Origin of the sequence: Sphingobacterium chungjuense (genome assembly GCF_011316935.1) — a bacterium.
GTDB classification, from domain to species: domain Bacteria; phylum Bacteroidota; class Bacteroidia; order Sphingobacteriales; family Sphingobacteriaceae; genus Sphingobacterium; species Sphingobacterium chungjuense.
The window spans coordinates 807,399-865,069 of the sequence record NZ_WLYS01000001.1 but is presented as its reverse complement, the minus strand read 5'-3'; the positions used below and the strand labels follow the sequence as shown (position 1 = coordinate 865,069).

Here is a 57,671-nt window from a genome sequence, read left to right as displayed (position 1 = left end):
GATCTTTTGAAAAACATAAAATAAAGAAAATGAACACAAAAGCACGCCGCACCTATGTTGCGCCAACACTGGATATCTTTATTGTAGAATTGGAGAATAGTATTGCAGCAGGCTCGGCACAAGTCGTTGTTCAGTCTCCAGATCAGGATGTAAATCATATGTGGGAATCTAACTTTGCTGATGATCGTGAGATCTATTGGTAATCCCATTTAGAATATACAACCATGATGAATAGACTATATATTTTGCTCCTGCTATCAGTGTTGTCTTCTTGTAGCAAAGAGTCCTTTACGGAGCAAACCTCCTTGGAAGTTAATCTGCTAGATCTAGAAGTTCAGACCACGGAGTCCGGAGATGCGGATGATGCCAACACGTTGACACGCGCGGCAACCAATACAACGGCATACGGAGATACTCCTGTAGAAGTGGCAAATATTCCATTCAATCAACATTTTGGTATTTCCGTATCACTATCACGTGATTTACCTAACTCCTCCTCGGAAAACGGCAATACGCTCACTCGTGCGGCTGGAATAACAAATAGCGGACCTAATAGTTGGAAGTTGGATAATGGTGTAAAATATCGCTTATTAGCTTATGACAATAACGAAAGCAAAGTGATAGATACCGTATACACCGTTGGGCAGTACAGCGGCGGCGGATTGAACTTAAATAGTGGAAGTACCTACACTTTTATTGTATATTCAATATTAAGCAAATCTCAGGTACCAGCAGCTCCAGCAGGCAAATTATCTGACGCCGTCTTCACAAATATTGATGGTAATACAGACTTTATCCATTTCCGTAAGGTTCAAAAGCTAAATCCCGGCAAGAATGCGCTGGACGTAACAATGAAGCATGTATTCAGCCAATTAACCACCAGCATAAACAGTGCTGCTATAGGAAATATCACCACCGTTAAGGCTCGTGTAGGAGATCATTACCTATCTCCTACGATCAGCCTAAACAGTGGAAACGTGTTGGCTTACAATAATAAAGCAACAAACGGAAAAGATATCGTATTTGCTAATACCAGTACAACTAGTGCCGCCAATGACGCGACTATAATCTGCAATAATGGGTCTACTACTAGCACTATCACGATAGATGAGATTACTATCAATAATGTAACGAAGAAGGCGATCTCAATCCCTGGAATAAAACTAGCCCCGGGAACTCGCTATGTACTAACATTAAAAATAAAAACCTTTACACCAGATGCTGAACCAGGTATTGAATTGGGGAATAAAATATATGCGCCAGGGAATTTGACATATGATCGCAACTCAAATACTTATAGTTTTTCCACAAAAGGCGAGGGAGACCTTTGGTTTAAAAATTATGTAAAACCAAGACGTAATGATCTAGACAGCCGCCCCTGGGGACAGAATAATCAAGAAGCGCGGGCGGATTTAAACGGCGACTCTGGAGATCCTTGTGCATTGGTTATGCCATTAAATACATGGAGACTTCCAAATCGTACAGAAATGGAGAACATTAAAACTGCCTCAGAGGCTCAAGTCAGTGGACATCCGGGACCAAATATCTATGCCCCTGTTCGTTATATTGCAGAAACTTATCCTGGCGGGAATAGACGCGGTATGTACTTTGGTACACAAACTAATCCCGGCACAAATTACAATAAATACCTCTTTATTTCTTTCGATGGTATTTACAACAATAACACCACTCGCGGCGATTTAGATAACACCGGTTGGTACATGCTTAAAAATGGAAGTAACTACGAGTATATGCAGATTGGACCAAACATTTATACATTCAATTTCTATCAACTTGGAGACAACACAGCCGTATCTATACGCTGTGTGAAGGCAAACTAAGCCCTATCTAAGCAAGCTTAACAGCAATAAAAAATGTATCTGTTGGCGGGCTTATGTATTTCGTACATAAGTCTGCCAACATTTTTGTTTTGTAAGCTCTCTTATGGACTGAAATTACGGCTATATAACCCGTGAGATATCATGTGTTAGTGCAAAAACCGCTCAAGGTAGCCTATATTCTCCCCCAAGTTACGATCTTTAAGCAAAACCACCTTCTTGTCATCCAACAGATAGAAGGTTGGCGAGGCTTTGAGGTCATAGAGATTATTCGCAACAATTGAACGATCTGCATTCATAACATTCTTCCATAGCGAAGGAATGTACTGCTGATAATCTTTCCACAGATTGGGCTCCGCATTGGCATAAACAGCCAGTATCTGAAGATCTCCGCGCTTAATCCATTCCTGAACCTTCGCAATAGGCTGCAAACTTTCTATTGCGTGAGCGCAACCGCCACAGCCTGGCTCATAAAAAAACAATAAAATGTATTTTGATTGTTGGCTAAATAGATCCTCATTTTTACCATCTACCGTTTGGAAGGCAAAGTTAGTGGCTTTGCTACCTGGATTGTTCCGTTGTATTAGAGTTAATCGATCCTGAAATCTTTGTCGATGGTAATCGGGTATACTTTCTTCGTCTACCAAAAACTCTAAGACTGCTTGGTAAAGCGTCTCGTTGTACATTGGCGAGTTCGGGTCGTACAAATACTTACCATAACTTTCTGCAAAGAAATTCAAAACTTTGGGCGAAAATGACGCGCGTTTTAGCATTGTTTTGATGGCATCGGCAGACTTTTTAGGATCGCTTTGAGCTGCTATCGTAATAAAATCAACAACAGCCTGCTCTCCTACTTCTGGTTTAACGATAGCGAGGGAATCTTTAAAGTCGAATTTTTCCCAAAAATCCGTCACTGTAGAAGTGGCGGATTCCATGGTCTCAGGTTTCTCCGCACGTTTCTCTTGACAGGAAAAGTGAACCAGCATGACAAGCAAGATGCACCAGACAAAGTGTGTCTTCATAACAACAAGAATTAATATAGCTCATTAATTGTCACCAAATAAGGCCGCGAAAATACCACGACGTTGTTTTTTCGCAGTTGTGTTGGGTTGTCCGTACAATATTGGAATAATATCTTGAGCGCCCTGGCGCATGGCGGAAATAGCTCTATAAATAGCTGTCCAATCAGGCAATCCGCCAAGATTACGATCATCAATAAATAAATCTGCCGTCAGCTTGCGTGATGCGCTGACAGCCTCTTCTTCTGGAAAGTTGGCATTGTGTGCATAAAAAACAACGCCTTTTGAAGCGCAATAATCAATAGCTTCTTGCAAAAGCGCTCCCTCGCGTACTGTCCATAAGATAAGCGTGTGGCGCTCTTCTCTTAGCCTTATTAATATATCTATAGCAAATGGTATAGGCTTACCAATTTGAGGATAGCGATGTTCTACAATGGTACCGTCAAAATCTACAGCTATTATCATTTTAAGTTGCGTATGTGAAATATGTTTGGACACACTAAGATAGGGTTTTGTAGATACAAAATTCAAAAACAGGTAGCTTTACAAGCACCTGTTTCTGAATAACTGTTGGCGATGTAGAGTAATCACTACGATTAGCATCCTACCTACAGCATCTTTTCTACCTTCTTACACAACGAACATTGAGAAATGGAGACTCTAATAATCCTGCGCCGAGAACTCCCAAAGAAAGCGTCTCGAGAACATTTGGCACGATGCTATTATATGCAGATGTAACGAGTGGCACGGCCGGAACCCTTGTAGCTCGAAAACTGTAAGCCCCTAGACCGAGTAAACCGCCTACATCCAAGAGCCGATCCTGAGTCCAAACTCTTGCTTCCGTACCATAACCAGTGATACCAATGTTGATGGTAACCGCACCAGCTACCAAGCCAACAGCAGTACCAGATCCGTTCATATTAAAGCGTAAATTTGAGCTAGGGAATTGGGGCGAACCAGTGCCTGAAGCAGCGTATTCATAGTAACCCAATCCACCGACTGTGTTGTAGACTACACTTTGAGATGGACCGGTAGATCCAAGCAAGCCAGAAGTTCCCAATGTGTTAAAATCAGCTACCGTAGCCTGACGCCAAACACTTAGACCATCCTCAGGTCGGGATGTTGGATGTACCGATGTACAAGGATCGCCAGTTACACCAAACATGGTTGGAATATCTCCACGGAAAGACCAATATGACTCTCTGGCGTTCGTATGTGCATAAGTAGCATAGAATCGATAGCGATTTCTTTCACTAGGATTTAGATACAGATTTGTCCTAGCCCAGCGAACGGTAGACCCCGCTACAGTCAGCGGAGATTCAATCAAATCGATTTTCGCATTGTAGGTACGGCCAGCCGTCATAGCGCCAGAAGTGTTGAAGCTAAATGATCGATTTAATCCAGTGAAAGCTCTTGTTGTATTTCCATCAGTCATAGTTATGGTTACTCCCGTCAAATTAACGGATAGCGCTGGAAAAGAAGCTTCTGTCGCTGAATAAAAATAGATCGCCTTTCGATCGTTAAAGCCTGCGTCTACATTTTGAAAATTGGCTACTGTAAAAGTAGTCGTAGGTGTATAAGCAGTTGGATTAGAGACCTGAGCAGTAGCCAGATTGAAAGTACCCGTTGTAAGTGGCGAAGAGCCACCTGCTATACCACCAACAGTAATACCGAGTTGCGTTATATTATCGGCGAACATACCCCGAGCGTCAATCTCCACAGCTAAACGAGCTACCTGATGACGAAAATTAATCGCTAGAGGCGTATTAGCAGCGCCAGTCGGTAAGATGGTAAATGTACCTGTAGCGTACAGAAAGTCTGAATTCGTACCCATACTGACTGCAGGATTAGACCCTGTAGTAGCTATAGGTGGTATGTCATTAGCATTATTATAAGAATACGCGTACCATTGGTAGCTATCTCCACGCACCACTTCTATCTGCTGCGTGGTGTCGACTACATTAGAAGCAGAGGAAGTCAACTGCTTTTGTCTCCAAAATGTTTGTGTCCCACCAACCACCTTATACAATACGAGCCTATATTTAAAGCCGGCTGTCATCGGCGATGTTGCTCTTGGAAGAGTTTCTGAGGAATTAGCCAGTGCTGGGGTACCATTCATTTCTTGCCCTTTCCAACTTGATGACACAGAGGTAATCACATCAAAGCCATCGCCTTCTATATAGTTAGCACTATTTTCGAAGTTAGTAAGATCTGATTTACCTGATAACCGAGTCGATCGCTCGATATTTCCTTTGGCATCAAACGGAGAATTCAAATCCACATTTTCGGCATCATCGATGGTAGCTTGCACCACTAGTAAGCTGGCATTAGGATCTTGCAGATCTTCTCGACCTGCATTACGTTTACAGGCTGTCATGCAAAAGCAAAGCAATAGAAATAAAGCGCTTACAAAGCACTTGGATTTAATAAATCGCTGCGTAATCATAATAATGCGTTAGGAATTAACTATTCAATTTGCTACTGCTGCCCTTACAAGTCTGTGGTCCAATAACCACTGCCACCAACTTCCCAGTCTTCGACTGCTGGCTGATACGGTGTACCTCCCGAACCTCCTGATACGTTCACAGAAGATGCAGCAATACCATACTCTGCTATTAATCGAACTACACTTACTACAGGCCTTGAATAGGATTTTTTTTTGTGCTTCATAATTATAAAGGATAAATACGTGAAAATTGTGATCGTTATACAACTTAAATATCGAATTATACAAGTAATACCAATTGCGGTAATTTAAATATGATTTATATAAAAAAAGGACGAATTTAAAACCTATATAACTGACTATTAACCTCCAAAGATATAACCATTATTATCCCACTTAGAGAAAATTATATCGAACAGCACAAAAAATGACATTTGTTTCTTGCACATATCATAAAGTATCTGCGGCAGGAAAAATAATTTTTTTACAATATTCCCCACAAGGTTACTTTTAACCAAAAGCAGTAGGCAAATAAAGGAAAAGCGAAAAATGATAAAGCGTAACTATTAGTGGTTAACCAATAAGGAATCTTGTGGGGATTTTTACAGAAATTTGCAGAACCCATTTAGACTATATGGAAAATGAATTAACCCGACAAGCTCACATAATTACAACGCTCAGCCCTTAACATCGTTATCCAGGACGACTGAACTTCGTAAACAGCTAATAACCAACAGCTATAAACTAAAAAATAGCTAGCTTTGCATAAGTCATAAAAAAGAAAATCATGATGTCATTGCTATCAAATAGGCATCGTTGTTTGTAGTGTGAATGCTACATAAGTGAATAAATAGTGCTGATATATTCGCCCTTAAATCCTACATATAGTAACTTTACTGCTGAAATTAACTTGGGCTGAATTATTATCAATGCCACTTTATAGAGAAACATTAATAAACAATTACACGGTTATAGATCACTAATAAGATGAAGATATTGGTCGTATGTATTGCATTTATTGTAGCCTTTCTATTAGGAAGATTACTATTGCCTTATGTACTACTTATTAGTTATCGTAAGCGATTGTTCGACCCTGTTGATGTTCGCAAAACTCACACTCAGTTGGTCTCTAGACTTGGTGGAGTGACCTTTGTACCAATTCAGTGTGTGTTGGTCGTATTAACACTGATTTTGTGTTACAGAAACAATCTAGTAGACTTTAACCTTGAGACCTTCGAAATCTATCCAATGATAATGGGATTAGTCTGTGGTTTGGTGGTGTTATTTATTGTGGGTATTACGGATGATTTGATTGGCATTAGCGCCAAAACCAAACTTTACATGCAAATATTAGTCGCATGCTTCTTGCCTATATCGGGTGTTTGGATCAATGATTTGTATGGTGTGTTTTTTATAACACATATACCAGCATGGATAGGTATACCATTTACTGTTTTTGTCACTGTACTAATTATCAATGCGATCAACTTAATCGACGGAATTGACGGATTATGTTCAGGCTTAGTATTAGTTGGGTGTCTCGCTTTAGGCACTTTATTTATGATTAATCAAGCATGGTTACACGCTTTGTTCGCGTTTATCACAGCAGGATTACTCATTCCTTTCTTCCATTATAATGTGTTTGGAATTTCTCGAAAAAAGCGCAAGATATTTATGGGTGATTCAGGGAGTTTGACTCTAGGCTTGTCCATGTCCTTCCTTTCAGTTAGCTACGCGATGAACAACCCGCATATCCAACCTTTCTCGGAAGGAGCAATCGTTGTAGCGTTTACCGTGCTCATCGTCCCGGTGATGGATGTGGCGCGCGTAATGCTAGTGCGTGTACGCTTAGGACACCCCCTTTTTCGTGCAGATCGTAACCATATCCACCACAAACTGCTAGACGCGGGCTTGTCTCATCAAAAGGCAATGATTACTATTATATCACTTGCAGGCTTTTTTTGTATCTTTAATGCCATAGCTGTGCAGCTTATTAGCAACAACATCGTACTAGCAGCAGATTTAGTTTTATGGGGGATTTTTCATACCGTAGTTGATAAAATCCTGAAACGTAAACAATCTACCGTTGGTAAAACGATTTCTAATACGTACAAAAGTCACAATCAGGTAATAGCAGATCAATTAAAATAATCGGCGGAGACGCTCATAAACACAACCTTTCTTAATGAAAATAGCGATTATCGGTGGATCAGGTTTCGTAGGAACCAAACTAATAGACGCTCTGAGCGTTTCACCCGAGTTTTCTGTAGTTAATATCGACAAAGAGCCTAGTTTTTCACACCCATCTATCTCCATCATAGGAAATGTATTAGATATCAATTCCCTAGCAGATTCCTTAGCCAATGTAGATGTGGTTGTACTTTTAGCCGCAGAACACCGAGACGATGTATCTCCTACGTCATTGTATTATGATGTAAATGTACAAGGAATGCAAAACACCTTGGAAGCTATGGAAAAGCAGGGCGTAAAAAAGATCATATTTACCAGTTCCGTGGCTATTTATGGCTTAGATAAAGATAATCCTAATGAATCGTTTCCTGCCGAACCATTCAATCACTATGGCAAGAGCAAATGGGAAGCAGAAATACTTTTACAACAATGGGCTCAAAACCATACAGATTGGAGCATTGATATTGTTCGGCCTACAGTAATTTTTGGTGAGGGAAACCGAGGCAACGTATTCAATCTTTTAAATCAAATAGCTTCTGGTAAATTTATGCTCATTGGAAAAGGAAACAATGAAAAATCCATGTCCTATATTGGAAATATCGTCGCTTTCATCCAATTCTTAATTACTAAGATGAATCCTGGTATACAAGCATACAATTATGTTGATAAACCAGACTTTACTACCAAAGATCTTGTACATCATACTGGCAAAATTTTAGAAAAGCGTATTCCTACAACACGTATTCCTTACTGGCTCGGTATGCTCGGCGGTTATGGTTTTGATTTATTAGCACTCTTAACAAGAAAAAAGCTATCGATTAGCTCAGTGCGCGTGAAAAAGTTTTGTGCTGTGACGCAATACGATTCCACCAAAGCAATGAGCTCTGGTTTTCAACCACCGTATAGCATGCAGGAAGGTCTAAGAAGAACATTAGCCGCCGAGTTTGGAAAATAGTTTATTACGACAGAATCATCAGACTCCATGCTTAAGCAGTTTATCAAAAAATACCTTAAAAACTTTACCTACTTCTATCGGTATCTACGATATCGCATCTTTATCGTAATCGGCCTGACTTTTATGTTCGGCCTGATGGATGGGCTTGGGCTTAGCATGTTTCTTCCTTTGTTTCAAATAGCGGCAGATAGCGAAGGAGGCGCGGCTAACACCGCGACTGAAGATAATTTTTTAATGAATTTCTTTGAGTTAGCTGGCATAGAATTCACCTTAGTGAATATGCTACTTCTGATGGTAGTTTTCTTCGTCTTCAAAGGTTTATTTTTTTATATCAAATCCATCTACGATGCGAAGGTATCTCGTTATTTTCTCGTATCAACTCGTAAAAATCTGTTAGATAAATTTTCACATTTATCCTTTCGTTATTTTATAAATGCAGATGTCGGCGCTGTACAAAATCTAATGACCAATGAAATCAACAATCTACTATATGCTTTTAGAGATTATTTAATTATCGTTCAAAAAGGGGTAATGGTGGTCGTCTACATGTTATTTGCATTTGCCATGAACGCCGAATTTGCTATTTTAATTATGATCGGTGGCCTGTTATTTAATTTTGTATTTCAATGGATTTACAAATTTACACTTGTTGCTTCAAGAAAGCTTGTTAAAGAGAGCAACGATTATCAAGGCACAATCATTCAATTGGTGGCCAATTTTAAATACCTAAAGGCAACGGGTTTCATTAAAGATTATGCAAGACGCGTGATTCACAATATAGAATCTATAGAAGCGGTAAATTATCGATTAGGTAAGTTAGGTGCCATTACTGGCGCCATTCGAGAGCCAATACTGATCTTTATTGTAGCGGCAGTTATTCTGCTACAAGTCTATGTCAGAGAAAGCCCTTTAAGCACCATCATTGTCAGCTTGCTTTTCTTTTATCGAGCTTTGACCAACTTAACGGATCTCCAAGCACAATACAACTACTTTCTAGGCAAAGTAGGCACTATGGAAAACGTCGCGCAATTCACCGAAGAGATTGGAGCAAATAGAGAAATACAAGGTCATGCAAAATACGAGTCACTTCAAAAAGGATTAAATTTCAAAGATCTAAAGTTTTCTTACGGTAATCACCGTATCATTAAAGGGATCAATCTGGACATTGCGAAGAATGAAACCATCGCCTTAGTTGGCGAATCGGGTAGTGGCAAATCTACATTGGTTAATCTTATTGCAGGCCTACTTGATGCAAATAAAGGTAGCTACAAGATAGATTCTAGTGAAATAGAAACGGTTGATAAGTATTCGTTTCAAAACAAAATTGGCTATATATCTCAAGAAACGGTTATTTTCAATGCAAGTATTTATGATAATATCACACTTTGGGCCGAACCAACATCAGAAAATAGGACACGTTTCGATCAAGCCTTAGAGAGGGCATCATTAGCAGATTTTGTACAAGGGCTGGAAAACGGAAAAGATACCATACTCGGAAACAATGGTATTAATCTTAGTGGCGGACAGAAACAACGCATATCAATAGCTAGAGAGCTTTTCAAAGATATCGATATCTTGATACTGGATGAGGCAACTTCTGCATTAGATTCAGAAACGGAAAAGACCATTCAAGAAAATATTGATGCTCTTAAAGGGCAATTTACCATTATCATCATTGCACATAGACTGGCAACGGTCCGAAACGCTGATAAGGTGGTTTTGATGAATGACGGAAAAATCGTTGGTCAGGGTGCATTTGATGTGCTCAAGGATTCATCTCCCAAATTTAAGAGAATGGTGGAGTTGCAGGAGTTGTAATGGAATAAATATTAGGATCGCTGATGAAAAACTAAAAAAATGATACCAATTACTAAACCTTTTTTACCTCCAATCGATGAATACAAAAGTTATGTTGATAGCATTTGGGAACGTCAATGGCTAACTAATATGGGACCACTATCGAGTGACTTGGAGATGAAAATCAAGGATCATTTAGAAGTCAATCACCTTCTGTTTGTCACAAACGGAACCATAGCCTTACAAATAGCTATTAAAGCCCTTGACTTATCTGGTGAGATCATTACGACTCCATTCTCTTTCGTCGCAACTTCAAGTAGCATTGTGTGGGAGGGTTGCTCTCCTATCTTTGTAGACATTGATTCTAAATCACTTAACATAGACGCAAACAAAATTGAAGCTGCTATAACAGAAAGAACCTCTGCAATCTTGGCAACACATGTTTACGGAAACCCCTGTGATGTCATGATGATCGAAGAAATTGCAAGCCGTAACAATCTGAAGGTAATATATGACGGAGCTCACGCATTTGGAGTAAAAGTAAATGGTCGTTCAATTTTTGAATATGGTGATATTTCCACTTGTTCTTTGCACGCAACAAAGCTATTCCATTCGACGGAAGGTGGACTTCTAATAACCTCAAATCCCGAGATACTTAAACGCATGGCGTATATCCGCAATTTTGGTATATCTGGATTTGATTCATTCGCTGAATTAGGTATCAATGGAAAAAATTCCGAACTACATGCAGCCATGGGTTTAGTAAATATGAAATACCTCAAAATGATCCATGAGAAGAGGAAAATTATTACAGAAGCATATGATGAAAAACTTAAAACTTTAAAAGCTTTTAAACCAAAATGGCACGCTAACGCAACACTGAATTATGCCTATTATCCGATCGTTTTGGAAAGTGAGCAGTTTTTACTAGACGTCAAAACCATGCTCGAACAACACGAAATTTTCACTAGAAGATACTTTTACCCATCGTTGGCTAATGCATTACCTTACCTGCCACCTATATCATTAGAAAATACAGATAATATCTCTAAAAAAGTTTTATGTCTTCCTCTCTATTACGATCTCACACTGGAAGAGGTAAACCTAATTTGCCGCTTAATTTTGAGAGCACAAAACAATTAACAGATGAAAGTAGCAATCATGCAACCATATGTATTTCATTATTTAGGACACTTTCAACTTATTAATGCCGTGGATCAATTTGTTTATTGCGACGATGTGATCTTCATAAAGGATGGATGGATAAGTCGAAACAAAATATTAGTAACCGGACAGCCGAACCTTTTCACTATCCCTCTAGATGAAGCTACGCCAAACAAATTTAATACCAAAACTAACAGAAAAAGAGGTGTTAAACTGTATGAGAGTTTACTGAATACAATTGAACTTAATTACAAAAAAGCTAAACAATTTCATGGTTTTTCGAACCTTATTAAAACCGTAGCATCATGTTGATTGTTGGTGCTGGCGGTTTTGCAAAAGAAGTTCTAGAGGTATTAACGGATAATTCTGTTTGCGCAGATATTACTTTTTTTGATGATATTAATCCTAAAGTTCACTCACTTTACGATCACCCAATAATAAGTTCTTTTGATGCTGCCGCAGTTTATTTGAAAAAGGTTGATAATCGGTTCATATTAGGTATTGGTGGCTCAGCCTTAAGGCTGCATTTCTTTGATGTATTTACAAAATTAGGTGGTATTTGCGAGTCTGCTATAAGTGTAAAAGCAAACATTGCCAGTTTTGGTATGGATATAAACTCGGGTGTTTCTATCCTTGGCAACAGCATAATATCTTCTGGCGTCTCTTTAGGAAGGGGTAGTATGGTGTATTATGGATCTATAATATCACACGATGTTAAAGTAGGTGAGTTTTGTGAAATATCTCCTGGAGCAACTATTTTGGGAGGTGCAAATATTGGAAAATTGACACACGTTGGAGCAAACGCCACCGTGCTACCAAGGATCAAAATTGGTGAAAACGTCATAATCGGTGCGGGAAGTGTTGTTACTAAGGATATTCCAAACAACAAAATTGCTATAGGAATACCTGCAAAATTTTATCCACGAAAATGAAAGAAAACTGCGTTAGTGTTATAATTATCACCTATGCTCAAGAAAAATTTATTCGACATGCAATAAACGGAGTCTTGAGCCAAAAGTATTTTGGAGAAATCGAACTTCTTATTTGTGATGACTGCTCTCCCGATTTTACTGACAAAATTGTTGAGAATATTATATTAAATGAATCAATCCCCAAAAATGTAAGAATTGTATACCATAAAAACCAGTCAAATTTAGGTATAGTCCCCAATTTTGTATCAGCACTAAAAAAAGCTAAAGGGCAATTTATTGCCATATGTGAAGGTGATGACTATTGGACTGATCCACTAAAATTGGAAAAACAAGTGGATTACCTAACTAACAATGCAGATTGTAACCTTGTTTATCATAGGGTAATGTTATATGATGAAGACTCTAAACTTTTTACTAAAGAACATCTGAATAAAGAAGACTTTACATTAAAGAGAAATTTAGACACATTAACACGTGATGGCAATTTTATACATACTCCGTCTGTAGTTTTTCGTAACAACATAAATTTCGACTCGCCCCTGTTTAACGGTGTCGTAGGAGACTATATTCTTTGGTATCTTAATGGTGAAAAAGGGCTATATGGCTACCTGCCAGATTATATGGCCGTCTACAGAATATGGAATGGTGGCGTTTGGTCCAAGAGGAGGCGGGCTACAACACATTTCACATTTGCTAAAATGTTGACTCGAATGAGCAAGAGTTCCAATGATCCAGTTATTTCCAACAATCTGCGTCAACAATCAATAGACACGCTACTACGTATTGGCTTTTCCGAGATGTCTTTCAAAGAAAAAATTAATTATACTTATTTTATTTTAAAATATGATCGACGTCCACTAAGAACACTTTTAAGAAAAATCAAAAAATTAAGGCTTTAAGTTAGAGGAAATTAACAGAAGTCGTTCTTTACGTCAATGTTACATCTCGCTACAATAATCCGATTTAAATATTTAAACCGTAGTCAACATCATTAAAAATAACTTCAAAAGGTTAAAGAATGCTATCCATAATAGTTTCATCTTACAAAGACAATCTTTATAGTGCTTTAGCGACCAACATCGCGACAACCTGCGGTATTGAATATGAACTTATTCGTATAGATAACCCAGGGATTATGAGCATAAATTCTGCTTATAATCAGGGAATTGACAAAAGTAATTTTGAACATTTGCTTTTTGTCCACGAAGATGTTTTATTCGAGACTTCAGAATGGGGAAAGATTCTTTTAAGCACTCTGGAAAATGTTCCAAATGTTGGCTTAGTAGGTTTGGCGGGCAGCACATTTAAAACTAAAGCACCTTCTGGATGGTGGATAGATCATAAATTTCAAAAAATGTTTATCACCGAATATAGGAATGGGCGCCTTATTGGAGCATTTAACCAAGATGGTTTAGGTCGCGACTTTGATGAGGTTGTCACCTTAGATGGTGTATTCTTAGCTAGCAAAAAATCTCTTGGATTGAGATTTGATGAAAATTTATCTGGATTCCATAATTATGATTTAGCTATCTCCATCAAATCAATTCAAAAAAAGCTAAAAAATATTATCAGTTACCAAATCAATGTAAAACACTTTTCATCTGGCAATTTCAACAAAGATTGGGTCATCTCTACTCATCATTTTTACAAGATGTACAAAAACTTTTTACCTGTCCGCACTCAAAAGATAGAGGAGGAAGTTAAGTTTGAAAAAGCCAAGTATCTTTGGTTTTTCAATGAGTGCTTCTACTACGGTAAGCTTGATCTTTGTCTATATTATGCTTTTGAAGCTTTCAAACATTTTCCAATGAGCCGCTTACCTTATTTAATGATACTGAAAATTATTTTTCGCCTACCCAGTCTATTAAAGGGTCAAGCTCAATTAAAAATCAAGTAAAATTGAATATGTACGAAATCTCTGTATCCGTCATTGTACCCAATTACAATCATGCTCCATACCTTGAGCAGCGATTGAATTCTATCCTCAATCAAACTTATACGGATTTTGAGCTCATTATAATGGATGATTGCTCATTGGACGAGAGCAGAGAGGTCATAGATCAATATGCTAACCACCCGAAGGTGTCACATATTGTTTATAATGAGAAGAATTCTGGAAGTACTTTTAAGCAATGGGAGAAAGGTATTGCGCTTGCAAAAGGGGAATGGATTTGGATAGCAGAAAGTGACGATTGGGCGGAACACAATTTTTTGGAAGAATTGATACGCAAGACTAACGGATCACCAAACACAAATCTGGCGTTCACTCAATTATATTTGGTACAAGAGAGACCTCAACAAGTTAGCGCTCGATTCGAGGGAAAAAGCCTAGACAATACGCTAGATGGCCTAAGCTTTGTACAAAATCAGATGTTGCCTCACTTAAGTATTTGGAACGCTAGCCAAGCAATATTTAGAAAAGCCGCGTTTTATAAGGTTTCTCCAGAATATTTGAAGTATAAACTCTGTGGCGACTGGATTTTTTGGAGTGAAATAAGTTTACTCGGCGACGTTTTTATTAGTGGTAAGTTTCTCAGTTATTTCAGAAAACATGCAGCAGACGTTACTACAAAGACGACCGCTTCAGGGCTTCGATTTAAAGAAGAACTGCAGGCTATCACGTACCTAAATGAGCTATTACAAGGGTTCGTACAAAACAAAGGGTTCTTCGCCTACCATTTCAGCAACTTCTATAGCGTGAGACACAAGATTCCTAATCAGGCTTACCAAGAAATCCATTCTATGTACTCAGAAAAAGTTCCTCTAAAAGAAAGAATTATTAGACAATGTCGTGCTATTGCAGGTGAGTTATGGAGAAGATGATCGATACAAAACATCCATTAGTTTCTATCATTGTCCCTATCTACAATGTAGAAAACTATTTACCCCGCTGTTTGGAGGACATTTTGGCGCAAACCTATACAAACCTAGAGGTCATTTTAGTAAATGATGGATCAAGAGATTCAAGCGCATCAATTTGCGACGATTTTGCAAAGAAAGACGCGCGCATTACGGTTATTCATCAAGAGAACGCTGGCGTTTCAGCAGCTAGAAACACTGGGTTAGATCATGCAAATGGCACGTACATCTCATTTATTGATAGTGACGATCGCGTACACAACCGGTTTATAGAGTTGCTACATTATTATATCGGGTCTAACAAATTGATAACTTGTGGTTATGAACTATTCGATCAAGACTTTGAAGTTAACCCTAACAATCAGATCGACGTAAGTCAAAACGACATAAAACAGATAACAGACCCTTTAAAAAAGTTGGTTGATATTTTTGACATACTTTATGTCGTTCCTTGGAACAAACTGTATGTAAAAAGTTTATTTGATCAAATTCGATATCCTTGTGGCAGAGTACACGAAGACGAATTCGTAATACACGAAATCCTACACCAGGTAGATGTCTCGTGTTATATGGATATTCCCTTGTATTATTACCGCCGCCGCGCAGGAAGCATCACTGCTGATGAGACAAACGTGGCAGGGTTTATAGATAAAACAGAAGCTATCTACAACCGTAGGAACTTCTTTCTAGATTTGAGCCGCAATGACGACGCTTCAACATTAGATTCTGCCTTATTGAAGCGATTTGTCTTGCCTACCATCAAAAACACAAATCACATTTGGTCACAATATGGCTTACGTGACATTTATACAAACGATACTTTGGGATTTTCAACACGATTAATCTTGTTGATAAAGAAAAAATGCTATCCTTTATATGTTGCTATGGTAAAAATTGGTCGTAAACTTTCAAAATAGTTGTTTTTCAATTTACAAAAACACCATGAAACTAATTTCTTTTGTTCTTCCGGCATATAAAGCAACGTATCTTGACCAAGCAATTTCAAGTATTCTAAATCAATCTTATGAAAATTGGGAGCTTCTTCTTGTAGATGATGCTTCACCCGAAAATTTACAGGTTATCGTAGATTCTTTTAAAGACCCTCGCATTAAATACTACCGTAACCCGAAGAACATCGGTGGTACTGACCTCGTAAAACAATGGAATCACTCCATTACTTTTGCGGAAGGAGAATATATTGTCCTAGCGGCAGATGATGATATCTATCACCCGAACTTTCTGCAGACTATGGTGGAGCTTTCCATTAAATATCCCACTGTGGACATTGTAAGAGCAAAAACTTCCATCATCAATGAACGCAACGAGGTCTCGATAACTGATGAAACGATAACTGAATACTGCAGTAAACACGAATTTCTATACCATTGGTTACGCGCTACAATTTTTACGTGTATTGGCAATTACATGTTCAAAAGTACGGCATTAAAGAGCAAAGGATTTATAAATTTTCCATCTGCCTTCTGCTCAGATGCAGCAACGGCAATTATGATGGCAGAAAATGGTATAGCAAATACAGATAACGTGCTGTTTTCATTTAGAATCTCAGGTATTCATCTATCTAGCGACAGAAGCCAGCTAGATAAAAAGCTTATCGCTACAACAATGTTTTATCGTTGGCTACTTGATTTGAGGTACGAGAAACCTGTTGAAGAAAGAGATCAGTTCTTTTTTTACGAAAACAACACGAAGTACATTCAGAAAAAGTGTCTTTACGATTATTATAATCAGGTTATCAAATATTTACCATGGTACAAATTTTGGAAAATAAGCCAATGTGAATTACTTTCAATGCGAGATAAGTGCATCACATTAGGTCGATTTTTCCATAACAAAGTATTTAGACGATAAGGCAATATGATTAATAGTTGCTTGATGGATCCTAAATTGGAGGAAAATTTCTAAATTATTGATGAAAACAATTAAAGCTATATTTACAAAACGATATCGCAATGCACAAAAATAGTATACCTCTTGTCCTAGCTTTCACGCCCAACTACTTTGTGCCCGCGTGTACTTGCTTGGTTTCTATTCTTGAATCTTCCAAATTCAAGGGCACTTTTCATGTCATTTGTTTACTAACCGAAGAGCTCAACGATGAAATGAAAAGCTCGTTAGCGGACTTGATTGGGCCTTCAAATACATTATCTTTCCTAAATTTAGCAGGTAAGATTGCAGACGATATCTACGTAGACGAGAAATATACTGTAGCAGCTAATTACCGACTACTACTCCCAGATCTCCTACCCGAATTTGACACTATTATATACATAGACTGTGACATTATTGTTCGTAACGATCTAGCAGAACTTTTTCATTCGGTAGATTTAACAGGCCAATATATGGCTGGTGTTTTCGAGGCAACATTAGATTTTCAAAAAGAACATATGTTGGCTATTGGTTGCGATCCAGGAAAGTATATCAATTCTGGGTTATTACTAATGAATCTGCGTGAACTCCGCCAAGATAATATGAGCACTAAATTTTTAGACGCCTTACGGTTTCCGGGTTTAGAATTTCCAGATCAAGATGTCATCAATCAGTTGTGTGCAGGAAAGATAATAGGTTTACCACCATACTGGAATAGTATACGTACATTTTTTATCCCTGCCTACAAGGATAGTTTTTTACAATTTTATAGCGAAGATGATTGGATAAATGTTCAACGAACAGGTAATATTCACTATACAGGCCCAAAGCCATGGAATACGTTTACCGTAGCATTTGATATTTGGTGGAAATACTACAACATCTTACCAAATTCTATCAAGAAATTCAGTAGCTATAGTTTAAAAACCCGGCTGTTGGCCACCATCTATGGAACTTCGGCTGGTAAAAGTTTGTTGGAAGGTATTCGTAACTTCATACGCCGTTGAATGAATCGAATATGAAGAGACATGCCTATCTAATTATTGCCCATCACGAATTTGATGTACTAGCGCATCTTATTGCGGCTTTAGATGACGAGAGGAATTCTATTTTCATTCATTTTGACAAAAAGGTTTTGAAATTACCAAATCTTGTTTGTCATCATGCAAAATTAATCCTGCTAGATAATCGCATTGATGTGAGGTGGGGAGATGTAAGCCAGATCGAGGTAGAATTGTCACTTTTCGATACTGCATTCCACCATGCTGAATACGCTTACTATCATTTGATGTCTGGAGTAGATATACCATTGAAATCTCAAGACTACATTCATGAATTTTTCGAACGTCATTTTGGTAAAGAGTTCATTGGTTTTACATCTGGGGATATTTCAAAACAATTAGAGAGAAAAGTTAAACGATACCATCTTTTTTCGAAAAATTTTGGCAGGAAAAACGGGCTTGACCAGCTTGTTAAACGCATAATTAGGTCGGTATTCATGCAATTGCAGATCAAATTAAATCTGTATAGATCTAAAAATATCGAATTCAAAAAAGGTACGAACTGGGTTAGTGTAACGCACAACTTCGTCCGGCACATATTAAGTCAGAAACACACTATATTAAAGACTTACCAGCACACGTTTTGTGCAGACGAGATTTATAAACAAACCATTTGTTGGCATTCACATTTTCGTAAATATATTTACGATTTAGAAGACGAAGCAAATGGAAGCCAACGCATTATACAGTGGCAAAACAATCAAATTTTTGACTGGACATTGGAAGATTTGCCAACGCTACTAGCTTCTGACTTATTATTTGCTCGCAAATTCAACGGTCAATCCTTAGAGCTACTAACAAAAATAGCGAACCATAATATATCAAATAAATGAAGGAAGACATTTCATTAGATCAGAGGCAATCTGAAGTTATCGACTTTTTAAGATTTCCATTAATCGTATTGGTGGTCTATGTACATATGCTTCCTTTTCAACAACAACCTATATCTTCTGAATTAAAAATATACAATGCGTATGTCATTATTTCAGAATTAATATCGCACCATATTGGTAGAATTGCTGTTCCAGCCTTTTTTCTTTTTTCGGGCTATTTCTTCTTCTTAAAAATTTCGTCTTGGAATACGAAAGTTTATACGGATAGATTGAAAAACCGCTATCGAACGCTTTTAATTCCGTATATAAGTTGGAGTCTAATTATGATTGCGGCAATTGTATTAAAAAACTATGCCTTTGTATCATCTGGCTTACCATTTAACGATGGCTATCAACAGGTTACGCAGCTATCCATCTACGAAATGCTATGGGGAATGCCGATTAATTACCCATTGTGGTATGTTCGGGATTTAATAGTGATGGTAGTCCTGACACCACTTTTCTATTATTTTTTTAGATTCCTTAAGTTCTGGGGTCTACTACTTTTACTTTGCTTCTATTTATCTCTTTTTGAATCGGGTCTCCCTGGTTTGAGCAGTACCGCTATATTTTTTTTCGGGGCAGGCGCCTATTTCGGTCTTTCCAAACAAAATATGTTACAGCTCTCGCTACGATATGAAACAGTCACCCTATGTCTAACAATCATAACTTTAGGTATAGCCACTTATTATACTGCCATGCCTCAAAATGAATGGTGGATTCGACTTTTTGCCATTTCGGCCGCATCAAGTTTACTAGCGATAGGCAATAAAATGCTAGAGCTGAACCGCTTGAGAAAGCTAGTACTTTTGTATGCAGAAGCTGCTTTCTTTATTTATGTTTCGCACATCATTTACATTCTGGGGTGGTTTAAAGGAGCGCTACAAAAATCTCTATCTTTCATGCCTGATATTTGGCTGATAATAGGCTACTTTTTGATGCCGCTTACATGTATTAGTCTAATAATAATGATCTACTACATCGTTAAAAAATTTCTTCCAAAAACTTTGATTTTTGTCACGGGTAATCGTGCAAATTAGAACTATTTTTACATATGCTGCACACTATACCAAAGGTTTCTATAATCATCCCCTTTTACAATGCATCCGAGACGTTATTAGTTTGTCTTCAAAGTATTTGTAAACTTAATTATAACAATTTAGAACTGATTTTTATTGATGACTGTAGCATAGACAATGGAGCTGAAGTTATACAACAGTTTTTAACCTCATGGATCGATGGAAAAAGTAAAACTGCAAAATTAATTAAGCACAACAAAAATCAAGGCGTGGCAGCAGCACGCAATACAGGTTTAGATAACGCTATAGGTGATTATATCTATTATATAGATGCGGACGATCAAGTCGATCCAAACACTGTAAACGACGCTGTCTCGCTCGCTATACAAAAAGACGCTGATATCGTCGGATTTAACTGGTATTTAGCGTTTGACAAAAACAAGCGCAAAATGACGCAACCGGCATTTACTTCACCTACCGACGCTTTGGAAAGGATGATGAATGGTTCAATGCGTTGGAATCTTTGGCTTTTTCTGGTGAAACGCTCCTTGTACGAGGACAACCAAATCCGCTTTATCCCCGGCATGAATATGGGCGAAGATTTGATGGTGATGATAAAGCTGTTTGCAGTTGCAAAGAACGTCGTACATCTCGATCAATACTTTTACCTTTATCGGCAATCAAATAGTGAATCGCTGACAAAGACCTATTCTGAGGCGCATATGCTACAGGTAAACAACAATGTGGATCAGGCAGTGCGTTTCTTGAGTGAAAAGTCGCTATCTTTCGATTTGAAAAAGTACACGGCATTTCTAAAATTAAACATCAAATTACCGCTACTAATTTCCGATAAAACAAGCCAATATCTGCGATGGAGAAGTTGGTTTCCAGAAGTGAACAAATACGCAGGTAAGAATACTAATAATTCTTGGCGAACTCGCCTATTAGAACGATGGGCATTATCCGGAAAATTTTGGCTTATAAAATTGTATTATTACACTGTAATTCGCGTAGTCTATGGTATCATCTATAAATAATTTCCAATGATTCGCCTGCCTTTATATATTGTGATCGGCATTCTGACAAGTTTCTATTTGTTTCCTTTTAGTTTTACGTTTATTCCACAAACGATTAACACTAAAATTATGGTGGGATTACTAGGGGGAATTATGATGACGTTCAACACAGTTCGTCAAGAACGCTTAACGATAACATCAGGAATATTGGGCTCTATCGCATTTTCCTTTCTTTTTTCGTTGATCTGCTTTATTGCTACGGACATAAATGGTACGCAAGATTATGCCTATGCAAGTTACATCGTAAGTCTCTCGGTTTGGTTTTTTGGAGCTTATGGACTTTCTTGCATATATCGATTAACACATGGCGAAGTCAGCTTTCGCTTGACCACCTTTTACCTCGCAGCTGTCTGTGCCGCTCAATGTATTGTTGCGCTAATGATCGACAACATTCCGTCCGTGCAAATTTTCATAGATTCCTTTGCTATGCAGGGTCAAGAATTTTATGATGAAGTTGATCGGCTTTACGGTATTGGTGCAGCGCTAGATCCTGCTGGAGTACGATTTTCGGTGACTTTAATCTTGATTACAGCAGTGCTCAACCATGACCAAGAAACCAGAAATAACACGTCTTATATCTTATTTTTATTAGTGACCTTTTTTATCATTACCGTTGTTGGAAATATTATATCTAGAACGACGATATTGGGTGTTGGCTGTGCTAGTATATATTTTTTGCTAGGTTCTGGGATTTTTAGAATTCGTATTACACATGATGCTATCAAATTAGCCACTTGGTTTGTGCTTTTTATCATTTCAGCAGTTATACTAAGTGTATATTTTTACGAAACAAATGAAGCTTTTCATAAATATATCCGTTTTGCATTTGAAGGCTTCTTTAATTATGTAGAGCAAGGTGAATGGCGTACCGATTCAACTGATAAACTAAATAGAGAGATGTGGGTCTGGCCCAATGATTTTAAAACCTGGATGATAGGAAGTGGACTATTTGATGGATTTGCTTATAGTACAGACATTGGTTATTGCCGATTTATTTTGTACTGTGGTCTAATTGGTTTCAGTGTATTTGCAGCATTTTTTGTGTATTTACCGATGCATTTTGCAAAAGCAAATCCACAATACACCTTTATGTTCTTACTCATGATGGCACTAAGCTTCATGATCTGGCTGAAGGTGGCTACTGATATATTCCAGTTCTATGCCTTATTCTTTTGTCTAGATAGATTCTCTGACGACCGTATACCGTTCCAAAACCGAAGCTATGAAAATCGCGTATTGCATCCTCGGTACGTTTAATTCAGGTGGGATGGAACGTGTATTGGCCAACAAAGCCAATTACCTGATCAAGCAAGGTCATGATGTTACCGTTATTACGACGGATCAACAAGGTCGAAACTCTTATTATTCGCTTGATACAAAGATTCAATGTGTTGATTTGCAAATCAATTACACAGAAGATCTTAAACTAGGCTTGGCTAAGCGACTGGTTTCTTATACTCGTAAGCAAAGAATACATCGAAGAAAGTTACGATTGCTTCTAAGTGAAACTCCGCAAGACATTGTGGTTTCTCTTTTTGATCATGATGCAACGATTCTTCCAAATATCAAAGACAACAGCAGAAAGGTCTTGGAAATTCATTTCTCGCGCTACAAAAGACTTCAATATAATAGAAAAGGATTGTGGAGATGGGTGGACAAGTACCGCAGCTATCAGGATCTTAAACTAGTCAAAAAATTTAGCCGATTCGTCGTATTGACTGAAGAAGATAAAAGGTACTGGGGAGCATTGCCACACATACACGTCATTCCTAATGCGAACAGCTTTGTTCCTAAAAAAATATCTACAGGCACTACTAAACAAGTTATTGCTGTTGGAAGGTATGATGCGCAGAAAAATTTTGAAGAATTAATCCATGTATGGAAATCCGTCGCACATGTGTTCAATGATTGGTCATTGACAATATATGGCCATGGTCCGCAAAAGCAATCGCTAGAAAATCAAATAACTCAGCTTGATTTGCAGAATTCTGTTACATTACATCCGCCAGTCACAGATATTGAAGCGGCTTATGTGGATAGCGCAATATTAGTCATGACTTCTCGCTACGAAGGATTACCAATGGCATTACTCGAAGGACAAGCTTGTGGACTTCCTTTGATCGCTTACGCCTGCAAATGCGGGCCGCGAGATATTATCCGCGATAGCGTCAATGGATATCTGATTGAAGAAGGAGATCGAATAGGAATGGCAGATAAATTAATCATGCTAATGGGCAACCACGAACTTCGTAAAGAACTAGGAAATAATGCTGCTCAGATGTCTCAAAATTATGCCGAAGATATCATTATGAAGCAATGGTTAGATTTATTTGATGAATTGTTGCAACAGAAAGAAAAGAAGTATATAGGAGCTAAGTTAAGATGAGAAAAACTATTGTTATTTCGGCTGTTAATTTAGTAGAGGCGGGGACTTTAACTATTTTAAAAGATTGTTTGTCATATCTTTCTACATTGGCCTCAGATCCTGCTTACCGCATCATCGCTATCGTTTACGATAAAGAGTTGGCCAAGTATCCTGATATTGAATACATAGAAACACGCTGGCCTAAAAAACGCTGGATCAATCGTCTTTGGTATGAATACATCAGCTTGAAAACCATTTCTAAGCAGATCGGAAGTATCGATTTGTGGTTCTCCTTACACGATACGACGCCGAGTGTCATCGCCAAACGACGTGCTGTATACTGCCACAATACGTATGCTTTCTATAACCGTAAAATGCATGATTGGCTATTTTCTCCAAAAATCGCAGCTATTTCCGCATTTACCAAATACATTTACCGTACTAATATCTACGAAAACAGCTTTTTGGTGGTACAGCAGGTTTGGTTTAGAAAAGCCATGTCAGCTATGTTTGATTTTGACGAAAAACGCATTATAGTTGCCCCGCCAGAGCATGAAAAGCAATTGCCAATCAGTAACCTCGAAAACACTTCGGACGATGTGTTTAGGTTTATATATGCTGCCTCTCCAAACAGTCACAAGAATTTTGAAGTGCTTTGTGAAGCGGCAGAAATATTAGAAAAAAGAGGTATAGAAAATTTTCGAATTCGAATAACCGTAAAGGGTGACGAAAATGCCTATGCGAAGTGGTTATTTAAGAATTGGGGGCATCTTAAAACATTACATTTTGGAGGCTTTGTGAACAGGCAACAGCTTTTTGAGATTTATGCCAACAGCCAATGTATGATTTTTCCGTCCAAAGTTGAAAGTTGGGGTCTACCCATATCCGAATTTGCATTGTTTGAAAAGCCGATGCTTTTGGCTGACCTGCCGTACACGCATGAAACGGCCGCAGGAAGTCTATCAGTAGCATTTTTTGATCCGGAAAACCCTGGTTTTTTAGCTAAGCAAATAGAAAAATTAATACAAGGTGATCATTCTTTCCTAAAGGCTGTTCCCGATATTCAGGCAACAGAACCTGTTGCGCACAGTTGGGCTGCATTATTTAAAACACTATTACATGACTAAAATAAAAATAGGGGATAGGAGGATATTACAGATTGGAAAATTTTATCCGATCCGCGGTGGTGTTGAAAAAGTCATGTATGATCTCATGATCGGTTTATCCAAGCGCCAGATTCACTGCGATATGCTATGTGCCAGCACAGAAAACTTTGCTGCAGGATCAATAAGGATAAATAAATATGCAAGCGTTATTGTCGTGCCTACCCAAGTAAAATTAGCTGCGACTATGTTAGCACCTGCGATGATTTCTATGCTTCGCAAAATCCACAAACAATATGATCTGATACATATTCATCACCCAGACCCAATGGCTTGTCTAGCGCTGTTTCTTTCTGGCTACAAAGGCAAGGTTGTACTGCACTGGCATAGTGATATCGTAAAACAAAAGAAACTGCTGATGCTGTACAAACCTTTACAGGATTGGCTCGTCAAACGAGCAGATATTATTGTGGGGACATCACCGACTTATGTACAAGAATCGCCATTTTTAGAAAAAGTACAACACAAAGTGACTTATATTCCTATCGGAGTAGAGGAGTTGAGACCCGATGAAAGTATCTCACGCACACTTCGAGAAAAATATGCCGGAAAGAAAATTATATTTGCTTTAGGCCGTCTGGTAGAATATAAAGGATACCAGCACATGATCGAAGCTATGAAGTTGCTTGATGACAGCTACCATCTTATCATTGGTGGCAAAGGGCCTTTAAAAGAAGATTTACTTGCTTTGATTTCTCGCTTAGGAATAAACAATCGTGTAGAACTCATCAATTACATACCTGATGAAGAGGTTCCTTGCTATTATGATATCTGCGATATATTCTGTCTAAGTTCCACACAAAAAACAGAAGCATTTGCTATCGTACAAATCGAAGCCATGTCATTGGGGAAGCCAATCATTTGTTCGCATATTGAAGGCTCGGGCGTAAGTTGGGTAAATGCTGATCACGTATCTGGATTGGTGGTTCAAAAAGAAAATTCTGAGGCATTAGCAAAAGCTATTCGTTTATTAGCCGAAAACAAGGAACTATATCAACGGCTCAGCGATGGCGCTCTAAGGCGCTACAAGGCTTCCTTTACTGATAAGAGCATGATCGATAAAACATTGCACACTTATCGCAGTGTCGGTTTGCAGTAAATAGTCTTTTTGTGTAGCGTTTCTTCGACAAGAGTTTACATTGTTGACAACTCCTAATGCACGTAGTTCGTCATTTCATTACAAAAAGAACTAGATTTGTTGGTAGGATAAATAGATTCTGTTTATGTCAAGAACTTTACCGAAGACCATTAAAAACGATATTTTTTTTGAGCACGTACAAGAATACATTGATGCAGGAAAAGAAGTTGTTTTTTCAGTACGTGGTTCCAGTATGAGTCCTTTTTTGGAAGAGCAGGATCTCATCACGGTAAAACCTTTAGTAAACATCACTTTGAAGATTGGTCATATCGTCTTAGCCTATTTTAAAAATGGTTATATTCTACATCGAATAATCCATTTAGATAAGCACTATGTCGTTCTTGCGGGTGATGCTAATTTGGCACAAATAGAAAAGATAGATCGCAAAGAGATAATTGGATTTCTCAGCGAAGCAACACGAAATGACAAACAAATACCACTTTACACGCGTAAAGTGCTTTACCTCGCAAAAGTGTGGTATCATATACGACCTCTGAGAAGAGTCTGGGCCAAATTGTTTAAACGTAAAATAAACCCATGAAATTAAGAAAAGAACTTAAACTAAGACAGATCGGTAAAGATTATATTATTGTCGAACCAGGCCAAGATAAAGTTGATCTATCAAAAGTATATACTTTAAATGAGACCGCGGCATGGCTCTGGGAAGCACTGCACCCGCAGGAGTTCACGAAAGAAGAAATGGTTGAAAAACTCTTGGAAGAATACGAAGTATCTGAAGAACAAGCTAGCAAAGATGTTCAGAAGCTACTCGATATATTTGAAAGTCAGAAATTGCTAGACGAAAACTATAAATAATCTGTGAAGGCTAGGAGCGTATTTCTTAAATTATTAAGATCTGGTCTTTGGAATCAGCCCATTACTGATTTCGAAGGGTTTCCTTTGTCTGCCAATCAATGGCAAGATGTTTTCCACATTGCTTTAAATCATACGGTAGAAGGTCTCCTTTATCAAGGCATGATTACACTACCAGATCATTTATTACCACCAAGATCGTTGGTCTTATCGTGGACGGTACGCATAGAACAGATCGAGCAAAGAAATGCGTGGATGGATCAGCAAGTGAATAACCAAATCGATTTTTTTACGAATCACGGATTACATCCTTACCTGTTGAAGGGGCAAGGAGTAGCACGTTTTTATGAAAAGCCTGGAGTACGCCTTCCTGGAGATATTGATTGGTTCTTTCAGAATAAGGAGGAGTACAAATTTGCTCGAAAACTGTTGATCGCAGAAGGTGTAACCATAAAATCTGTTCCAGGTTTCAGTTCTTATGCAATATGGAACAATACAGAAGTAGAACTCCATCGTCGCATGATTGATATTCACAATCCATTTAAAAAAAATTTTATTCACAAATTATATCAATCCGAAGCAAAATTTACTCAATCAATTCAGCACCACAATCATGCTTGGCCTTTGCCTTCTTCTCTTTTAATGCATGTGTCGGTTTCTGTTCATATCCTCAAGCATCTATTGGCTTACGGCATTGGCTTACGGCAATTATGTGATGCGGCACGTGTATGCTACACGCATAAAGAGGATTTGAATCCTAACAAATTGGAGAACGTTTATGAAAAATTTGGCGTTTTAAAATTTATACATGTGCTACATGGCGTCCTCGTAGAATATCTTGGTTTACCAGAAAACAAAGTTCCTTTTCCCCGGGTGCAATATCCATTTGTAGACATCATGATGCAAGACATTTGGAGTGCTGGAAATTTCGGTTTTTCGGCAGATTCACATGAAGCGCAAGGGGGAAATCGCAATGTGATCAATACACGTCTTTGGAAGAATTTATTCCGATATCTTCCATTTGCACGTATGGAAGCGCTTTCCTTTCCGGTAGTTCAGTTTTATTCACGATTTAATAACTAACCTGCCATTAATGACTTTTACCTATCGACAACATTCTTATTGGGTTAGATCCTTCGCAAAAAGGTATCGAACAAGGTTGTCTTTGTATTTTTTATTGGAATTGGCAGGAATTGTACTTTCTCTTCTTTTTGTATACTGGTCCAAAATTGCTATCGATCGAGCAACAGGTGATTTTGAAAAAGACATAGCTCCTATACTTGTATTAATAGTCTTTGCAGCACTAGGCGGTGTTGTTTTGCGTTCTTTCTCGAGTTGGATAGATGAGAATACGAGGTTACTCATGGGTGTGAGTCTTCAAAATAGGATCACTAAAGAGCAAATGCTTTCAAGCTGGGTATCTATCAAACAGAGACAAACGGGTGATTTAATGATTAGGCTACAAGAAGATAATCGCGAAGTGGTGCAGATGATCGCTACTTCTGGTATATCATTCTTGGTAACAATACTAAAATTGCTAGCTTCACTCTTTTTTTTATGGAGTATGGATCCAATTTTGGCTGCGATGATATTGATCATCACGCCATTATTCCTCTTTTCTAAGCTGTACTTCAAAAAGATGAGGTTACTTAATCAGGAAGCCAAAGCAGCAGACAGTGCTGTGAGCAATATTATTCAAGAGAATTTACGCTTCAGAATGATTATCCAAGCACTTGGTTTACTGTTTTATCGTGATGAGAAATTGCGTGCGGAGCAAACGCGTTTGCTGCAATTAAAAATGCGACAGATCAACTTCAGTTTATTAAGCAATAGCATTGTTAGGCTTACGATGAATACGGGCTATCTCATTGCCTTTATTTGGGGCGTATATCGTTTGCATAACCAAGAGATTTCCTTTGGTACGATGACCGCTTTTTTACAGTTGGTTGGACGTATACAAAATCCAATATTATCGGCTGCAAGTTTTGCTCCTACCTTTGTACGATTTAGGGTATCGCTAGATCGTATTCTTGAACTATTTGAAAGTAAAAGAAAGGTAGAATCTTCTCCAATAATGTTTGATTCTGTTCAAAAAATAAGATTTGAAAATGTCTTTTTTAAGTATGAAGAGGCTAATGTGATCCAAGATTTGTCTTTACAAGCCAGCGTTGGGAAACCTCTGGCAATACTCGGAAGTAGTGGCCGTGGTAAGACCACACTGTTGAGATTGTTACTAGCGTTGTGTACACCCGATCGTGGTAAAATTTTCTTAGAAGATGGAATTAACGAGTCGCACATTTTGGCTGAAGAGCACCGTTCCAATTTTGCTTTTGTTCCGCAAGGAAATTCGTTATTCACAGGAACAATAAAAGAAAATATTGTAGGCTCTTCATCTTTTTCTATTGAACAAATAAATGCTGCCTTGGAGCTTTCATGTGCAAATTTTGTACATGACTTACCACAGGGAATACATACCTTTATAGGAGAATCTGGATACGGTTTATCAGAAGGACAAGCACAACGTATCGCCATTGCTAGAGCTATCATAAAAGATGCACCTGTATGGCTTTTTGACGAGCCAACTTCAGCTCTAGATGAGGAGACTTCAACACTTCTCATAAAACAATTATTATATGAAGGAAAAAATAAAATATTGATATTTGTTACGCATGATTTGAAATTAGCGGAATGTTGTGATACATCGGTTTACTTGCACTAACTAAAAAATGAAGAACGAAACTAACCCAAACCCATCTGTACTACAATCTTTCTATTACTCAATAGCAAATTGTACTTTGGAGGTGCAATCTGATACGGAAATAGATTTAGATAGTTTACTTCCGAGTTTCCGTGATTTTCGAACGGATGCTTCTCAAGTACAGTCGTCTATAAGTAATGTGCTGATCACCAAAGAAAGGTTTGATAAACCCTCTACAGGAGCAAAACTTTTGAGTGACATATCCATAGTCTGGGGCAATCGTTTCAAATTTTTCGAAATGTCAGACGAATATGTAACAACAATTATGAGCGCACATTCTCCCGGGACGTGGTTCATGACGAGTAAAAAAGACTTTTCTCAATCTACTATCCATTGGGTGTATGATTCTGTCGCTCCAAAGGAGATTGTAAGCTGGTTGCTAATGGTCACATTTGCTCAGTCTGCATTATTACATAAAACAATTTTGATACATGCCTCTGTTATCGAAAGAGGTACTGAAGGTTATGCCTTTTTGGGTAAAAGTGGTACGGGTAAGAGTACACATAGTAATTTGTGGCTTGAACACATACCAGGATCCAAGCTACTCAATGACGATAATCCCGCCGTAAAGATAGAGGAAGATGGTACTGTTCGTATATATGGTACTCCTTGGAGTGGGAAGACGCCATGTTATAGAAATGTGAGTGCAGATTTACGTGCGATTGTTCGCCTTAAACAAGCCCCTCATAATAAGATGTCTTGGCAATCTGGTCAGTTTGCATTTATTGCTTTATTACCGAGTTGTTCTGCGCTTCGTTGGAATCAAGATCTATTTGCTAGTATGGCAGATCTAGTCGAACATATTGTTTCAAATGTGCCCATAGGAGAATTAGAATGTCTTCCGAATGCTGACGCTGCTTATTTATCTGCGTCTGAAATTAAAAATGCTTAATCATTAATTATATGAAAAAATACCTGTTTTTTACTGCCCTAATTTCCCTTTTTTCATTACATTCTTGTATCGTATCCAAGAAGGTTGTCTATGTTAAGGATATGCAAGAAGGTGTTGCTTATCCTACTGTGGCTGCAGCTCCGATACGTATTCAAAAGAATGATCGACTAAGCATCACCGTGAGCTCCAAAAATCCTGAACTGGCGGCACCATTTAACCTTGATATCGGAAACTATGGTATTGATGCAGATGGGCAAGCAAATATCCGCAGTGGGCAATCCAACAATACTTTTTTGGTAGATACCGATGGTCGAATAGATTACCCAATCATTGGTTCTTTGAATATTGAAGGATTAACAATCGATGGTGTAAGGGATTTAATATGGGAAAATCTGGTGAATAAAAAACTGATTGCCGAACCAATTGTCAAGGTTGAATTAATCAATGTTAAAATTACGATGATGGGTGAAGTTAGTTCTGTCGGAATTTTGGATATTCCGGATACCCGAGTTACCTTATTGGATGCTTTGGCTCGTTCTGGCGGTCTTACAGCTAATGCGGTACCAAATAAAGTGAGTGTAATTAGAGAGGAAAATGGTGTTCGTAAAATGTACATGAATGATATAGAGTCCACCAACTTATTTAATTCTCCTACATTTTTTTTACAGCAAAATGACATTGTCTATGTCCATCCGAGAGGTGCTGTACCATCTGCAAGAGAAGAGAATACTTTACGATATTTGGGCTTGTTTACAGGCATTCTCGGTATAGTTTTAACCACATTGGTCTTAATAAGATAATAGTTCTATGATTAATGATACTAAAGTGATGGGCACAGAAGAGAAGTCAATTAATGTAATTGACTTACTTAAATATCTATTTGTTCACTGGAAGTGGTTTGTGCTTTCCATATTATTTTTTGGTGGGTACTACTATTATCAATATAGCAAAACACCATTTGTGTACAGCAAGTCCGCTATCTTGATGATCAAGACACCGCAAAATACGAATGTCACGGCAAGATTTACACGTAGTTCGATGTTCAACACGGTAAGCGTGGCAAGTGAAATTCTACAATTGAAATCTAAAGAATTGATGCGACATACTATTGCAGAAATTCAAGGGGATATTTCCTATTCAAGAACAGAAGGTCTGCGCAATATAGAGTTGTATAAAGATTCCCCAATACGTGTCACCTTTGCTCAATTAGACTCTGAAGCACATGCTTCTATGACTATTATACCGAAGGATTCTAGTCATGTCGACTTTCTTTTAGTGGAAAATGATAATATAATTCACAGTCAGAAGGTTAGATTGAAAGAAGAGACTGCGACGCCCATTGGAAAGCTCACCATATCACCAAATAAGCTATACAAACCTGCTATTTTTGGAGAGGAAATAACCGTCACGAAGATCCCTAGGGAAACTATGGTTTCTTACTTTCTATCAAGAATGAAGATTTCGCAAATAGAGGAGGATGCAGGACTTTTGCAATTAACATTAGAGGATCATTCTCCAAAACGTGCAGTGGATCTTATAAAGACTTTGATTGAAGTATATAATGAACAGACTATAGAAGAGAAAAATAGAGTTGCAGTTAGTACCGCTGATTTCATTCGGGAACGCATAGCCATCATCGAGCATGATCTGGGGACGGTGGAGACAGATTTAGAACATATAAAGATGGCTAATAATGGTATGGATGTTAATGCTGCCGCAGGTATGTATATCGCGGAAAGTAGAGAATATTTAAATGCTAGTCGTGAGTTAGAAACACAATTGAGTCTAGCAGAAATGATGCGCGATTACATTTACGATGCCAACAGATCAGAAAAGCTAATTCCATCAAACATGGGATTAGCAGATTTGAATGTGGAACGCTATGTAAATGACTACAATAGTGCTTTATTGCGGCGAAATCGCTTGCTTGAAGGCAATAACTCTAATAATCCGGTAGTCCAGGAGATTGATCAGTATTTGGTTTACAATAGACAAAATATAGAGCGTGCTGTAGACAATGCCGTATCCGGATTACAGGTAAGAGTAAGAAACGCGCAAAGAGATATGGCCATTGCGCAAAAAGATGCGATATCCATGCCTGCAAAACAACGTCAAGTGCTTGGTATTGAAAGAAATCAAAAAGTAAAAGAAGAGCTGTATATGTTGCTTCTCAACAAGAGAGAAGAAAACGCTTTGAATCAGGCGATGGCAGATGATAATATCCGTGTCATCGATCCAGCTTCTGGAAGTGATTACCCTGTATCTCCTAACAAAATCAGAAAAATGGCTATTGGTATAGGTATTGGTCTCGCTATACCAACGGCAATATTGTTAATGATATTATTCTTAAACACTTCGGTACGTGATCGTAAAGATTTAGAGGAAGTATTGACCGTCCCATTTCTAGGCGAAATTCCTTTCTCAAAAAATAGTAAAAAGAACGTACATGTCATTGTAAGAGAACAGGCCACGGATCCTGTTACAGAAACTTTCCGGATTTTACGCACGAACATTGACTTCATGTCTAATGGAAAAAGCAAACAGGTAATTACATTGACCTCCCTTACTGAAGGTGTTGGAAAGACTTTTTGTGCCATAAATTTAGCGACAAGCTTGGCATTTTTGAAGAAAAAGGTCGTACTGCTAGATTTGGATCTTCGGAAAGGTACATTAAGTGCAAAAGTAAATGTGCCAAAAACCCAAGGTGTGAGTCACTATCTAGCTGATCGCAACGTGCCTCTTCAAGATGTCTTGTATAAGAATGAGATCTCCGGTATAGTAGATATTATTCCTATTGGAGTCGTTGCCCCTAATCCGGTCGAACTGCTCTTGAGCGATCGCTTAGATAGCCTAATTAGCGAATTAAAGGAGCTCTATGATTACGTTGTAGTGGATAATGTTCCTGTCGGAGTAGTAGCCGATTCTTCTATCATCAATCGAATTTCAGAACTAACAATTTTTGTGATTCGCGCTGGTAAAATGGATAGAAGACAGTTACCTGAAATCGAGAGCATCTATCAACAAGGTACTTTAAACAACATGGGCATAGTATTGAATGGCATTCGTAAAGGTATTGCTGGATATGGTTACGGATATGGGTATGGATATGGTTACGGATATGGTTACGGAGCAAAGAAATAATTAGTACATTAGCAGGATCTTAATGCATTAACATATGATTAGTCAGATTACATCAGATGTGCAGATTTCGGTTGAAGTTTTGTATCAGCCAGAGTATTCCAATCCCGATAATCTTCATTTCATGTTTGCTTACCGTATTACGATCGAGAATCAAGGCACTGAAACTATACAATTAGTACGACGCCATTGGGACATATTTGATACGATTGGAGATCATAAACAAGTAGATGGAGAAGGTGTAGTTGGTGAACAACCGATACTCGAATCAGGACAAAGTCATCAGTATGCCTCTGGTTGCAATTTGCGTAGCGATATGGGTTATATGCAAGGATTCTACGAGATGCAACGGTTGTCTGATGGTGAATTCTTGACTGTAGCTATTCCAAGATTTAATCTCATTGCAGATTTCAGGATGAATTAGTAAATACAGCTCATCGTCATCTTAGCTATTTGTGTATTATCGTTAAAGGGATTTAACAATCTCTTGTCGAATTATTGTGTACTTTTGACATTTGGAATATTATGTCAACTAAAAAGTCACATGCCTTAGTATTAGGCGCCAGCGGACTCGTCGGTCTGCACACCACCAAAATGCTTCTACAGCAGAACACGTATGATGTAATCTATGCGGTAAGCCGGCATGGAATTCCGCTGGAACACGAACGTCTGGTTCAAATTCAGGCTGATTTTGATAGTATAGATTACTTTATCGAAAAAACACCTATTACCCACATTTTCAGCTGTTTAGGATCTACCAAAAAGAAAACTCCAAACAAGAAAGATTATATACAAGTAGATCATGATTATCCTATAAAAGTAGCTAAAATAGGGCAATCGAATGGTGCTACGAAGTTCTCATTCGTATCTGCTTTAGGAGCAAACGAGAAATCTAACAATTTCTACATGCAGATGAAGGGTCGAGTTGAAGAAGATATAAAGGCTCTTAATTTCGAGCAATTATACATTATGCGACCGGCTCTAATTACGGGTAATCGAAATGAAAGTAGACCAACAGAACGTTTTGCGTCTGGTTTTTTCAGAATAATTAATCCCTTATTACGTGGTAGTCTAAAAAAATACCGAAGTATCGATGGAAAAACGATTGCGCAAGCATTGGTAAAAACTGCAGGAATTGATTATCCTGGTGTGCATACATATAATACAGAACAAATAAAACAACTCGCGTGAGCATATTAAGTACAGAAAAATTAAGTCATTCATTTCACGATCGTTGGCTTTTTCGTGATTTACATTTCGGCATGCAAGCTGGAGATTGTGTTGCTTTAGTAGGTATCAATGGTACCGGAAAGTCGACTCTGTTGAAGATAATGGCTGGCGTAATGGATCCGGATAGTGGTACAGTTGTTAGTGAGCGTGGTATTCGTGTTGGTTATTTACCACAAGAACCTGACTTTGCACATTTGAATACGATTGAAGATTTTATCTATAGTGCAGATAATAAACAACAGCAACTCATTAAAGACTATGAGCGCTTAGTAGAGTCAGATAATTACGATGTAGACGAATTAGGACGCATCTCTGATGAGCTGACGGCACTAAACGCATGGGAATATGAGCATCAGATCAAAACAATCTTAAATCGCTTGCAAATATCGGATTTCGATAAGAAGATATCGTCTATGTCGGGTGGTCAACAAAAAAGATTGGCTTTAGCCAAGTTATTGATCGACGAGCCGGATGTATACATTTTGGATGAGCCTACTAACCATTTAGATATTGAAACGATTGAATGGTTGGAAAAATTATTGACTTCTGGAAATAAGACCGTTTTAATCGTATCACACGACCGCTATTTCCTAGATCATGTATGTCAAGAAATTCGGGAATTGGATAGGGGAGAAATATTTCAATACAAGGGCGATTATGCCAACTTCGTAGAGAAGAAAGCGGAGCGGCATCTTTCACAAGTTGCGAGTGCTGATAAAGCGCGGAATCTTTGGAAAAAGGAATTGGAGTGGATGCGCCGCCAACCAAAAGCGCGTGGAACGAAATCCAAATCTAGAATCGAGGCATTTTATGATTTGCAAGATAAATCAAAAGCACCGACAGAACACGATAAAGTGCAATTAAAAATGCAAACATCACGTCAAGGATCCAAAATAATGGAAATCGAAGCGGTTAGCAAATCATTCAAAAAGGCACCAATTATTTCTGATTTCACTTATACCTTTAAAAAAGGTGATCGCGTCGGTTTAGCAGGAAGAAATGGTAGTGGTAAATCAACGTTTCTTAATCTAATTACAAAGGAGCTGGAACCCGATAGTGGGAGTATATCCAAGGGTGAAACAACTGTTATTGGATATTATAAGCAAGGCGGATTGGATTTTCGCGAAAACCAACGCGTGATCGATGTCGTGAAAGATGTGGCAGAACACATCGATATGGGGAAGGATGGAATTATTACCGCCTCGCAATTACTTACTCAGTTTCTTTTTCCACCAGAAAAACAATTTGGCATGGTGTCTAATTTGAGTGGAGGTGAGCGTAAGCGTTTACAACTAATGCGCGTTCTTATGCTTAATCCAAATTTCCTTATACTCGATGAGCCATCCAATGATTTGGATATGGACACATTGAATATACTAGAAGATTTCTTAGAACGTTTCACAGGTGTACTTTTATTAGTAACGCATGATAGATATTTATTAGATAAACTAACTGATCAATTATTCATTTTCGATGGCAGCGGCTTTGTCAATATGTATAATGGAAATTACGCGGACTTTAAATTTGAAACTGAGGAAAAATTAAAAGCAGAAAAGATCAACAAAACAAAAATTTCTGAACCGGTTATCGCGGAATCAAAACATACCAAGTCTAAAATATCCTACAAGGAACAAATTGAATATAACAATTTAGAAGCCGAGATTGAACATATAGAAAGTGAAATAGCCACGCTTTCTGATAAGTTAACACAAGTTACAGATCACGCAGAATTGAGTGAAATTGCTCATAAAATTGAAGATTTAAAATTAGAATTAGATAACAAATCCGCTCGTTGGCTCGAATTAGCGGAATTAATATAACGTTCCACGTGAAACATCTATAAGATGTTTCACGTGGAACATAGGGAAAACATCATGTTTGATAAATATAACGTCATTGTGGTAGGAGCGGGTCATGCAGGCTGTGAAGCAGCTGCAGTGGCTGCCAATATGGGTTCAAAAACCCTTTTAATTACGATGAATATGGGCGTAATAGCCCAAATGAGCTGCAATCCGGCGATCGGTGGTGTAGCAAAAGGACAAATTGTACGAGAAATTGATGCCATGGGAGGTTATACTGGAATTATAGCCGATAAATCTACAATCCAATTTAGAATGCTCAATCGCTCTAAAGGACCAGCAATGTGGAGTCCAAGAGCGCAAAATGATCGCATGCGTTTTGCAGAAGAGTGGCGTTGGCAATTAGAAGATTTACCTAATCTCGATATATGGCAAGACACCGTGAAGGAATTAATAGTAGAAGACAATGTAGTTCGCGGTGTTGTAACTTCGCTAGGTATTCGCATTGATTCGGACGCAGTCGTCCTTACTAACGGTACGTTTCTGAATGGAGTGATTCACGTTGGCGAAAAAACTTTCGGTGGTGGAAGAACTGGCGAAAAAGCCGCAACTGGTTTGACGGAACAATTGGTCTCCTTAGGTTTTGAAGCTGGTCGAATGAAAACAGGGACACCACCCCGCGTAGATGGTAGAAGTCTAAACTATACAAAAATGGAAGAGCAATGGGGCGACGAAAACCCTGGCAGATTCTCTTACAACGATATAGACAGACCTCTCGAAAAACGCTGCTGCTGGATCACCTATACAAATCCAGATGTTCACGATATTTTAAAGACTGGATTCGAACAATCACCCATGTTTACTGGTCGTATCAAAGGCCTGGGCCCTCGATACTGTCCATCGATAGAAGATAAAATAAATCGATTTGCCGAAAGAGATAGACATCAAATTTTCGTAGAACCTGAAGGTTTTAGGACAGTTGAAATATATGTTAATGGTTTTTCTACCTCATTACCCGAAGATGTACAGTTAAAAGCTTTAAGATCCATTCCCGGTTTCGAAACAGCCAAAATGTATAGACCAGGTTATGCTATTGAATACGATTACTTTCCGCCAATGCAATTAGATTTGACATTGGAAACTCAAAGCATCAAACATCTTTTCTTCGCCGGACAAATTAATGGAACTACAGGTTATGAGGAAGCTGCTGCGCAAGGATTCATCGCTGGGCTTAATGCACATCAACGAATCAATGATCAACATGAACTTATATTGAAAAGATCAGAATCTTACATCGGTGTGTTGATAGACGACTTAGTCACAAAAGGCACGGACGAACCCTATCGTATGTTTACCTCCCGAGCAGAACATCGTTTATTATTACGTCAAGATAATGCAGATATTAGGCTGACACCAATAGCATACAAATTAGGATTAGTGAGTGACGAACGTATGAATAGGGTAGAAGAGAAGATAACAAACTCTGATAAAATTGTGCAATTCATGCGCAATACCAGTACAGAACCTAGTGATGTTAATACCGCATTGGAAGATTGGGGATCGTCTACTATTACGCAAAAAACGAGACTTTTTAATTTGTTGAGTCGTCCTCAAGTCGATATACTATCGCTGGCGAAAGTCGACAAGAATTTGGGTACCTATCTTAACAACTTCGATGCAGAAACGATTGAACAAGCCGAGATCAAGGTTAAGTATGATAGCTACTTCGAGAAAGAAATGGAAATCGTCAACAAAATGAAGAAGATGGAAGACAAAGAAATTCATCATGATTTTGACTATTCCACTATTAATTCCCTGTCAACAGAAGCACGGCAAAAACTTACGACTGTCAGACCACGTACTTTAGGGCAAGCATCTAGAATTTCAGGAGTTTCTCCGGCAGATATTAGCATTTTGATGGTTCATATATAGTAAATAACTGTAAATCAAATATTTACATTAAATCTATAACGACGCATTTTTAGTTGATTAAACGTATTATCTAATAAAATATGGGTTCTATATCCAAAAACAATAAAAGTGTCTTAAAACGCTTAAAAATAGCGTTAAAACAGAATGCATATTTACTACTATTAGCAATAATCATATTGACGGCATTTCAGCAATGTGCTAACATGTCTCGACCGACTGGTGGTCCTAAAGATTCAATTCCACCAAGCGTTGTTTCTGAACTACCGGCCAATTTCTCCACTAATTTTACAGAACGTAAAATTCAAATCACGTTTGATGAATTTGTAAAAACAACCAACCAACAAAAGGAATTCAGTGTATCACCTGATATGGATATTCCAGCTATTTACAAAATTCGAAAACGTACACTTCATATTGAACTTCCAGACAGTTTAGAAGTAAACACAACGTATACGATTAACTTAGGAAAAGGATTAGTAGACTTCAACGAAGGAAATCCTATTCTAAATTATACGTATGTATTCTCAACCGGATCTGAACTAGATTCACTATCCATAGAAGGAAGCGTTAGCAATGGATTTACACAAGATTTCGATCCAGAAAAAGATAAAGACATCAACGTCATCCTGATACCCACTAGCAGAGATACTATTTTTGGAAAGAAAAAAGCATCCATTTTCACCACAGTGGATACCTCAGGTACTTTCAGATTACAAAATCTAAAGGAAGACACCTATCGCATATATGCTATCAAAGAGCAAAACAATGATCGTACCTACAATTCACCAGATGAATGGATTGGTTTTCTACAAGATAGTATTGTTTTAAGACGTGATACGGCCGGAATACACCTTGAGCTAAGTAAAGGGCCGGTTCGAAATTTTAGGATGTTAGAACGCAAATTGGAAAGTAGTGGTATGGCACTCCTCGTATTTAATAAAATAGTAGAACAACCTACTCTTCGAATCTTAGATCCAGTGGTGATGAATGGTCAAGCTATTCCAAGATTTGCACCTACGAACGATTCTGTACGCGTCTACTTACCCAACTTAGACTTTGATTCGGTCAAGTTCGAATTATCTGATATTACAGGTGTGTTAGATACCAGCGTAATCCGTAAACCTAGAAATCTAAAATTAGACAGAGCAATAACACCACTATTTAGTATTACTAATAAGGTAGATCGTGTCAAACATATCCAACTATCAGCAGGAACACCGCTACAACAGGTAGATAAATCGAAGGTTATTCTAAACGAAGATTCCATTCCTCGCCGCAACTTTCAATTGCAAGCGGACAGCATCAACCCAGAAATGTACCACATCCGTTTTAATTGGCGTCCAAAAAGAAATTACGAATTGACGTTAGAGGAAGGCGCTATGCAAGGTTATTTCGAGGAAGTCAATAAAGAAGAAAAGATACAATTCACCATGAACGAAGCTGAAAGCTATGGCGACATCGCCTTGGCATTTAATGGTCTGGATACCGCACAGCAATATGTCATTGAATTGATCTCGGAAAATAAGGAGAAGGTTTTCGAATCGCAAATATTACCCAGCAATCAACAATTGGCTTATCGCAAATATCCTACTGGAAAATACAGTATCCGGGTAATTTGGGATAGAAATAGAAATGGCAAATGGGATCCTGCCGACGTATGGACGATGACCTATCAAGAACCGATATGGTATTTGGACAGGACATTTACCATCCGAGCAAACTGGGAACAAAACGAAACTATTGATGTACGATTTAACACACGTTAGATCGTACTATCATCTTTAAACCAAGAGCTATACTTTACATAATTGTGTGGCAATTTGTCGAGTAATGCTAACTGTTCGTCGGTCAATGGCTTAATTTTCTTTGCTGGAACACCTGCATAAAGATAGCCTGATTCACAAATGGTATTTTCTAAAACTACGGCACCAGCAGCAATAATTACGTGACTCTGCAACACAGCACGATCCATCACGATAGCGCCCATACCTACTAATACATGTGAGTGTATCACGCAACCATGTACGATGGCATTATGTCCAATATTCACATAAGATCCAATATCTGTACCATTCCGCTCATACGTACCATGTATCGTCACATTATCTTGAATATTGGTATAATGACCAATTTTGATGTAATTCACATCACCACGAATCACGGCATTAAACCAAATTGAACAGTGTGAACCAATGGTAACATCGCCTACAACCGTACAATTGGGCGCTAGAAAAGCATCTAAAGCAATCTGTGGAACATGCTCACCTACCGGCAATATAATAGCTGACATAACTTAAAAAATTAGTAAATAGTATCCTGTAATTCGGCGGCATGATCAGGATAATCTGTGGTGTAATGCAGACCCCGACTTTCTTTGCGCGCCATGGCTGACTTGACCACGAGGTAAGCCACTTGTATAACATTTCGCAACTCGCATAGTTTTACAGATAGTCTGGTATTCTTATAAAAAGATTCCGTTTCGTCATATAATAAACCTAAGCGACGTAATGCGCGTTCTAAGCGAAAATCCGAACGTACGATTCCCACATAGTCACTCATCAATTTTTGCGTTTCGCGCAGATTGTGCGTAACTAAGATATCTTCGTTCGATAAACTGGTGTCTGTATCATCCCATTCGGGAATACCGACTCTATACGAAAGAGTATCAAATACATTTTCCACATGTTTGAATATACGATGTGCATAAACTGCTGCTTCAAGCAACGAATTGGATGCCAAACGATTAGCACCATGTAGACCAGTAGAAGCACATTCGCCACAGGCGTACAAATGTTGAATACTCGTGGCACCATTGCCATCTACCATAATACCACCGCATAAGTAATGCGCCGCAGGCGATACCGGTATAAAGTCTGAACTCATATCCACACCAATACGCATACATTGTTCATATATGTTAGGAAAATGCTCCAATATATCTTCTTTACGACGATGTGTAATATCTAAATACACATAATCCAGCCCAGACTTCTTCATTTCCAAATCAATAGCACGCGCAACCACATCCCTTGGAGCAAGCGATCCACGCACATCATATTCTTCCATAAAAGAAACACCATCGGCTCTACGCAAAATACCACCAAAACCACGAACAGCTTCCGAAATCAGAAAAGCGGGATATTCTGCCGGGTTAAACAAGGCCGTTGGATGGAATTGAATGAATTCCATATTACGAACCTTCCCTTTGGCACGATACACCATCGCAATCCCATCACCAGTTGCAATAGTAGGATTTGTGGTACTAGAATACACATGCCCCGCACCGCCAGTTGCCATTAAAGTCACCTTAGAAAGGAACTTTTCCACACGACCTGTAGCCGTATTTAGGGCATAAATACCATAACATGAGATATCATCCGAACGTTTATCCACATGTATCCCCACATGATGTTGGGTAATTAAATCTACTGCAAAATAATGCGTGAGAATCTCAATATTAGGATGAGCATGCACACGTTCTAGTAATGCTCTTTCAATCTCATAACCTGTGATATCCTTATAATGTAATATACGGTGTGCAGAATGTCCACCTTCTTTGGCTAAATCATAGCTACCAGAAGCTTCTTTATCGAAACTGGTACCATAAGCAATCAATTCGGCAATACGATCTGGTCCTTCTTTGATAACATGCTCTACCACAGCAGGATTACACAAACCATCACCTGCAATATGTGTATCAGCTATGTGATCTTCAAAGCTATCTGCTTTGTCAATCACGACTGCAACACCACCTTGTGCGTATTTGGTGTTGGATTCATCTTCATTAGATTTAGTAACAATTAATACTTTACCTAATGTGGCTGCTTTGAGTGCAAAACTCAAACCCGCTATTCCAGAACCTACAATTAAGAAATCAGTACACTTTTCAGACATGGGTAAACGATGTAATAATAGACCAACAAATTAACAAATAATGTGGAAAACATGTCGATAAACGGTGGAGCGAAAAGTAAAACTTTATTTTATTCCACAATGTGGAACAAAAATCAATAATTTGTGGAAACATATTACCACATCATGAATCCAATATTAACAAAATGTAAACAACAAAGATTTCACATCGAAACATGGAAAAAATAAAAGTCCAAAAATTACAGGACTGATAATCAGCATAAATCTATATTTCAAATTGTGGATAAGCTGTGGATAAACTAAAATAACCATTACTTAGCCAAAAAAATGAAATCACTTATCCCCATTATCCACACACTAATAAACAATAAGATCATTTTATATAAAACTCTTTATTAATTATTGAAAAAAGGGAATGTGGATTTCGTTTGAAATTGTTTCTTTACTTTTGTCCTGTTCCTCCATCATGGAAAACATCATCACCATTGCATAGAAGAGAAAAATGGATACTAGGTTTGATACTGTTTTAGAAGCCAAAGGATATATCGATCTTCCTATCGATCCATCGATAGATTTAATCGCAGAAATCCAGCGTCTGAAAAAAGAAAAAAATGCTGTGATCTTGGCTCATTATTACCAAGAAAGCGAAATTCAAGACATAGCGGATTACATCGGCGACAGCTTGGGATTGTCGCAGCAAGCCGCTAAAACAGAGGCTGATGTAATTCTTTTTGCGGGTGTGCACTTCATGGCCGAAACGGCCAAGATATTATCACCGGAGAAGAAAGTTTTATTACCTGATCTAAAAGCAGGTTGTTCATTATCAGATAGTTGTCCGCCGCACTTGTTTGCGAAATTTAAGGAGCAATATCCTGATCATCTGGTGATTACCTATGTGAATTGTACTGCGGAATTGAAAGCGCTATCTGACATCGTCTGTACTTCAAGCAATGCGGTACAGATTGTGGAAAGCTTACCCAAAGACCAGAAAATAATCTTCGGTCCGGATCGCAACTTGGGTGCGTATGTGCAAAAGAAAACAGGTAGAGATTTAGTGTTGTGGAATGGCGCTTGTATGGTGCATGAGATTTTCTCGCAGGATAGGATTAACGGCTTAAGAGCCGAATATCCGACGGCTAAATTCATCGCTCATCCAGAATGTGAGGATCATATCTTGGCAAAAGCCGATTACATCGGATCCACATCTGGCATGCTTAAATACACGATTGAAAACTCGGCAGATACGTTTATCGTAGCGACCGAATCGGGTATTTTGCATCAAATGCAGAAGGCCAGTCCAAGCAAAACATTCATTCCGGCTCCGCCGAATAATCTATGCGCTTGCAACGATTGTCCGCACATGAAGTTGAATACACTGGATAAATTGTACAATTGCCTGTATTACGAATTGCCAGAAGTGGTGCTTCCAGCAGATGTAATACAACGTGCTCAAAAACCCATTGAGCGTATGCTGGAAATCTCGGAACGTCTGGGATTGTAGTTCACCTTTTACACGAATACTATGTTTGACAATAGCGAAAAAACAGATATCAAGGAATTAGGAGAATTTGGGCTGATTGCCCATTTGACGCAATCAGTACAACTAACACAAGCATCCTCCGTTAAGGGAATTGGCGATGATGCTGCTGTCCTTAATTTTGAAGGAAAGAAAACCCTGATTTCCACCGATCTATTATTAGAAAATGTACATTTTGATTTGCGCTATGTTCCCTTAAAACACTTGGGATACAAGGCAGTACAAGTCAATTTGAGTGACATATATGCCATGAATGGCACGGCTTCTCAGATCACGTTCTCGATCGGCATGTCTTCCAAATTTCCACTAGAAGCTGTTGAAGAGATTTATGAAGGCGCACTATTGGCTTGCAATAAATACAATGTCGATTTGATTGGCGGCGATACCTCGGCGAGTCATCAAGGATTGGTACTTTCGGTAACGAGCATAGGATATGCTGATGAAGCGGATATAACATATCGTTCTGGCGCGAAAGAAGGTGATTTATTATGCGTTTCTGGCGATTTGGGTGGTGCATATGTGGGTCTACAATTGCTGGAGCGGGAAAAGCAGATTTTCTTAGAAAATCCAAAAATTCAGCCCGATCTGGAAGGAAAAGATTATATCATCGAGCGCCAATTAAAGCCTGATGCCCGCGGCGATGTGGTCGAATTATTGCGTCAGCTCGACATCAAACCCAACGCCATGATCGATGTATCGGATGGTTTGGCATCGGAGATTTTGCACATCGCAAAAGCGTCTAATGTAGGTTGTACGATCTATGAAGACAAAATTCCATTGGATCCAATGACTTATGATACAGCCAGAGAATTTGGCTTAGATCCTACGATCTGCGCCTTGAGTGGGGGCGAGGATTACGAATTGTTATTCACTATTCCACAAGCAGATTATGATAAGGTGAAAAACCAACTGGACATCACCGTGATCGGCCACATGACCGAAGCTTCAGCAGGTTGTCAAATGATCTCTAAATCCGGAAAAGTACATCCATTGCAAGCGCAAGGATGGAATGCTTTTAAGTAGGCCAAACGTCATCGCGCGGAGGCACGACGACGTAATCTATTTTTTAAGTTGATCTAATAAGCATAACTATACAAAACAAAAGGCGGTCTAATACCGCCTTTTGTTTTGTATAAATATTACTTACGTCTGTATCACACCAACATTATACCGCTCTATCGTCGGATTTTGATTAGCTGCCTCAATGCCCATGGAAATGATTTTACGTGTATCTTTTGGATCGATCACACCATCCACCCACAAACGGGCTGCCGCGTAGTATGGGCTTAATTGCTTTTGATAGGTAGCATTGATCTTTTCTAGTAATGCTTCTTTTTCTTGTTCGGTCAGCGCTTTGTTTTGCGCTTTCAGCGTAGCTTCTTGAATCTGTAATAAGGTTTTTCCGGCCGAAGCGCCACTCATTACCGCCATTTGCGCCGTTGGCCAGGCATAGATCAATCGGGGATCATATGCTTTTCCACACATGGCGTAATTACCCGCGCCATAGCTGTTACCGACAATAAAGGTGAATTTAGGTACGACAGAATTGGCCATCGCATTCACCATTTTTGCACCGTCTTTGATGATTCCGCCCTGTTCCGAGCGTGATCCAACCATAAAACCGGTCACATCTTGCAAGAATACCAAAGGAATCTTTTGCTGATTACAATTCATAATAAATCGAGCCGCTTTATCTGCAGAATCTGAGTAAATCACGCCACCCATTTGCATTTCGGTCGCATTTCCAGGCTTTTTGGCTTTGACCACCTGCCGTTGATTGGCTACAATACCCACTGCCCAACCATCCACGCGCGCTAGCGCACAGATAATCGTCTTTCCGTAATCCTTTTTATATTCTTCCAGACTATCTTTATCCACAATACATTTCAACACCTCGTGCATATCATAAGGCTTCAATCTATCTTGCGGAAAGTAATTATATAGATAGTTCGCATCCTGCGCTGGTGCTGCTGCCGCAATGCGCGAGAAATGCGCCTTATCTTGATGTCCGAACTTATCCACAATGCCGCGAATCGCATCTAGGCAACTTTTATCATCCGGATATTTATTATCTGTCACGCCTGAGATTTCGCAATGCGTTGTGGCGCCGCCCAAGGATTCATTATCAATCACTTCACCGATGGAAGATTTTACCAAGTACGAACCGGCTAAAAACACCGATCCCGTACCTTCTACGATCAACGCATAATCTGACATGATCGGCAAATACGCGCCACCTGCTACGCAGGAACCCATAATCGCCGATATCTGAGGAATGCCCATCGAGGAAATCTTCGCATTATTCCTAAAAATCCGTCCAAAGTGCTCTTTGTCTGGGAATATCTCGTCCTGCATCGGTAAGTATACACCAGCTGAATCCACTAAATAAATAATGGGCAAATGATTTTCCATGGCGATTTCTTGTGCGCGCAGATTTTTCTTGGCACTAATGGGAAACCACGCGCCGGCTTTTACCGTCGCATCATTAGAAACCACGATACACAATCGCTGCTGTATATAACCCAAAACAATGACCACACCACCATTTGGGCAGCCGCCGTGTTCTATATATAAATCCTCGCCCGCAAAGCTTCCAATTTCCACATACTCGCTATCGGCATCCAATATATAGTGCACGCGCTCCCAAGCCGTCATCTTGCCTTTAGATTGGTGTTTTTCGATCTTCTTGATTCCGCCACCTAAATGCAATATTTCTAACTTTTTCCGGAGTTCAGACAATAAGTTTTCCATAATATGTGTTATCTAATGAAATACTAATTTACAACTGGTTGTATTGTTAAATTTGTATAAATATCATAAAATTTAATTTGTTTTTTATAATATTTGTAAAGTATTTATCACAGCCTTTGTGAGCCTAAGCAAAATTTTATGATGAAAAATTCAATTGATACAGAACAATTACTAATGGTAAGGCAGAGTGCAAGAGATTTTGCGCTGGCACATATCAAACCGCATATCATGGCTTGGGACGAGCCCCAAAAATTTCCCGTCGAATTATTCAAAAAATTAGGCGATTATGGTTTTATGGGGATTCTCGTACCCGAAGAATATGGCGGTGCAGGACTAAGTTATCAAGAATATATTGCTATTCTCGATGAAATATCTAAAGTATGTGGATCTATCGGCCTTTCCGTAGCGGCGCACAATTCCTTGTGTACCAATCATATTCTTTCATTTGCCAATGAAGAGCAAAAGCAAAAATATCTTCCAAAGCTCGCCACAGGCGAATGGATTGGCGCCTGGGGATTGACGGAAACGGGATCGGGTTCCGATGCTGGCGGACTTTCCACAGTTGGTGTATTGGATGGCGATCATTATGTGATTAATGGCAATAAAACTTTTATCACGCATGCCATATCCGGCGATGTTGCTGTCGTCATGGTACGAACGGGAGAGAAAGGCGATAAACATGGCGTTTCGGCATTCATTATAGAAAAAGGAACGCCTGGATTCACTGCCGGCCAGAAAATGGACAAATTAGGTATGCGCGCATCCGAGACGGCGAGTTTATTTTTCGACAATTGCCGCGTACACAAAAGCCAGATGATAGGCGATATTGGTACAGGATTCGTACAGGCATTGAAATTATTGGATGGAGGACGTATTTCCATTGCCGCATTATCGCTGGGCATAGCACGCGGTGCGTACGAATGTGCTTTGAAATATGCGCAAGAGCGCGAGCAATTCAACAAGCCAATTTTCGAATTTCAAGATGTATCGTTTAAATTAGCAGATATGGCCACGGAGATTGAAGCCTCGGAATTGCTAGTCCAGCATGCTGCTATGTTGAAAGATCAAGGCGAGAAAGTAACCAAAGCAGGAGCGATGGCCAAATTGTATGCCTCAGAAACAGCGGTCAAAGTATCTAATGAAAGTGTGCAAATCCACGGTGGCTATGGCTTTACCAAAGATTTTGCAGCCGAGAAGTATTTTAGAGACGCGAAGCTATGTACTATTGGAGAAGGCACGAGTGCTATTCAGAAAATGGTCATCGCGCGAGAAATAAAAAAAGATGTCCTATAAAGATATTCAAATAGTAGATTGTGTTCGTGATGCCATTCAGGCATTAGATCAACATATTCCGGTGCAGCAGAAGATCGATTATATCAATCTTCTGCTATCCAGCAATGCGTTTGCATGCCTCGATGTAGGAAGTTTTGTATCTCCGAAAGCGGTACCGCAAATGGCTGATACAGCATCTGTCATGGCAGGTTTGCAAAAAACAAGTGGTACCAAATTATCTGTCATCGTAGCCAACGAACGAGGTGTGAAAGAAGCGCTGGAATACGATAAAATTGATTATTTGGGATATCCTTTCTCGATATCCGAGACTTTTCAACAAAGAAATACACATAGCAGTATTGCAGAATCCTTTGATCGCGTAAAAGCAATGCAGGATTTGACAGCAGCAAGCAATAAAGAAATGCTGCTCTATATTTCCATGGCATTCGGAAATCCTTATGATGATCCTTGGCATGCTGATTTGGTGTTGCATTGGATTCAGCAGTTACAAGATTTGGGAATAAACAATTTTTCCATAGCAGATACCACAGCAGAAGCCACAACAAGCAGTATCACGGAAGTTTTTACGCTAGTGAACCAACATTTTACGGATTTAAAACCTGGAATTCACCTGCATAGCCGACCAGAAAATGCATTGGCGAAGATCGATGCGGCCTACGATGCCGGATGTCGAAGATTTGAAGGGGCAATTTTAGGTTATGGTGGATGTCCCTTTGCGCAAGACAATTTGGTGGGAAATATGCCAACCGAATTGCTGCTACGCCGCTTTGAAAAAAGTTCAATCGAAGAATTGCAACCGATTATAACAGCGTTTCAAGAATTAGTGAAGCCAACTATAACTCATCATTGAGGCCATGGAAATACCGTATCATTATATCAAAACCCGCAAAGAAGGACATATATTTCACTTAACCTTGGCGCGTCCCGCAAAGCGGAATGCCTTTACACCGGCTACGATTAGTGAAATAGCGCATGCCATCGAGCAGATCAATCAGGATGATGAAATTACGGTTGTCGTGCTTTCTGCAGAAGGACCGGTATTTTGTGCCGGAATGGATCTCAAGACATTTCGCGACGAAAACTTGGATGTAAGAAATGAAGCCATTCCACACCAAGAGATATCGTTGGGTGAAGTGTTTAATAAATTGAATAAACCTTCTATCGCCATAGTAGAAGGAGACGTAATTGCTGGCGGATTTTTGTACATACTCGGATGTACGTATGTATTAGCCAAACCAGAAGTGCGTTTTAGGCTTCCTGAATTAGACTTGGGCCTATTTCCATTTCAAGTGATGGCCAGTTTGCTGCGCGTAGTTCCAGAAAAGAAAGTATTGCAATTGTGTTTGAATACCGATTATTTTTCGGTTGAAGAAGCGCTGTCGTTAGGTATTGTCGATGGATATCTAAACGAAGCTACTTGGCAAAACTTGTTGGACAAGTTCGCCAAAGCCGATGTATCTGTACTCAAAGCAGGATTCGAATCTATTCGGCAATTGAAAGATATGCCTACAGAAAAACAATATAGCTATTTAAAGCAGGTATTGGATAAGCTAAAATAAGTGCTTAATAAAATGAAGATAGCACCCTTTTTTGGGAAAATTCAGACCTTCTGTTTCCACCAAATACGTACAAATTAATACAGAGCTTATTGATTAGCAGAAACATTTATTTGTGTATATTGTTAATAAGTTTGTTACTTTGTAATCTATTTTTGAATATTTCTCCCATATGAGCATAGAGATTGGATCCAAACTAAAGGATATTATATTGCCATCTGATTTACGAAAATTGAAAGAGACTGACCTAGAGGAAGTTTGTTCTGATTTACGGCAATATATTATTGATATAGTTTCGGTAAATGGCGGGCACTTTGCAGCAAGTTTGGGCGTAGTCGAATTGACTGTGGCGCTACATTATGTGCTCAATACACCGTATGATCAAATCGTGTTTGATGTTGGTCACCAAGCTTACGGTCATAAAATTCTGACAGGAAGAAGAGAAAATTTTCATACTAATCGCCTTATCGGTGGATTGTCTGGATTTCCAAAACGATCCGAAAGTGAATACGACGCCTTCGGCGTAGGGCATTCGTCCACGTCTATTTCTGCAGCTTTGGGTATGGCAGTAGCTTCTGCTTACAAGGGAGAACACGATCGCCAGCACGTAGCCGTAATCGGAGATGGTGCATTAACTGGTGGAATGGCTTTTGAAGCGCTTAACCACGCCGGTATTGAAAAATCAAATATTCTGGTCATCCTCAATGACAATTGCATGTCCATTGATCCCAATGTAGGTGCATTGAAGGATTATCTTACTAATATCACCACTTCTAAAAGTTACAATCGATTTAGAGACGATTTGGTCAGTGTCTTAGCTAAAATTTCTAAGAATGGACCTAATGCCTACGGTTGGGCTAAAAAACTCCAGCAGACCATTAAAGGAACGCTCTGGGAGAACGCTAACTTATTTGAATCGCTTAATTTTAGATATTTTGGTCCAGTAGACGGGCACGATGTTAATCAACTGGCCAAAACCATAGAAGATCTAAAACATATTCCTGGACCAAAGCTCCTGCACGCCATTACGGTAAAAGGTAAAGGTTATGCTTTGGCCGAGAAAGATCAAACCAAATGGCATGCACCCGGTCTGTTCGACAAGATTACGGGAGAAATTAAGAAAACAATTCACGAGAAACCTCAGGCACCAAAATACCAAGACGTATTCGGCCACACACTAGTGGAGCTGGCAGAGTCAAATAAGGCAATCATGGGAATTACCCCAGCAATGCCGAGTGGTTCATCTTTGAATATCATGATGAAAGCGATGCCTGATCGTGCATTTGATGTAGGTATTGCAGAGCAACATGCGGTTACATTTAGTGCTGGACTTGCCACGCAAGGTTTAGTACCTTTCTGTACCATATATTCTTCCTTTATGCAGCGCGCATTCGATCAAGCGATCCACGATGTGGCATTACAGAAACTCAATGTGGTATTCTGCTTAGATAGAGCAGGTTTGGTCGGTGCTGATGGACCGACGCATCATGGCGCTTATGATATTGCTTTTATGCGTTGTGTACCAAATATGATTGTGGCCGCTCCTATGAACGAAGAAGAGCTTCGCAATATGATGTTTACCGCGCAATTGCCAGACAAAGGACCATTCAGCATTCGTTATCCACGTGGATCTGGCGTGATGCCGGATTGGCGGAAACCATTTAGAGAACTTCCAATTGGTAAAGGTCATAAGATTTGCGATGGTGAAGAAGTAGCCGTACTTAGTTTTGGTCATATTGGTAATGAAGTTGTGAAAGCTTTCAAGCAAGTAAGCGAAGAAGGTATTCATCCAGCGCATTATGATATGCGCTTTGTCAAACCATTGGACGAAGAGCTGCTGCACCAAATCTTTGCCAAATTCCAAAAAGTAATCACCGTCGAGGACGGTTGCTTAATGGGTGGATTTGGATCTGCAATCTTAGAGTTTATGGCAGAGCACAATTATCAAGCTCAGGTGGTACGATTAGGTATACCAGATGATATCGTGGAACACGGTGATCAAGAGGAATTGTGGCAAATATGCCGCTACGATGCAACTGCAATGGCAGAAGAAATAAATAAACTAACAGCCGGCCGCAAAACCCAAACTTTGGTCGGATAATTGCTACATAATTCTTTAAAAGTGAGCCCCTAGAGGTAATTTCTATCTCTGGGGTAAAATACGCGTTATTAACCGCCAAAGTTTTCCACAAGTCCTTTCGAACATCTAAGTAAAAGGCACTTTTTAAGTGAAAAAATCAGCATACAAAATCGATGTTAATAAAAAAATATTGACATCAAAATTTGTAGTGATAACGCTTAATTTTTATTGTAAAAAACTGATAATTAAACACTTATTCTTTTTTTATATTTTTAGTTTTATAGCTCAAAAAAAATTGTCATCTTCGTTGTAAGAGAAAGTTTTTAACAGCTTTTTTGTCAATCATTGGTTTTCAAGTTATTAACAATTTACGAATGGAAAAAACGTGTACAAGTGTGTGGAATAGCTGTCTTCAAGTCATAAAAGACAACATTCCTGCGCAGAGTTTCAAAACATGGTTTGAGCCTGTGAAGGCCATACGTCTTGAAGAAAACGTTTTGACTATTCAGGTGCCGAGCTTGTTTTTCTACGAATGGTTAGAAGAACATTATGTGGGCATCCTTCGCAAAACAGTTAAAAAGTTCTTAGGAGAACAAGGTCGTTTGGAATACAATATTGTCGTAGAAAAATCTTCGACTAGTATACCATTTACCACCAACATACCGTCTAACGGAAATGGGGCAGAAGGAAAGAATCAATCGATCCCTGTACCTGTTGCACTCAACAAAAATATCAAGAATCCATTCGTGATTCCAGGGTTGAAAAAGCTGCAGGTAGATCCACAGCTTAATCAAAATTATACCTTTGATAACTTCATCGAAGGAGAATGTAATCGTTTGGCGCGATCAGCAGGTTTTGCCGTAGCAAACAAACCGGGCGGCACTTCCTTCAACCCATTGATGGTATATGGCGATGTCGGCTTAGGTAAAACGCACTTAGTGCAAGCTATTGGAAACGAAATCAAAAAGAATCTTCCAGATAAATTGGTGATCTATGTTTCCTGCGAGAAGTTCTGTCAGCAATTTGTGGACTCATTGAAAAACAATACGATCAATGATTTCGTAAATTTTTACCAAGCGATGGACGTGATCGTCATGGATGATGTGCATAACTTCGCCGGAAAAGAAAAAACGCAGGATATTTTCTTCCATATCTTCAATCACCTACACCAATCGGGTAAGCAGATTATCTTGACCTCAGATAAACCACCAAAAGATTTATCAGGATTAGAAGAGCGCTTACTAAGCCGTTTCAAATGGGGGCTTTCAGCCGATATTCAGGTGCCCGATCTAGAAACAAGAATGGCAATCCTCAAGAAGAAAATGTATTCGGACGGGATCGAATTGCCAGAGAATGTAGTCGAATTTGTGGCTAATCAGATCGATAATAGCGTCCGGGAGTTAGAGGGAGCCATGGTTTCTTTGCTTGCACAATCCACGCTCAATAAAAAAGAGATTGATCTGAACTTAGCGAAGTCCATGTTGAAGAACTTCGTGAAGAACACCAGCAAAGAAATCTCGATGGATTACATCCAGAAACTGGTTTGTGAGTACTTTGAAGTACCGGTTGAGATGGTGAAATCCAAGGTGAGAAAGCGAGAGATTGTACAGGCGCGTCAAATCTCCATGTACTTGGCCAAAAACCACACGAAATCCTCTCTAAAGTCGATCGGTAACTTCTTTGGAGGCCGTGATCACTCCACAGTTATTTACGCTTGCCAAACGGTAGAAGATCTCATCGAAACCGACAAAAAATTCAAAACCTACGTGCAAGACATCCAGAAAAAGCTAAAAGCTTCGTAGTCTTAAGTCACATATTTTATACAGGCGCCAAGTTGTTACTTAGGCGCCTTTTTATTTTAAGTTGATTATTCTTATTTTGCGTCAAATTTCAATGCAAACGGTTGCATTGAGCAGGCTAATACCTTTTATTATGTTTAAAGAAACTCGAAACATATTGCTAATTGCGGGCTTAGGATTGTGTCTAAATACAACCTCCAGTTTAGCACAAGAGAAATTTCGATATAAAGATGCTCGGTTAAGCACGAGCGAGCGCACGGCCGATCTTTTAAGTCACATGACGCTAGAAGAGAAAGTGGGTCAGTTGCTCTGTCCACTTGGTTGGGAAATGTATACCAAAAATGGTAATACCGTAACCTACTCAGAGAAATACAAGAATTTGCTGGATAAGCAGCATGTAGGTATGTTTTGGGCGGTATTTCGTGCAGATCCTTGGACGCAGAAAACATTGGAAAATGGTCTTAGACCAGCATTAGCTGCCGAAGCAGCCAATGCCATGCAGCGCTATGCCGTGGAAGAAACTCGTTTGGGAATTCCAATTTTCATTGCAGAAGAAGCACCACATGGTCATATGGCTATCGGAACGACAGTTTTCCCGACAGGAATTGGTATGGCCTCTACGTGGAATCCTGCATTACAAGAGCAAGTTTCGGCAGTTTCCGCCAAAGAAGTTCGTCTTCAAGGTGGACATATTGGTTACGGACCGGTTTTAGATCTTTCGCGCGATCCACGTTGGTCTCGCGTAGAAGAAACATATGGTGAAGATCCCGTTTTGAGCGGAACAATGGGCGCCGCAGCAGCAAAGGGAGCTGGTGCAGGCGATATCAAGAATCCATACGCGGTGATTTCCACCATTAAGCATTTCATTGCTTACGGCATACCAGAAGGTGGCCACAATGGCAATAGTGCCATCATCGGGCAGCGGGAATTGCATGAAAGTTTTCTGCCGCCGTTTTTCAAAACAGTAGAAGCCGGCGCACTATCGGTAATGACGGCTTACAACTCCATTGATGGTATTCCTTGTACGGCAGATGGTTATTTACTGACCGATGTATTGCGCAAAGATTGGGGATTTGATGGCTTTGTGGTTTCCGATTTAGGAAGTATTGATGGCGTGTATTCGAGCCATCGTGTAGCATCTTCTTTGCAAGAGGCAGGGACGATGTCATTGGAGGCTGGCGTGGATGTGGATTTGGGCGCACGCCCATTCGCAGAGCTTATCGAGGCGGTCAACGCTGGAAAAATTGATATCGCCAAGATCGATAGTGCTGCCTCACGTGTGTTGCGTCTTAAGTTTGAGATGGGGTTGTTTGAAAATCCATACCGTGATGCAAAAGCAGCAGGACGTGAAGTAAGAAGCAAAGACAACGTAGCCGTAGCTCGTAAAGCGGCACAAGAATCTATTGTCTTGCTCGAAAATAAAAACAACGTATTGCCATTATCTGCCAAAAAAGTAAAAAAGATTGCGGTGATCGGTCCAAATGCGGATACCTATTATAATCAATTGGGCGACTACACCGCACCACAAGAACGTGCAGTGATCCGTACGGTATTAGATGGTATTAAAACAAAAGTACCTACAGCAAATGTCATCTATGCAAAAGGTACAGCGATTCGCGATACGGCGCAATCTGATATTGCAGCAGCAGTAGAAGCGGCAATGCAAGCCGACGTTGCGGTCGTAGTAGTTGGTGGTTCTAGTGCGCGCGATTTCGAAACCAAATACATCGAAACTGGAGCGGCTGTAGCCGATGCCAAATCGCTTAGTGATATGGAAAGTGGTGAAGGTTTTGATCGTTCTACATTGGATTTATTAGGCGATCAGATAAAGTTACTAGAAGCGATTAAAAAAACGGGCAAACCGATGATCGTGGTGTATATTCAGGGAAGACCACTCAATATGAATTGGGCAAAGGAAAATGCGGATGCTTTGTTGAATGCTTGGTATCCTGGTCAAGAAGGTGGAAATGCCATTGCCGATGTCATCTTTGGCGATTACAATCCAGCAGGAAGAATGCCGATTTCTGTACCGCGTTCGGTTGGTCAATTACCTGTGTATTACAACAAAAAAGTGCCTAAAGGGCATGATTATGTAGAAACTTTAGGTTCGCCCTTATATACATTTGGTTACGGAAAGAGTTTTACAGAGTTTGGTTACAGTGATTTGAAGATCACGCAACAGGCAGATGGTGGTATAGAAGTGAGTTTCCAAGTGAAAAATACAGGATCGCGTGCTGGAGATGAAGTGGTGCAACTGTATGTACGCGATGAATTTGCTTCAACGGTACAACCGATCAAACAACTGAAGAAATTTGATCGTATCCATTTGGCCGCTGGGAAATCCAAGCAAGTTGTGTTCCGTTTGCTTCCCGAAGATCTTTCGATAATCAATCCAAAGATGCAGCGTATCATGGAAGCGGGAAGTTTCCATGTGATGGTAGGCGCTTCTGCGGATGATATCCGCCTAAATGAAAAGGCAGAGATCACCAAATCAGTACAGCTACCTTTGTACGGAAAAGTGAAATAAGACAGCTGTATACCACATTAAAAAAGCCCGAAATCATCTGATTTCGGGCTTTTTACTGGCTTGGGTATTAAGAGTGATCATGTTCTACGCTCTTGTCACCATCTTGTTTTTTGCATTCACGTTTATCGCGATCAGGTCTGCGATTAGTACGTTTAGACCACTCGCTGCGATTTTTCTGCATTTCAGCATACTTTTCTTTTTGATTCGCATCCAATAATGCTTCTATTTTACGATCGGTTTGAGCTCTTAATTCTTTCGCTTTATTGCGTGTTTCTTCGTTCTTAGGATCTGAATCTTTGTAAAGTGCTTGTGCATTCTTCGATTGATCTAGTACCAGTTTATGGATAGATTCTTTTTGTGAAGCAGTCAGAGCCAGTTTTTTATCTAGCTGCTCCACTTTAGCTTTGGCTCGAGCTTCTGGATCTTTGTTGAAACCACTGCGTTCCGTTCTTTCACGATTACGAGTTTGTCCATCTTTGTTCGCCTCATTACGATTTTGTGCTTGTGCAGCGTTTAGCCCTACTAATAACGCTAATGCAATCATTACATTTTTCATAATATTTCTCCTTTTTTAGTTTAAATAGCATTTTTTTCTTTAACAAAGGTGGAGAATGTATCTGGAAGAAAATAAAAACAAACAGTTTTTAACTTCCTTTAAGGTTCATTTACACTTTATCGCGCAAGAGTGTTAATAACATCCTGATGAATCTGTTCTTCTTGATCAAAAACGAAGGTAATTGGGATATAATAGCAGGGTATATTGGGCAAAGAATGCAGCGATAATCGCTGCGCATCTTTCTCTGTAGTGACCAATACTGTATCTTCTTTGGCTGCTAATGCTGCGTAGGCCGACTGAATTCGCTCGTAATCTGCTTTCGTGAATAGATGATGATCTGGCAAAGCAATGCTTTCCACATATTTAGCTTCCTGTTGAACATAATCCAATAGGGGAGCTGGGTTTGCGATTCCGGTTACTAGCAGCACCTGTTTGTCGTACAGATTCACCGATGAATTAATTGCCGAGTTGCTTTGCTTAGAAAGGGCTTTAGGAGCGCCGTAAGCGATCGAAGCAAAATAGATGGGCGCTTTACTATGTTTACGTAATTTCTTCGTGATTTGGGTGCGCTGTTGTGCGCTAATATCTTTTGGTATTTTGGTAATGACGATTACATCAGCTCTTTTTGCCTGCGGCAATAAATCTCTGAAATTCCCGGTGGGCAATGGAATAATTGGCCTGAGTAAAGAAGCATATTCAAACAACAAAATATTGCAGCTGGCGGAAACTTTACGATGCTGAAAGGCATCGTCCAGCAATATCAAATCGTGATCTTCTAACAAGATTTCCATCCCTGTCCGACGGTCTTCACAAACAGCTACCGTCAGGTGCGGAAATTTTCGTTTGAACTGCAAAGGTTCATCGCCCGTCGAGACGGCATCATCGTTTATGTGCACATCGCGAAAACCTGTTGTTTTGCGGCCGTAGCCACGGCTTAGCGTGGCTATTTTGTATTCACCATCAAACCATCGGATCAAGCACTCAGTCATGGGCGTTTTGCCACTGCCACCCACCGCAAGGTTGCCAATCACAATACTGCGTACGGGATAACTTTTACTGCTCCAGATTCCTGTATCGTATAGCACATTGCGTAGCCAAACCGCAAGACCATACAAGAGCGAAATGGGTAAAAGTAGCCAACGCAGTAGGCGTATCATGGTTTTTGGGCAATTAATAAACCAATATCGGTGATTCCCATCAATTCATGATCCTCCATATGGTGCTGTATCGAAAAGTGGTAAACACCGGTATCAGGAAAGAGGTATGTTTTAAGAATCGGTTCTTTGATCTGATACAAATTGCCGGCAGATTGACCGAGCCATCGCCCATCTTCCTTAGCCAAAGATAGCTCCATGT

51 protein-coding genes (1 of these 51 only partly in view) are annotated in these 57,671 nt (G+C 39.2%); 41 read left to right on the top strand and 10 right to left on the bottom strand.

Annotated elements, in window-relative coordinates; all coding sequences use genetic code 11:
* The first annotated feature begins 29 nt into the window (after positions 1–29).
* Together GKO22_RS03945 and GKO22_RS03940 are read left to right on the top strand one after the other, a co-directional pair.
* Entirely contained in the window at positions 30–203 is a 174-nt protein-coding gene (locus GKO22_RS03945) for a hypothetical protein (protein WP_166332767.1), read from the top strand.
* 21 nt (positions 204–224) lie between these two features.
* Positions 225–1,841: a hypothetical protein gene (locus GKO22_RS03940; protein ID WP_166332766.1), complete on the top strand. Its 1,617-nt coding sequence runs from the start codon at positions 225–227 to the stop codon at positions 1,839–1,841.
* A 146-nt stretch (positions 1,842–1,987) separates the two neighbouring features.
* Here GKO22_RS03940 and GKO22_RS03935 read toward each other — a convergent pair whose 3' ends face one another.
* The 4 genes from GKO22_RS03935 to GKO22_RS03920 form a co-directional block, all read right to left on the bottom strand.
* Positions 1,988–2,860, bottom strand: coding sequence for a DUF5106 domain-containing protein (locus GKO22_RS03935; RefSeq protein WP_166332765.1), 873 nt, complete (start codon positions 2,858–2,860; stop codon positions 1,988–1,990).
* A gap of 24 nt (positions 2,861–2,884) precedes the next feature.
* Positions 2,885–3,322, bottom strand: coding sequence for a BT0820 family HAD-type phosphatase (locus GKO22_RS03930; protein ID WP_166332764.1), 438 nt, complete (start codon positions 3,320–3,322; stop codon positions 2,885–2,887).
* A 157-nt stretch (positions 3,323–3,479) separates the two neighbouring features.
* Positions 3,480–5,234 (bottom strand): fimbrillin family protein, encoded by a 1,755-nt coding sequence (locus tag GKO22_RS03925; protein ID WP_166332763.1) that lies wholly within the window; start codon positions 5,232–5,234, stop codon positions 3,480–3,482.
* A 113-nt stretch (positions 5,235–5,347) separates the two neighbouring features.
* On the bottom strand, positions 5,348–5,527 hold the full coding sequence (locus tag GKO22_RS03920) for a hypothetical protein (protein WP_166332762.1): 180 nt from the start codon (positions 5,525–5,527) through the stop codon (positions 5,348–5,350).
* Positions 5,528–6,290: 763 nt separating this feature from the next.
* On the opposite strand from GKO22_RS03920, the gene GKO22_RS03915 reads away from it, so the two are divergent.
* The 31 genes from GKO22_RS03915 (at position 6,291) to GKO22_RS03765 (ending at position 40,109) form a co-directional block, all read left to right on the top strand.
* Complete coding sequence (locus GKO22_RS03915) at positions 6,291–7,454, top strand: MraY family glycosyltransferase (RefSeq protein WP_166332761.1); 1,164 nt, start codon at positions 6,291–6,293, stop codon at positions 7,452–7,454.
* A 34-nt stretch (positions 7,455–7,488) separates the two neighbouring features.
* Positions 7,489–8,448: an NAD-dependent epimerase/dehydratase family protein gene (locus tag GKO22_RS03910; RefSeq protein ID WP_166332760.1), complete on the top strand. Its 960-nt coding sequence runs from the start codon at positions 7,489–7,491 to the stop codon at positions 8,446–8,448.
* 27 nt (positions 8,449–8,475) lie between these two features.
* Entirely contained in the window at positions 8,476–10,266 is a 1,791-nt protein-coding gene (locus tag GKO22_RS03905) for an ABC transporter ATP-binding protein (protein WP_166332759.1), read from the top strand.
* Positions 10,267–10,305: 39 nt separating this feature from the next.
* Entirely contained in the window at positions 10,306–11,388 is a 1,083-nt protein-coding gene (locus tag GKO22_RS03900; RefSeq protein ID WP_166332758.1) for a DegT/DnrJ/EryC1/StrS family aminotransferase, read from the top strand.
* Between the two features lie 3 nt (positions 11,389–11,391).
* Positions 11,392–11,721 (top strand): WbqC family protein, encoded by a 330-nt coding sequence (locus GKO22_RS16850; protein ID WP_166332757.1) that lies wholly within the window; start codon positions 11,392–11,394, stop codon positions 11,719–11,721.
* Positions 11,715–12,341, top strand: coding sequence for a NeuD/PglB/VioB family sugar acetyltransferase (locus GKO22_RS03890; RefSeq protein ID WP_166332756.1), 627 nt, complete (start codon positions 11,715–11,717; stop codon positions 12,339–12,341). Before GKO22_RS16850 ends, GKO22_RS03890 begins: the two co-directional genes overlap by 7 nt.
* The gene (locus tag GKO22_RS03885; protein WP_166332755.1) at positions 12,338–13,240 is read left to right on the top strand and encodes a glycosyltransferase; all 903 of its coding nucleotides are present in this window, start codon (positions 12,338–12,340) and stop codon (positions 13,238–13,240) included. The genes GKO22_RS03890 and GKO22_RS03885 overlap by 4 nt, the downstream gene beginning before the upstream one ends.
* Before the next feature lie 119 nt (positions 13,241–13,359).
* On the top strand, positions 13,360–14,238 hold the full coding sequence (locus GKO22_RS03880) for a glycosyltransferase (RefSeq protein WP_166332754.1): 879 nt from the start codon (positions 13,360–13,362) through the stop codon (positions 14,236–14,238).
* 8 nt (positions 14,239–14,246) lie between these two features.
* Positions 14,247–15,164 (top strand): glycosyltransferase family 2 protein, encoded by a 918-nt coding sequence (locus tag GKO22_RS03875; RefSeq protein ID WP_166332753.1) that lies wholly within the window; start codon positions 14,247–14,249, stop codon positions 15,162–15,164.
* A complete protein-coding gene (locus tag GKO22_RS03870; RefSeq protein WP_166332752.1) occupies positions 15,152–16,117 on the top strand; it encodes a glycosyltransferase family 2 protein in 966 nt (321 codons plus the stop codon). Before GKO22_RS03875 ends, GKO22_RS03870 begins: the two co-directional genes overlap by 13 nt.
* Before the next feature lie 25 nt (positions 16,118–16,142).
* A complete protein-coding gene (locus GKO22_RS03865; RefSeq protein WP_166332751.1) occupies positions 16,143–17,069 on the top strand; it encodes a glycosyltransferase family 2 protein in 927 nt (308 codons plus the stop codon).
* 101 nt (positions 17,070–17,170) lie between these two features.
* Positions 17,171–18,094, top strand: coding sequence for a glycosyltransferase family 8 protein (locus tag GKO22_RS03860; protein WP_166332750.1), 924 nt, complete (start codon positions 17,171–17,173; stop codon positions 18,092–18,094).
* Between the two features lie 11 nt (positions 18,095–18,105).
* On the top strand, positions 18,106–18,981 hold the full coding sequence (locus GKO22_RS03855; RefSeq protein WP_166332749.1) for a beta-1,6-N-acetylglucosaminyltransferase: 876 nt from the start codon (positions 18,106–18,108) through the stop codon (positions 18,979–18,981).
* Positions 18,978–20,060 carry an acyltransferase family protein gene (locus tag GKO22_RS03850; RefSeq protein ID WP_166332748.1) on the top strand — a complete coding sequence of 361 codons (1,083 nt, stop codon included), beginning with the start codon at positions 18,978–18,980 and terminating at the stop codon, positions 20,058–20,060. The genes GKO22_RS03855 and GKO22_RS03850 overlap by 4 nt, the downstream gene beginning before the upstream one ends.
* A 14-nt stretch (positions 20,061–20,074) precedes the next feature.
* Complete coding sequence (locus GKO22_RS03845; protein WP_166332747.1) at positions 20,075–21,076, top strand: glycosyltransferase family 2 protein; 1,002 nt, start codon at positions 20,075–20,077, stop codon at positions 21,074–21,076.
* A 108-nt stretch (positions 21,077–21,184) separates the two neighbouring features.
* Positions 21,185–22,372: a hypothetical protein gene (locus GKO22_RS03840; protein ID WP_206367796.1), complete on the top strand. Its 1,188-nt coding sequence runs from the start codon at positions 21,185–21,187 to the stop codon at positions 22,370–22,372.
* Complete coding sequence (locus GKO22_RS03835; RefSeq protein WP_166332746.1) at positions 22,338–23,501, top strand: glycosyltransferase family 4 protein; 1,164 nt, start codon at positions 22,338–22,340, stop codon at positions 23,499–23,501. The genes GKO22_RS03840 and GKO22_RS03835 overlap by 35 nt, the downstream gene beginning before the upstream one ends.
* Positions 23,498–24,607 carry a glycosyltransferase gene (locus tag GKO22_RS03830; protein ID WP_166332745.1) on the top strand — a complete coding sequence of 370 codons (1,110 nt, stop codon included), beginning with the start codon at positions 23,498–23,500 and terminating at the stop codon, positions 24,605–24,607. The genes GKO22_RS03835 and GKO22_RS03830 overlap by 4 nt, the downstream gene beginning before the upstream one ends.
* Positions 24,600–25,742, top strand: a complete 1,143-nt coding sequence (locus GKO22_RS03825; RefSeq protein WP_166332744.1) for a glycosyltransferase — start codon at positions 24,600–24,602, stop codon at positions 25,740–25,742. The genes GKO22_RS03830 and GKO22_RS03825 overlap by 8 nt, the downstream gene beginning before the upstream one ends.
* Before the next feature lie 124 nt (positions 25,743–25,866).
* Entirely contained in the window at positions 25,867–26,322 is a 456-nt protein-coding gene (locus tag GKO22_RS03820; protein ID WP_166332743.1) for a S24/S26 family peptidase, read from the top strand.
* Positions 26,319–26,597, top strand: a complete 279-nt coding sequence (locus GKO22_RS03815) for a PqqD family protein (protein ID WP_166332742.1) — start codon at positions 26,319–26,321, stop codon at positions 26,595–26,597. The genes GKO22_RS03820 and GKO22_RS03815 overlap by 4 nt, the downstream gene beginning before the upstream one ends.
* 3 nt (positions 26,598–26,600) lie before the next feature.
* Positions 26,601–27,677, top strand: a complete 1,077-nt coding sequence (locus GKO22_RS03810) for a nucleotidyltransferase family protein (protein ID WP_166332741.1) — start codon at positions 26,601–26,603, stop codon at positions 27,675–27,677.
* A gap of 82 nt (positions 27,678–27,759) precedes the next feature.
* Positions 27,760–29,313, top strand: coding sequence for an ABC transporter ATP-binding protein (locus GKO22_RS03805; protein WP_240920096.1), 1,554 nt, complete (start codon positions 27,760–27,762; stop codon positions 29,311–29,313).
* Between the two features lie 7 nt (positions 29,314–29,320).
* A complete protein-coding gene (locus GKO22_RS03800) occupies positions 29,321–30,244 on the top strand; it encodes a hypothetical protein (protein ID WP_166332739.1) in 924 nt (307 codons plus the stop codon).
* Positions 30,245–30,255: 11 nt separating this feature from the next.
* Positions 30,256–31,044: a polysaccharide biosynthesis/export family protein gene (locus GKO22_RS03795; RefSeq protein WP_206367795.1), complete on the top strand. Its 789-nt coding sequence runs from the start codon at positions 30,256–30,258 to the stop codon at positions 31,042–31,044.
* 7 nt (positions 31,045–31,051) lie between these two features.
* Positions 31,052–33,385, top strand: a complete 2,334-nt coding sequence (locus GKO22_RS03790) for a GumC family protein (protein WP_166332738.1) — start codon at positions 31,052–31,054, stop codon at positions 33,383–33,385.
* A 34-nt stretch (positions 33,386–33,419) separates the two neighbouring features.
* Positions 33,420–33,806 (top strand): Co2+/Mg2+ efflux protein ApaG, encoded by a 387-nt coding sequence (gene apaG / locus GKO22_RS03785; protein ID WP_166332737.1) that lies wholly within the window; start codon positions 33,420–33,422, stop codon positions 33,804–33,806.
* A 101-nt stretch (positions 33,807–33,907) separates the two neighbouring features.
* Positions 33,908–34,573 carry an NAD-dependent epimerase/dehydratase family protein gene (locus GKO22_RS03780; protein WP_166332736.1) on the top strand — a complete coding sequence of 222 codons (666 nt, stop codon included), beginning with the start codon at positions 33,908–33,910 and terminating at the stop codon, positions 34,571–34,573.
* Positions 34,570–36,432 (top strand): ABC-F family ATP-binding cassette domain-containing protein, encoded by a 1,863-nt coding sequence (locus tag GKO22_RS03775; RefSeq protein WP_166332735.1) that lies wholly within the window; start codon positions 34,570–34,572, stop codon positions 36,430–36,432. The genes GKO22_RS03780 and GKO22_RS03775 overlap by 4 nt, the downstream gene beginning before the upstream one ends.
* Before the next feature lie 54 nt (positions 36,433–36,486).
* On the top strand, positions 36,487–38,343 hold the full coding sequence (gene mnmG, locus GKO22_RS03770) for a tRNA uridine-5-carboxymethylaminomethyl(34) synthesis enzyme MnmG (protein ID WP_166332950.1): 1,857 nt from the start codon (positions 36,487–36,489) through the stop codon (positions 38,341–38,343).
* Positions 38,344–38,546: 203 nt separating this feature from the next.
* On the top strand, positions 38,547–40,109 hold the full coding sequence (locus GKO22_RS03765; RefSeq protein ID WP_240920094.1) for an Ig-like domain-containing protein: 1,563 nt from the start codon (positions 38,547–38,549) through the stop codon (positions 40,107–40,109).
* Here the strand turns inward: GKO22_RS03765 and GKO22_RS03760 are convergent.
* Together GKO22_RS03760 and nadB are read right to left on the bottom strand one after the other, a co-directional pair.
* Positions 40,106–40,633, bottom strand: a complete 528-nt coding sequence (locus GKO22_RS03760; RefSeq protein WP_166332733.1) for a gamma carbonic anhydrase family protein — start codon at positions 40,631–40,633, stop codon at positions 40,106–40,108. The two genes, GKO22_RS03765 and GKO22_RS03760, sit on opposite strands and share 4 nt — an antisense overlap.
* An 11-nt stretch (positions 40,634–40,644) precedes the next feature.
* Complete coding sequence (gene nadB, locus GKO22_RS03755; RefSeq protein WP_166332732.1) at positions 40,645–42,237, bottom strand: L-aspartate oxidase; 1,593 nt, start codon at positions 42,235–42,237, stop codon at positions 40,645–40,647.
* 481 nt (positions 42,238–42,718) lie between these two features.
* Here nadB and nadA point away from each other — a divergent pair, with 481 nt between their 5' ends.
* A complete protein-coding gene (gene nadA, locus GKO22_RS03750) occupies positions 42,719–43,717 on the top strand; it encodes a quinolinate synthase NadA (RefSeq protein ID WP_166332731.1) in 999 nt (332 codons plus the stop codon).
* 21 nt (positions 43,718–43,738) lie between these two features.
* Entirely contained in the window at positions 43,739–44,776 is a 1,038-nt protein-coding gene (gene thiL / locus GKO22_RS03745) for a thiamine-phosphate kinase (protein WP_166332730.1), read from the top strand.
* 120 nt (positions 44,777–44,896) lie between these two features.
* Here thiL and GKO22_RS03740 read toward each other — a convergent pair whose 3' ends face one another.
* Positions 44,897–46,504, bottom strand: coding sequence for an acyl-CoA carboxylase subunit beta (locus tag GKO22_RS03740; RefSeq protein WP_166332729.1), 1,608 nt, complete (start codon positions 46,502–46,504; stop codon positions 44,897–44,899).
* Between the two features lie 138 nt (positions 46,505–46,642).
* On the opposite strand from GKO22_RS03740, the gene GKO22_RS03735 reads away from it, so the two are divergent.
* From GKO22_RS03735 to GKO22_RS03710, 6 genes are all read left to right on the top strand, one after another.
* Complete coding sequence (locus GKO22_RS03735) at positions 46,643–47,797, top strand: acyl-CoA dehydrogenase family protein (protein ID WP_166332728.1); 1,155 nt, start codon at positions 46,643–46,645, stop codon at positions 47,795–47,797.
* Complete coding sequence (locus tag GKO22_RS03730) at positions 47,787–48,647, top strand: beta/alpha barrel domain-containing protein (protein ID WP_166332727.1); 861 nt, start codon at positions 47,787–47,789, stop codon at positions 48,645–48,647. Before GKO22_RS03735 ends, GKO22_RS03730 begins: the two co-directional genes overlap by 11 nt.
* A gap of 4 nt (positions 48,648–48,651) precedes the next feature.
* The gene (locus GKO22_RS03725; RefSeq protein ID WP_166332726.1) at positions 48,652–49,356 is read left to right on the top strand and encodes an enoyl-CoA hydratase/isomerase family protein; all 705 of its coding nucleotides are present in this window, start codon (positions 48,652–48,654) and stop codon (positions 49,354–49,356) included.
* 169 nt (positions 49,357–49,525) lie between these two features.
* A complete protein-coding gene (gene dxs, locus GKO22_RS03720) occupies positions 49,526–51,454 on the top strand; it encodes a 1-deoxy-D-xylulose-5-phosphate synthase (protein WP_166332725.1) in 1,929 nt (642 codons plus the stop codon).
* Positions 51,455–51,807: 353 nt separating this feature from the next.
* Positions 51,808–53,235 (top strand): chromosomal replication initiator protein DnaA, encoded by a 1,428-nt coding sequence (gene dnaA, locus GKO22_RS03715; protein WP_116775376.1) that lies wholly within the window; start codon positions 51,808–51,810, stop codon positions 53,233–53,235.
* 130 nt (positions 53,236–53,365) lie between these two features.
* Positions 53,366–55,759: a glycoside hydrolase family 3 N-terminal domain-containing protein gene (locus GKO22_RS03710; protein ID WP_166332724.1), complete on the top strand. Its 2,394-nt coding sequence runs from the start codon at positions 53,366–53,368 to the stop codon at positions 55,757–55,759.
* Positions 55,760–55,826: 67 nt separating this feature from the next.
* Here the strand turns inward: GKO22_RS03710 and GKO22_RS03705 are convergent, their stop codons facing one another.
* The 3 genes from GKO22_RS03705 to GKO22_RS03695 all read right to left on the bottom strand — a co-directional run.
* Entirely contained in the window at positions 55,827–56,315 is a 489-nt protein-coding gene (locus tag GKO22_RS03705) for a hypothetical protein (RefSeq protein ID WP_166332723.1), read from the bottom strand.
* A gap of 116 nt (positions 56,316–56,431) precedes the next feature.
* Positions 56,432–57,472, bottom strand: coding sequence for a tetraacyldisaccharide 4'-kinase (gene lpxK / locus GKO22_RS03700; protein ID WP_166332722.1), 1,041 nt, complete (start codon positions 57,470–57,472; stop codon positions 56,432–56,434).
* Positions 57,469–57,671 carry the end of a gliding motility lipoprotein GldH gene (locus tag GKO22_RS03695; RefSeq protein WP_166332721.1) on the bottom strand. The gene runs 271 nt beyond the window's last position, so the window shows 203 of its 474 coding nt (coding positions 272–474); the start codon falls outside the window, past its right edge; the stop codon is at positions 57,469–57,471. Before GKO22_RS03695 ends, lpxK begins: the two co-directional genes overlap by 4 nt.

Bases quoted from the DNA above. Each gene is read 5' to 3' on its own strand.
- GKO22_RS03945 (WP_166332767.1), top strand. From the start codon at position 30: ATGAACACAAAAGCACGCCGCACCTATGTTGCGCCAACACTGGATATC.
- GKO22_RS03940 (WP_166332766.1), top strand. From the start codon at position 225: ATGATGAATAGACTATATATTTTGCTCCTGCTATCAGTGTTGTCTTCT.
- GKO22_RS03935 (WP_166332765.1), bottom strand. From the start codon at position 2,860: ATGAAGACACACTTTGTCTGGTGCATCTTGCTTGTCATGCTGGTTCAC.
- GKO22_RS03930 (WP_166332764.1), bottom strand. From the start codon at position 3,322: ATGATAATAGCTGTAGATTTTGACGGTACCATTGTAGAACATCGCTAT.
- GKO22_RS03925 (WP_166332763.1), bottom strand. From the start codon at position 5,234: ATGACAGCCTGTAAACGTAATGCAGGTCGAGAAGATCTGCAAGATCCT.
- GKO22_RS03920 (WP_166332762.1), bottom strand. From the start codon at position 5,527: ATGAAGCACAAAAAAAAATCCTATTCAAGGCCTGTAGTAAGTGTAGTT.
- GKO22_RS03915 (WP_166332761.1), top strand. From the start codon at position 6,291: ATGAAGATATTGGTCGTATGTATTGCATTTATTGTAGCCTTTCTATTA.
- GKO22_RS03910 (WP_166332760.1), top strand. From the start codon at position 7,489: ATGAAAATAGCGATTATCGGTGGATCAGGTTTCGTAGGAACCAAACTA.
- GKO22_RS03905 (WP_166332759.1), top strand. From the start codon at position 8,476: ATGCTTAAGCAGTTTATCAAAAAATACCTTAAAAACTTTACCTACTTC.
- GKO22_RS03900 (WP_166332758.1), top strand. From the start codon at position 10,306: ATGATACCAATTACTAAACCTTTTTTACCTCCAATCGATGAATACAAA.
- GKO22_RS16850 (WP_166332757.1), top strand. From the start codon at position 11,392: ATGAAAGTAGCAATCATGCAACCATATGTATTTCATTATTTAGGACAC.
- GKO22_RS03890 (WP_166332756.1), top strand. From the start codon at position 11,715: ATGTTGATTGTTGGTGCTGGCGGTTTTGCAAAAGAAGTTCTAGAGGTA.
- GKO22_RS03885 (WP_166332755.1), top strand. From the start codon at position 12,338: ATGAAAGAAAACTGCGTTAGTGTTATAATTATCACCTATGCTCAAGAA.
- GKO22_RS03880 (WP_166332754.1), top strand. From the start codon at position 13,360: ATGCTATCCATAATAGTTTCATCTTACAAAGACAATCTTTATAGTGCT.
- GKO22_RS03875 (WP_166332753.1), top strand. From the start codon at position 14,247: ATGTACGAAATCTCTGTATCCGTCATTGTACCCAATTACAATCATGCT.
- GKO22_RS03870 (WP_166332752.1), top strand. From the start codon at position 15,152: ATGGAGAAGATGATCGATACAAAACATCCATTAGTTTCTATCATTGTC.
- GKO22_RS03865 (WP_166332751.1), top strand. From the start codon at position 16,143: ATGAAACTAATTTCTTTTGTTCTTCCGGCATATAAAGCAACGTATCTT.
- GKO22_RS03860 (WP_166332750.1), top strand. From the start codon at position 17,171: ATGCACAAAAATAGTATACCTCTTGTCCTAGCTTTCACGCCCAACTAC.
- GKO22_RS03855 (WP_166332749.1), top strand. From the start codon at position 18,106: ATGAAGAGACATGCCTATCTAATTATTGCCCATCACGAATTTGATGTA.
- GKO22_RS03850 (WP_166332748.1), top strand. From the start codon at position 18,978: ATGAAGGAAGACATTTCATTAGATCAGAGGCAATCTGAAGTTATCGAC.
- GKO22_RS03845 (WP_166332747.1), top strand. From the start codon at position 20,075: ATGCTGCACACTATACCAAAGGTTTCTATAATCATCCCCTTTTACAAT.
- GKO22_RS03840 (WP_206367796.1), top strand. From the start codon at position 21,185: ATGGTGGGATTACTAGGGGGAATTATGATGACGTTCAACACAGTTCGT.
- GKO22_RS03835 (WP_166332746.1), top strand. From the start codon at position 22,338: ATGAAAATCGCGTATTGCATCCTCGGTACGTTTAATTCAGGTGGGATG.
- GKO22_RS03830 (WP_166332745.1), top strand. From the start codon at position 23,498: ATGAGAAAAACTATTGTTATTTCGGCTGTTAATTTAGTAGAGGCGGGG.
- GKO22_RS03825 (WP_166332744.1), top strand. From the start codon at position 24,600: ATGACTAAAATAAAAATAGGGGATAGGAGGATATTACAGATTGGAAAA.
- GKO22_RS03820 (WP_166332743.1), top strand. From the start codon at position 25,867: ATGTCAAGAACTTTACCGAAGACCATTAAAAACGATATTTTTTTTGAG.
- GKO22_RS03815 (WP_166332742.1), top strand. From the start codon at position 26,319: ATGAAATTAAGAAAAGAACTTAAACTAAGACAGATCGGTAAAGATTAT.
- GKO22_RS03800 (WP_166332739.1), top strand. From the start codon at position 29,321: ATGAAGAACGAAACTAACCCAAACCCATCTGTACTACAATCTTTCTAT.
- GKO22_RS03795 (WP_206367795.1), top strand. From the start codon at position 30,256: ATGAAAAAATACCTGTTTTTTACTGCCCTAATTTCCCTTTTTTCATTA.
- GKO22_RS03790 (WP_166332738.1), top strand. From the start codon at position 31,052: ATGATTAATGATACTAAAGTGATGGGCACAGAAGAGAAGTCAATTAAT.
- apaG (WP_166332737.1), top strand. From the start codon at position 33,420: ATGATTAGTCAGATTACATCAGATGTGCAGATTTCGGTTGAAGTTTTG.
- GKO22_RS03780 (WP_166332736.1), top strand. From the start codon at position 33,908: ATGTCAACTAAAAAGTCACATGCCTTAGTATTAGGCGCCAGCGGACTC.
- mnmG (WP_166332950.1), top strand. From the start codon at position 36,487: ATGTTTGATAAATATAACGTCATTGTGGTAGGAGCGGGTCATGCAGGC.
- GKO22_RS03765 (WP_240920094.1), top strand. From the start codon at position 38,547: ATGTCTCGACCGACTGGTGGTCCTAAAGATTCAATTCCACCAAGCGTT.
- GKO22_RS03760 (WP_166332733.1), bottom strand. From the start codon at position 40,633: ATGTCAGCTATTATATTGCCGGTAGGTGAGCATGTTCCACAGATTGCT.
- nadB (WP_166332732.1), bottom strand. From the start codon at position 42,237: ATGTCTGAAAAGTGTACTGATTTCTTAATTGTAGGTTCTGGAATAGCG.
- nadA (WP_166332731.1), top strand. From the start codon at position 42,719: ATGGATACTAGGTTTGATACTGTTTTAGAAGCCAAAGGATATATCGAT.
- thiL (WP_166332730.1), top strand. From the start codon at position 43,739: ATGTTTGACAATAGCGAAAAAACAGATATCAAGGAATTAGGAGAATTT.
- GKO22_RS03740 (WP_166332729.1), bottom strand. From the start codon at position 46,504: ATGGAAAACTTATTGTCTGAACTCCGGAAAAAGTTAGAAATATTGCAT.
- GKO22_RS03735 (WP_166332728.1), top strand. From the start codon at position 46,643: ATGATGAAAAATTCAATTGATACAGAACAATTACTAATGGTAAGGCAG.
- GKO22_RS03730 (WP_166332727.1), top strand. From the start codon at position 47,787: ATGTCCTATAAAGATATTCAAATAGTAGATTGTGTTCGTGATGCCATT.
- GKO22_RS03725 (WP_166332726.1), top strand. From the start codon at position 48,652: ATGGAAATACCGTATCATTATATCAAAACCCGCAAAGAAGGACATATA.
- dxs (WP_166332725.1), top strand. From the start codon at position 49,526: ATGAGCATAGAGATTGGATCCAAACTAAAGGATATTATATTGCCATCT.
- dnaA (WP_116775376.1), top strand. From the start codon at position 51,808: ATGGAAAAAACGTGTACAAGTGTGTGGAATAGCTGTCTTCAAGTCATA.
- GKO22_RS03710 (WP_166332724.1), top strand. From the start codon at position 53,366: ATGTTTAAAGAAACTCGAAACATATTGCTAATTGCGGGCTTAGGATTG.
- GKO22_RS03705 (WP_166332723.1), bottom strand. From the start codon at position 56,315: ATGAAAAATGTAATGATTGCATTAGCGTTATTAGTAGGGCTAAACGCT.
- lpxK (WP_166332722.1), bottom strand. From the start codon at position 57,472: ATGATACGCCTACTGCGTTGGCTACTTTTACCCATTTCGCTCTTGTAT.